Annotated in this window: 48 protein-coding genes and 1 tRNA gene (2 of these 49 running past the window's edge); 27 read left to right on the top strand and 22 right to left on the bottom strand. The window is 72.9% G+C overall.

Going from position 1 to position 57,671, the window contains the following annotated elements:
• Together ACFYXC_RS01690 and ACFYXC_RS01685 are read right to left on the bottom strand one after the other, a co-directional pair.
• Positions 1-407, bottom strand: the 5' portion of a protein-coding gene (locus ACFYXC_RS01690) for a hypothetical protein (RefSeq protein ID WP_389545632.1). The gene continues 391 nt to the left of window position 1, outside the view; the window shows 407 of its 798 coding nt (coding positions 1-407); its start codon is at positions 405-407; its stop codon lies beyond the left edge, outside the window.
• Between the two features lies 1 nt (position 408).
• Positions 409-963 carry an RNA polymerase sigma factor gene (locus tag ACFYXC_RS01685; protein WP_388908972.1) on the bottom strand — a complete coding sequence of 185 codons (555 nt, stop codon included), beginning with the start codon at positions 961-963 and terminating at the stop codon, positions 409-411.
• Positions 964-1,143: 180 nt separating this feature from the next.
• Here ACFYXC_RS01685 and ACFYXC_RS01680 point away from each other — a divergent pair, with 180 nt between their 5' ends.
• Entirely contained in the window at positions 1,144-2,181 is a 1,038-nt protein-coding gene (locus ACFYXC_RS01680; protein WP_388908974.1) for an aspartate-semialdehyde dehydrogenase, read from the top strand.
• A 278-nt stretch (positions 2,182-2,459) separates the two neighbouring features.
• On the opposite strand, the gene ACFYXC_RS01675 is transcribed toward ACFYXC_RS01680, so the two are convergent.
• Positions 2,460-3,329 carry a hypothetical protein gene (locus tag ACFYXC_RS01675; RefSeq protein ID WP_389545628.1) on the bottom strand — a complete coding sequence of 290 codons (870 nt, stop codon included), beginning with the start codon at positions 3,327-3,329 and terminating at the stop codon, positions 2,460-2,462.
• Positions 3,330-3,453: 124 nt separating this feature from the next.
• Positions 3,454-4,023, bottom strand: coding sequence for a DUF1203 domain-containing protein (locus ACFYXC_RS01670; RefSeq protein WP_389545626.1), 570 nt, complete (start codon positions 4,021-4,023; stop codon positions 3,454-3,456).
• 112 nt (positions 4,024-4,135) lie between these two features.
• Here ACFYXC_RS01670 and pepN point away from each other — a divergent pair, with 112 nt between their 5' ends.
• On the top strand, positions 4,136-6,733 hold the full coding sequence (gene pepN, locus ACFYXC_RS01665; protein ID WP_389545623.1) for an aminopeptidase N: 2,598 nt from the start codon (positions 4,136-4,138) through the stop codon (positions 6,731-6,733).
• A gap of 259 nt (positions 6,734-6,992) precedes the next feature.
• On the opposite strand, the gene ACFYXC_RS01660 is transcribed toward pepN, so the two are convergent.
• The 4 genes from ACFYXC_RS01660 to ACFYXC_RS01645 form a co-directional block, all read right to left on the bottom strand.
• A complete protein-coding gene (locus ACFYXC_RS01660; protein WP_388909140.1) occupies positions 6,993-7,292 on the bottom strand; it encodes a hypothetical protein in 300 nt (99 codons plus the stop codon).
• A gap of 107 nt (positions 7,293-7,399) precedes the next feature.
• Positions 7,400-9,895, bottom strand: coding sequence for a 4-alpha-glucanotransferase (gene malQ / locus ACFYXC_RS01655; protein WP_389545620.1), 2,496 nt, complete (start codon positions 9,893-9,895; stop codon positions 7,400-7,402).
• Complete coding sequence (locus tag ACFYXC_RS01650) at positions 9,895-10,152, bottom strand: hypothetical protein (protein WP_389545617.1); 258 nt, start codon at positions 10,150-10,152, stop codon at positions 9,895-9,897. Before ACFYXC_RS01650 ends, malQ begins: the two co-directional genes overlap by 1 nt.
• A gap of 258 nt (positions 10,153-10,410) precedes the next feature.
• Positions 10,411-10,947, bottom strand: a complete 537-nt coding sequence (locus ACFYXC_RS01645; protein WP_388908986.1) for an HNH endonuclease — start codon at positions 10,945-10,947, stop codon at positions 10,411-10,413.
• A gap of 283 nt (positions 10,948-11,230) precedes the next feature.
• Between ACFYXC_RS01645 and ACFYXC_RS01640 the strand changes: the two genes are divergently transcribed.
• The 14 genes from ACFYXC_RS01640 (at position 11,231) to ACFYXC_RS01575 (ending at position 30,853) form a co-directional block, all read left to right on the top strand.
• Positions 11,231-12,316: a mechanosensitive ion channel family protein gene (locus ACFYXC_RS01640; RefSeq protein ID WP_389545614.1), complete on the top strand. Its 1,086-nt coding sequence runs from the start codon at positions 11,231-11,233 to the stop codon at positions 12,314-12,316.
• A gap of 278 nt (positions 12,317-12,594) precedes the next feature.
• A complete protein-coding gene (locus ACFYXC_RS01635) occupies positions 12,595-13,818 on the top strand; it encodes an ROK family protein (RefSeq protein ID WP_389545611.1) in 1,224 nt (407 codons plus the stop codon).
• Between the two features lie 89 nt (positions 13,819-13,907).
• Positions 13,908-15,245 carry an ABC transporter substrate-binding protein gene (locus ACFYXC_RS01630; RefSeq protein ID WP_389545608.1) on the top strand — a complete coding sequence of 446 codons (1,338 nt, stop codon included), beginning with the start codon at positions 13,908-13,910 and terminating at the stop codon, positions 15,243-15,245.
• A 6-nt stretch (positions 15,246-15,251) separates the two neighbouring features.
• The gene (locus ACFYXC_RS01625; RefSeq protein WP_389545605.1) at positions 15,252-16,214 is read left to right on the top strand and encodes a carbohydrate ABC transporter permease; all 963 of its coding nucleotides are present in this window, start codon (positions 15,252-15,254) and stop codon (positions 16,212-16,214) included.
• Between the two features lie 2 nt (positions 16,215-16,216).
• Positions 16,217-17,134, top strand: a complete 918-nt coding sequence (locus ACFYXC_RS01620) for a carbohydrate ABC transporter permease (RefSeq protein ID WP_389545602.1) — start codon at positions 16,217-16,219, stop codon at positions 17,132-17,134.
• Between the two features lies 1 nt (position 17,135).
• Positions 17,136-18,401 (top strand): 6-phospho-beta-glucosidase, encoded by a 1,266-nt coding sequence (locus ACFYXC_RS01615; protein WP_389545599.1) that lies wholly within the window; start codon positions 17,136-17,138, stop codon positions 18,399-18,401.
• An 86-nt stretch (positions 18,402-18,487) separates the two neighbouring features.
• Positions 18,488-19,435: an N-acetylglucosamine kinase gene (locus ACFYXC_RS01610; protein WP_389546740.1), complete on the top strand. Its 948-nt coding sequence runs from the start codon at positions 18,488-18,490 to the stop codon at positions 19,433-19,435.
• A gap of 204 nt (positions 19,436-19,639) precedes the next feature.
• Positions 19,640-21,094 carry a hypothetical protein gene (locus tag ACFYXC_RS01605; protein WP_389545596.1) on the top strand — a complete coding sequence of 485 codons (1,455 nt, stop codon included), beginning with the start codon at positions 19,640-19,642 and terminating at the stop codon, positions 21,092-21,094.
• A gap of 14 nt (positions 21,095-21,108) precedes the next feature.
• A complete protein-coding gene (locus tag ACFYXC_RS01600; RefSeq protein ID WP_389545593.1) occupies positions 21,109-22,125 on the top strand; it encodes a glutamate ABC transporter substrate-binding protein in 1,017 nt (338 codons plus the stop codon).
• A gap of 93 nt (positions 22,126-22,218) precedes the next feature.
• Positions 22,219-23,541, top strand: coding sequence for a hypothetical protein (locus ACFYXC_RS01595; RefSeq protein WP_389545590.1), 1,323 nt, complete (start codon positions 22,219-22,221; stop codon positions 23,539-23,541).
• The gene (locus ACFYXC_RS01590; protein WP_389545587.1) at positions 23,538-26,177 is read left to right on the top strand and encodes a tetratricopeptide repeat protein; all 2,640 of its coding nucleotides are present in this window, start codon (positions 23,538-23,540) and stop codon (positions 26,175-26,177) included. Before ACFYXC_RS01595 ends, ACFYXC_RS01590 begins: the two co-directional genes overlap by 4 nt.
• Positions 26,178-26,180: 3 nt before the next feature.
• Positions 26,181-27,827, top strand: coding sequence for a PP2C family serine/threonine-protein phosphatase (locus ACFYXC_RS01585; RefSeq protein WP_389545584.1), 1,647 nt, complete (start codon positions 26,181-26,183; stop codon positions 27,825-27,827).
• A 161-nt stretch (positions 27,828-27,988) separates the two neighbouring features.
• A complete protein-coding gene (locus ACFYXC_RS01580) occupies positions 27,989-29,335 on the top strand; it encodes a VWA domain-containing protein (RefSeq protein ID WP_389545581.1) in 1,347 nt (448 codons plus the stop codon).
• A 69-nt stretch (positions 29,336-29,404) separates the two neighbouring features.
• Complete coding sequence (locus ACFYXC_RS01575; RefSeq protein ID WP_389545578.1) at positions 29,405-30,853, top strand: FHA domain-containing protein; 1,449 nt, start codon at positions 29,405-29,407, stop codon at positions 30,851-30,853.
• Positions 30,854-31,009: 156 nt separating this feature from the next.
• Here ACFYXC_RS01575 and ACFYXC_RS01570 read toward each other — a convergent pair whose 3' ends face one another.
• The gene (locus tag ACFYXC_RS01570; RefSeq protein ID WP_389545575.1) at positions 31,010-31,996 is read right to left on the bottom strand and encodes a methyltransferase domain-containing protein; all 987 of its coding nucleotides are present in this window, start codon (positions 31,994-31,996) and stop codon (positions 31,010-31,012) included.
• 127 nt (positions 31,997-32,123) lie between these two features.
• On the opposite strand from ACFYXC_RS01570, the gene ACFYXC_RS01565 reads away from it, so the two are divergent.
• Entirely contained in the window at positions 32,124-32,537 is a 414-nt protein-coding gene (locus ACFYXC_RS01565) for a globin (protein ID WP_388909016.1), read from the top strand.
• A 223-nt stretch (positions 32,538-32,760) separates the two neighbouring features.
• On the top strand, positions 32,761-33,315 hold the full coding sequence (locus ACFYXC_RS01560; RefSeq protein WP_389545572.1) for a hypothetical protein: 555 nt from the start codon (positions 32,761-32,763) through the stop codon (positions 33,313-33,315).
• Positions 33,316-33,607: 292 nt separating this feature from the next.
• Here the strand turns inward: ACFYXC_RS01560 and ACFYXC_RS01555 are convergent, their stop codons facing one another.
• From ACFYXC_RS01555 to ACFYXC_RS01525, 7 genes are all read right to left on the bottom strand, one after another.
• Positions 33,608-34,306, bottom strand: a complete 699-nt coding sequence (locus tag ACFYXC_RS01555) for a hypothetical protein (protein WP_388909018.1) — start codon at positions 34,304-34,306, stop codon at positions 33,608-33,610.
• Positions 34,303-34,749: an acyl-CoA thioesterase gene (locus ACFYXC_RS01550; RefSeq protein ID WP_389545569.1), complete on the bottom strand. Its 447-nt coding sequence runs from the start codon at positions 34,747-34,749 to the stop codon at positions 34,303-34,305. Before ACFYXC_RS01550 ends, ACFYXC_RS01555 begins: the two co-directional genes overlap by 4 nt.
• A 6-nt stretch (positions 34,750-34,755) precedes the next feature.
• On the bottom strand, positions 34,756-36,420 hold the full coding sequence (gene ettA, locus ACFYXC_RS01545; RefSeq protein ID WP_388909022.1) for an energy-dependent translational throttle protein EttA: 1,665 nt from the start codon (positions 36,418-36,420) through the stop codon (positions 34,756-34,758).
• A 341-nt stretch (positions 36,421-36,761) separates the two neighbouring features.
• Complete coding sequence (locus ACFYXC_RS01540; protein WP_389545566.1) at positions 36,762-38,177, bottom strand: TQXA domain-containing protein; 1,416 nt, start codon at positions 38,175-38,177, stop codon at positions 36,762-36,764.
• 269 nt (positions 38,178-38,446) lie between these two features.
• Positions 38,447-38,992, bottom strand: coding sequence for a single-stranded DNA-binding protein (locus ACFYXC_RS01535; protein WP_389545563.1), 546 nt, complete (start codon positions 38,990-38,992; stop codon positions 38,447-38,449).
• 277 nt (positions 38,993-39,269) lie between these two features.
• Positions 39,270-41,423 (bottom strand): YfjP family GTPase, encoded by a 2,154-nt coding sequence (locus ACFYXC_RS01530; RefSeq protein WP_389545560.1) that lies wholly within the window; start codon positions 41,421-41,423, stop codon positions 39,270-39,272.
• Positions 41,420-43,027 carry a dynamin family protein gene (locus tag ACFYXC_RS01525; RefSeq protein ID WP_389545557.1) on the bottom strand — a complete coding sequence of 536 codons (1,608 nt, stop codon included), beginning with the start codon at positions 43,025-43,027 and terminating at the stop codon, positions 41,420-41,422. Before ACFYXC_RS01525 ends, ACFYXC_RS01530 begins: the two co-directional genes overlap by 4 nt.
• Positions 43,028-43,338: 311 nt before the next feature.
• Here ACFYXC_RS01525 and ACFYXC_RS01520 point away from each other — a divergent pair.
• The 3 genes from ACFYXC_RS01520 (at position 43,339) to ACFYXC_RS01510 (ending at position 45,588) form a co-directional block, all read left to right on the top strand.
• A tRNA-Arg gene (locus ACFYXC_RS01520) sits at positions 43,339-43,411 on the top strand.
• Between the two features lie 131 nt (positions 43,412-43,542).
• On the top strand, positions 43,543-45,204 hold the full coding sequence (locus ACFYXC_RS01515) for a serine/threonine-protein kinase (protein WP_389545554.1): 1,662 nt from the start codon (positions 43,543-43,545) through the stop codon (positions 45,202-45,204).
• 117 nt (positions 45,205-45,321) lie between these two features.
• Positions 45,322-45,588, top strand: a complete 267-nt coding sequence (locus ACFYXC_RS01510) for a chaplin (protein ID WP_389545551.1) — start codon at positions 45,322-45,324, stop codon at positions 45,586-45,588.
• A 112-nt stretch (positions 45,589-45,700) separates the two neighbouring features.
• Here ACFYXC_RS01510 and ACFYXC_RS01505 read toward each other — a convergent pair whose 3' ends face one another.
• From ACFYXC_RS01505 to chpG, 6 genes are all read right to left on the bottom strand, one after another.
• Positions 45,701-46,567 carry a tyrosinase family protein gene (locus ACFYXC_RS01505; RefSeq protein WP_389545548.1) on the bottom strand — a complete coding sequence of 289 codons (867 nt, stop codon included), beginning with the start codon at positions 46,565-46,567 and terminating at the stop codon, positions 45,701-45,703.
• Positions 46,551-47,099 carry a tyrosinase family oxidase copper chaperone gene (locus ACFYXC_RS01500; RefSeq protein WP_389545545.1) on the bottom strand — a complete coding sequence of 183 codons (549 nt, stop codon included), beginning with the start codon at positions 47,097-47,099 and terminating at the stop codon, positions 46,551-46,553. Before ACFYXC_RS01500 ends, ACFYXC_RS01505 begins: the two co-directional genes overlap by 17 nt.
• Before the next feature lie 22 nt (positions 47,100-47,121).
• On the bottom strand, positions 47,122-47,628 hold the full coding sequence (locus ACFYXC_RS01495; RefSeq protein WP_389545543.1) for a hypothetical protein: 507 nt from the start codon (positions 47,626-47,628) through the stop codon (positions 47,122-47,124).
• 191 nt (positions 47,629-47,819) lie between these two features.
• Positions 47,820-48,116 carry a hypothetical protein gene (locus ACFYXC_RS01490; RefSeq protein ID WP_388909042.1) on the bottom strand — a complete coding sequence of 99 codons (297 nt, stop codon included), beginning with the start codon at positions 48,114-48,116 and terminating at the stop codon, positions 47,820-47,822.
• Between the two features lie 226 nt (positions 48,117-48,342).
• Positions 48,343-49,437 (bottom strand): hypothetical protein, encoded by a 1,095-nt coding sequence (locus tag ACFYXC_RS01485; RefSeq protein WP_389545540.1) that lies wholly within the window; start codon positions 49,435-49,437, stop codon positions 48,343-48,345.
• A 247-nt stretch (positions 49,438-49,684) separates the two neighbouring features.
• A complete protein-coding gene (chpG, locus tag ACFYXC_RS01480; RefSeq protein WP_388909046.1) occupies positions 49,685-49,924 on the bottom strand; it encodes a chaplin ChpG in 240 nt (79 codons plus the stop codon).
• 544 nt (positions 49,925-50,468) lie between these two features.
• On the opposite strand from chpG, the gene ACFYXC_RS01475 reads away from it, so the two are divergent.
• The 6 genes from ACFYXC_RS01475 to ACFYXC_RS01450 all read left to right on the top strand — a co-directional run.
• The gene (locus ACFYXC_RS01475) at positions 50,469-51,662 is read left to right on the top strand and encodes a glycosyltransferase (protein ID WP_389545535.1); all 1,194 of its coding nucleotides are present in this window, start codon (positions 50,469-50,471) and stop codon (positions 51,660-51,662) included.
• On the top strand, positions 51,659-53,113 hold the full coding sequence (locus tag ACFYXC_RS01470) for an exopolysaccharide biosynthesis polyprenyl glycosylphosphotransferase (RefSeq protein WP_389545532.1): 1,455 nt from the start codon (positions 51,659-51,661) through the stop codon (positions 53,111-53,113). The genes ACFYXC_RS01475 and ACFYXC_RS01470 overlap by 4 nt, the downstream gene beginning before the upstream one ends.
• 4 nt (positions 53,114-53,117) lie before the next feature.
• Positions 53,118-54,455, top strand: a complete 1,338-nt coding sequence (locus ACFYXC_RS01465; protein WP_389545529.1) for an O-antigen ligase family protein — start codon at positions 53,118-53,120, stop codon at positions 54,453-54,455.
• Positions 54,452-56,347, top strand: a complete 1,896-nt coding sequence (gene murJ / locus ACFYXC_RS01460) for a murein biosynthesis integral membrane protein MurJ (RefSeq protein WP_389545526.1) — start codon at positions 54,452-54,454, stop codon at positions 56,345-56,347. Before ACFYXC_RS01465 ends, murJ begins: the two co-directional genes overlap by 4 nt.
• Before the next feature lie 124 nt (positions 56,348-56,471).
• The gene (locus ACFYXC_RS01455) at positions 56,472-57,191 is read left to right on the top strand and encodes a polysaccharide deacetylase family protein (protein WP_389546737.1); all 720 of its coding nucleotides are present in this window, start codon (positions 56,472-56,474) and stop codon (positions 57,189-57,191) included.
• Positions 57,188-57,671, top strand: the beginning of a protein-coding gene (locus ACFYXC_RS01450; protein WP_389545523.1) for a glycosyltransferase. It continues 653 nt past the right edge of the window; only the first 484 of its 1,137 coding nucleotides appear in the window; it begins with the start codon at positions 57,188-57,190; its stop codon lies beyond the right edge, outside the window. Before ACFYXC_RS01455 ends, ACFYXC_RS01450 begins: the two co-directional genes overlap by 4 nt.

Genomic DNA, 57,671 nt, shown 5'->3' with positions numbered 1-57,671 from the left:
GCCGAGTCGGCCGAACTGGTGGCGTCGCCGCCCCCGTTCGACCCGAGCCACACCAGCCCGCCGAGCATCGCGGTGCCCGCGGCCACCACCAGGGTGCCGAGCGCCACGCCCGCGTACCGGCGGTACCAGGGCGGCTGCGAGGGTTTGAGCGGCCTCGCCGCCGTGCGCGGTACGGAGGCCGGGGGTACGGAGGCCGCCGGGGATACGGAGACCGGGGACGGCTCGGTCGCGGGTGGCGGGCCCGCCAGGGTGTCACCCATGATCCGCAGCTGTTCCCTGAGCAGGGCCACGTCCGCGACCGCCGACCGGTGCTCCGCCATGAACCGCGCGTCGTCCCGGGCCCCCTCGGGCAGGGGCTCCTCGGTGATCGCGGCCAGCAGCGCGTCGATCCCTTCGTGTTCGGCCACGTCACACCACCTCGTCCTCGTGCAGGCGGGCGCGCAGCGCGCGGACCGCCGTGTGCAGCCTGCTCTTGACCGTGCCCTCGGGGATGCCGAGCTGTTCGGCGATCCCGCGGACGGGCAGGTCGGCGTAGAAGCGCAGCACGAGGATCTGGCGCTGGGCGTCCGGCAGCTCGTCCAGTCCCTGGGCCACGGCGAGCGACAGCACCTTCGTGTCCTCACCCGCGTCGCCCACGGTGTGCTCCTCGGACCGCAGGGCGGCCAGGCGCTCGCCGATCCGCTCCTGCCGGCGCCTGGCCCGGTGCCAGTCCATGGCGAGGTTCGAGGCGACGACCGCCGCCCACGCGGAGACGTCCCGCAGTGCCTCGGCCCCGCTCGCCTCCCGTTCCAGGAGCCGCAGACGTACCTGCTGTACCCCGTCCGGCAGGTCCGCCTGCGGCACCCCGCCGAGCGCGAGCACCGCACGCACCCGGCGCTCCTGGGCCGCGTCCAGGGGGTCGGCGGGCGTCCCCCCGGCCGCCTCCCCGCCCCCCTGGACGCGGCGGGCCTTTCTGCGCAGCACAGCTGCCCTCCCCTCGCCGCGTTTCCTCTAGGACGCACGCGGCGCGGGAAACGTTCGGCCGACCTCGACGGAGGTGTACGTCACACCGTCTCAGTGCGCGGGCAATGGATTGGACACATGGGCCGGGGTGAGACACATGATGGAATCTCGGCCATCAGGGAACAGGCAGAAGGAGTCACCGTGAAGGTAGGAATCGTCGGAGCCACCGGTCAGGTCGGCACGGTCATGCTGAGGATCCTCGCCGAGCGCGACTTCCCGGTGCGGACCCTGCGGCTGTTCGCCTCGGCCCGTTCGGCCGGTTCGACGATCGACTACAAGGGCGAGCCGGTCACGGTGGAGGACGCCTCCACGGCCGACTACACGGGCCTCGACATCGTGCTGTTCTCCGCGGGCGGCGCCACGTCCAGGGCCCTCGCCGAGAAGGTGGCCGCACAGGGTGCCGTCGTGATCGACAACTCCTCCGCCTGGCGCCGGGACCCCGAGGTCCCGCTGGTCGTCTCCGAGGTCAACCCGCACGCCGTGGCGGACCGGCCCAAGGGGATCATCGCCAACCCGAACTGCACCACGATGGCCGCGATGCCCGTGCTCAAGCCCCTCCACGAGGAGGCGGGCCTCGAAGCCCTCGTCGTCGCCACCTACCAGGCCGTCTCCGGCTCCGGTCTCTCCGGTGTCGCCGAGCTGCACGGGCAGGCGCAGAAGGTCGTCGCCGTCGCGGACAGGCTGACGCACGACGGTTCGGCGGTCGACTTCCCCGAGCCGGCCGTCTACCAGCGGCCCATCGCCTTCAACGTCCTGCCGCTGGCCGGTTCGGTCGTCGACGACGGCTCGTACGAGACCGACGAGGAGCAGAAGCTCCGCCACGAGTCCCGCAAGATCCTGGAGATCCCGGGTCTCAAGGTCTCCGGCACCTGTGTCCGCGTACCGGTGTTCTCGGGCCACTCGCTGCAGGTCAACGCCCGGTTTGCGCGGCCGCTGAGCGTGGCGCGGGCCACGGAGCTGCTGGGCGGCGCTCCGGGGGTCGCGCTCTCGGAGATCCCGACCCCGCTCGAGGCCGCCGGCCAGGACCCCTCCTTCGTCGGCCGCATCCGTGCCGACGAGACCGTGGAGCACGGTCTTGCGCTGTTCGTCTCCAGCGACAACCTGCGCAAGGGCGCTGCGTTGAACGCCGTTCAGATTGCGGAGTTGGTGGCGGCCGAGCTTGGCGCTGCGGCGGTTTGACGGGACGACCCGCGTCCGGTGGACCACCTTGTGGTCCACCGGACGCGGGTCGGGGAGTGTGTGTCGGGTGCGGCCCGGTGGGGGTTGTTCGCGCAGTTCCCCGCGCCCCTGAAAAAGTCGGCCGCGCCCCGGGCCTGAAAGAGTCGGCCGTGCCCCTGGGCTGAAAGAGTCGGCCGTGCCCCTGGGCTGAAGGATTCAGCCGTGGCCCGGGGACCTGAAAGACTCGGCCGTGCTCCGGGGGCCTGGAAGAGTCGGCCGTGGCTCGCGCCCCTGGAAACTTAGGCCGTGCCCTGGGACTTCGAGGCGGCTGCGAGTTTCTTTGTGACGTCCAGTGTGTCGGTGGCGGGCGGGGCCTCGATGTCCGCCTCCGTGCCGAAGTCGGTGAACTTGAGCGTCGTGGTGCTGGTGACCGTCTGGCTCTTCTGGCCCTCACCCGTCTGGGGGCGCAGCGTGAGCTTGATGGTCTCCTGGCGCAGGCGGCCCTCGTCGTCGAGCCACATCTCCAGCGGCAGCGTCGAGGTGCCCAGCTGCTTCTCCAGCTGGTCGGCCTTCGCCCGGTCGCCCTTGGCCAGATCCTGCACGGCGACCTTGACGCGGTAGTGCGTGGTGCGGGTCCCGTCGATCGTCTCCGTGCCGACCTTCGTGACATCGCGGTCGGTCACGCCCTTGGTGAACCCGAAGGACTCGGCCGGGTCGTTGACCTGCCCGTTCGAGCCGTTCAGCCGGGACGGGTCGATCTTCATCCACGTCTTGCCCTTGGGCATCTCCAACTGGGCGCGCTGCTCGGCGGGCGCCTTCTGGTAGACGACGCCGTCGAGGACCCGCTGCTCGATCTTCTGGCCCTGGGACGTCATCGTCATGGTGCTGTCGCCGTCCTCCAGGTCCATCACCCCCGTGCCCCGCACGGTCACCGACTTGCCGGCCGCGGTCGCCTCGGTGGCGAGGGTCATCTTCGCCGTGTCCGCCGCGGTCGTCTTCTGGTGGGCGGCCCGTACCACCTGGGACTCGGACGCGCCCTTGGTCGAGGACGCCCCCTTCGCCGCGCCCTTCGACTTCCCGTCGCCGCCGTCGCCGCCGTCCGAACAGGCGGACACCCCCGCGGTGAGCACCAGTACGGTGGCGACTCCCAGAACACGCTTCGCTGCCATCAGCACATTCCCCCTCAACTCGGTCCAAAGTCGGTCCACTTGACTCGAACCCGAGTTCCCCGTCCTTTACGGAACACTCCTCCGCGCCCAAATCCACCGCCCCTGACGGCCGACCGCCCGGCCGTCAGGGGCGGCGCACCTCGTAGAGGAAGCAGCCGTACTCGACGGCCCTGACGTGCACCAGCGCCACCTCCGGCTCGGCGAAGGTCTCCGCGAGAGCCGCGTCCAGCGCCTCGTCGGCCGCCTCCGGGATCTCCAGGAACCGTCCGCCGAGGAGGTGACCGTCGGCGGAGTAGCGGCGCAGGACGCGCAGCGCGCCGGGCCGGGCGAAGGGGTACGTGGCGGGGCCGGCAGGGGCGGTGGAGTCCGGGCTCGGCTCCGGGCCCGGACACTCCTCGGCGTGCAGGAAGACCGGTCCCTGTTTGTCGTACGCGCCGGGCCGCGCGCCCGTCTGCGCGGCCCAGCGCCGCAGGGGCGCGTAGGAGACGAGGGCGACGCGCTCCCCCGGTTCGCTCCTCCTGAGGCAGCAGCGGAGCGGGGCGCCGCCCTCGGTGTCCACGACGGGCACACACGGGCGCCCGGCGTCGTCCCGCTCGCGGAGTTCCTGCGCCACCCGGGGCTCGACGGCACGTACGTGAGGGGAACGGACGTGCCGGGGACGTGTGTGCCGGGGACGTGCGTGCTGGCTGGTCATGGCTCCAGGGTGGCCCCGCGCCCGGCCCGGACACCGGCGGTAAACGGACATCGCACTCCCGCAGCCGCCGTGGAAGGATGACGCAACTGACACATGACGAGGAGATGACCGCGTGCCTGGCACAAACCTGACCCGCGAAGAGGCGCAGCAGCGGGCCGAGCTGCTCACCGTTGACTCGTACGAGATCGATCTCGACCTCTCCGGCGCGCAGGAGGGAGGGACCTACCGGTCGGTGACCACGGTCCGCTTCGACTCGGCCGAGACCGGCGTCGAGTCCTTCATCGACCTGGTGGCTCCGGCCGTCCACGAAGTCGTCCTCAACGGTGACTCCCTCGACCCCGCCGAGGTCTTCAAGGACTCGCGGATCGCACTCCCGGGCATCCTGGACGGGCGCAACGTCCTGCGGGTCGTGGCCGACTGCGCGTACACGAACACGGGCGAGGGGCTGCACCGGTTCGTCGACCCGGTCGACCAGCAGGCGTACCTCTACACGCAGTTCGAGGTGCCGGACGCGCGGCGGGTCTTCGCCAGCTTCGAGCAGCCCGACCTGAAGGCGACCTTCCGGTTCACCGTGAAGGCGCCGCCCGGCTGGACCGTCATCTCCAACTCGCCGACGCCGGAACCCAAGGACGACGTCTGGGAGTTCGAGCCGACGCCCCGCATCTCCTCGTACATCACGGCGCTGGTCGTCGGCCCGTACCACTCGGTGCACAGCGTGTACGAGAAGGACGGGCAGAGCGTGCCGCTGGGCATCTACTGCCGGCCCTCGCTCGCCGAGTTCCTCGACTCGGACGCCATCTTCGAGGTCACGCGGCAGGGCTTCGAGTGGTTCCAGGAGAAGTTCGACTACGCGTACCCGTTCAAGAAGTACGACCAGCTGTTCGTACCGGAGTTCAACGCGGGCGCGATGGAGAACGCGGGCGCGGTGACCATCCGCGACCAGTACGTCTTCCGGTCGAAGGTGACGGACGCGGCGTACGAGGTGCGGGCGGAGACCATCCTGCACGAGCTGGCCCACATGTGGTTCGGCGACCTCGTGACCATGGAGTGGTGGAACGACCTGTGGCTCAACGAGTCCTTCGCCACCTACACCTCGATCGCCTGCCAGGCGTACGCGCCGGGCTCCCGCTGGCCGCACTCCTGGACCACCTTCGCCAACTCCATGAAGACCTGGGCGTACCGGCAGGACCAGCTGCCCTCCACGCACCCGATCATGGCGGAGATCAACGACCTCGACGACGTGCTCGTCAACTTCGACGGCATCACGTACGCCAAGGGCGCCAGCGTCCTCAAGCAGCTCGTCGCGTACGTCGGTGAGGACGAGTTCTTCCGGGGCGTACAGGCGTACTTCAAGGCGCACGCGTACGGCAACACCCGGCTGTCCGACCTGCTCGGCGCCCTGGAGGAGACCAGCGGGCGCGACCTGGGCACCTGGTCGCAGAAGTGGCTGCAGACCGCGGGCATCAACATCCTGCGCCCGGAGATCGAGACGGACTCGAACGGGGTCATCACCTCGTTCGCGATCCGTCAGGAGGCCCCGGCCCTGCCCGCCGGCGCCAAGGGCGAGCCCACGCTGCGCCCGCACCGGATCGCGGTCGGCCTGTACGACCTGGACGGCGCGGCGGGCGAGGACGGCGGCGGCAAGCTGGTGCGCGGCGAGCGCCTCGAACTGGACGTGGACGGCGAACTGACCGAGGTGCCCGGGCTGGTGGGCAAGCGCCGCCCGGCCGTGGTCCTCCTCAACGACGACGACCTCTCGTACGCGAAGGTCCGTCTCGACGAGCAGTCCCTCGCCTTCGTCACCGGGCACCTCGGCGACTTCGAGGCGTCCCTGCCCCGCGCCCTGTGCTGGGCCTCGGCCTGGGACATGACCCGCGACGCCGAACTGGCCACCCGCGACTACCTCTCGCTCGTCCTCTCCGGGATCGGCAAGGAGTCGGACATCGGTGTCGTGCAGTCGCTGCAGCGGCAGGTGAAGACGGCCGTCGAGCTGTACGCCGACCCGAACGCCCGCGAGGCGCTGCTGACCCGCTGGACGGACGCCACGCTGGCCCACCTGCGGTCCTCCGCGGCGGGCAGCGACCATCAGCTCGCCTGGGCGCGGGCCTTCGCGGCGACCGCCCGGACGCCCGAGCAGCTGGACCTCCTGGAGGGCCTGCTCGACGGCCGGGAGAGCATCGAGGGCCTGGCCGTCGACACCGAGCTGCGCTGGGGGTTCGTGCAGCGGCTCGCGGCGGTGGGGCGCTTCGACGACGCCGAGATCGCGGGCGAGTACGAGCGGGACAGGACCGCCGCCGGTGAGCGTCACGCGGCGACCGCCCGGGCCGCCCGGCCGACCGAGGAGGCGAAGGCGGAGGCATGGGCGTCCGTCGTCGAGTCCGACAAGCTGCCGAACGCCCTTCAGGAGGCCGTCATCGGCGGTTTCGTGCAGACCGGCCAGCGCGAACTGCTCGCGCCCTACACGGACAGGTACTTCGCGGCGGTCAAGGACGTCTGGGACTCGCGCTCGCACGAGATGGCCCAGCAGATCGCGGTCGGTCTCTACCCGGCGGTGCAGGTCGACGCGGACACCCTCGCCAGGACGGACGAGTGGCTGGCCTCGGCCGAGCCGAGCCCGGCGCTGCGGCGGCTGATCTCGGAGTCCCGCTCCGGGGTCGAGCGCGCGCTCAGGGCGCAGGCGGCGGACGCGGCGGCGTCCGCGGCCTCGTAGCCGTCCCGGTCACGGTCGTACGCGAAGGGGAGGGGCTCCCGGCGTCTGCCGGGCGCCCCTCCAAGCGGGTCCGTGCGTTCACGGGTCCGTGCGGGTCCGGTGGGGGCTGGGCGCGCCGTTCCCCGCGCCCCTACGGGACGCGAGCGTCCCGTAGGGGCGCCAGAACACGTCGAGGGCACCGTCCTCGCGCCCGTACGACCTCGGTCGTGTACGGGGGCGAGGACGGTGCCCTCGAAACAGAATCCGGCGGGGACCGGGGTCAGGACGTGGCGCGGACCTGGTCCTTGCCCTGCATCTTGCCCTGACCCTTGCCGCCCGGCTTGAGCCGCGGCTGCCGGTCCGTCGAGCCGTCCAGCACCCAGACCAGGCCGGCGATCAGCAGGAACAACCCGATCGGAGCCACGACGTAGAGGCCCAGCGTCTCGACGACGCTCAGCTTCTGCGCGGGGTCGTCGCCGTCGTCGGGCGTCAGCGCGAGCGCGGGGGACGACATCAGCAGCATCATCAGCGTCGTACCGGCAGCCAGGGCGCCGGCGCGCAGGGCGTTCTTCATGTCCACGGTGCAAACGTAGCGAACTCCCGTCACGGCCGCGCGGCCGGGGGTGCCGTACGGGACCGCGGTGGTGCCGTACGGCACCCGTGAGGTGCCGTACGGGGCCTTGCGCCTCATGCGGGAGGCCCGGGTTCGCCGGCCGTCGTGCGGCCTTCGCGCACCACCTCCATGAGGGCGTGCAGCCGGGGTGAGGCGGCGAGGTCCTCCAGGGTGACGGGGCGTCCCTCGGCGTCGGCGACGGGCAGGCGCCAGTTCGGGTACTGGTCCCAGGTGCCCGGCAGGTTCTGCGGGCGGCGGTCGCCGACGGCGTCCGGCAGCCAGACGCCCACGAGGCGGGCGGGGGTACGCAGCAGGAAGCGGTGCACGGCCTGGATCTCGGCCTCCTCCGACGGCTCCGAGACCCCGCCGGCCCCGCCCTGGAGCAGTCCGAGCCGGGCGAGCAGCGCCAGCCACTCCCCCACGTCCGCGGCGGCCTCGGCCCGCTCCTCCCCCACGGGGCGGGACAACAGGCCCAGCCGGTCGCGGAGTTCGACATGGTCGCCGGTGAGCCGGGAGGCGGTGGGCGGCAGGTCGTGGGTGGTGGCGGTGGCGAGGCAGTCGGCGCGCCAGCTCTCGGGCGGCAGTGGCAGCCCCGTGCCGTCCCAGTCGCGTTCGAACCAGAGGACGGAGGTGCCCAGCACACCGTGCTCCTGGAGCGCCTCCCGCACCCCGGGCTCGACGGTGCCGAGGTCCTCGCCGATCACCAGGGCCCCGGCGCGGGAGGCTTCCAGGGCGAGGACGGCGAGCATGGCCTCGGCGTCGTAGCGGACGTACGTGCCCTCGGTGGCGGGCCGGCCCTGCGGGATCCACCAGAGGCGGAACAGGCCCATGACGTGGTCGATACGGAGGGCGCCCGCGTACCGGAAGAGGGCGCGCAGGAGGCGGCGGTACGGGGCGTAGCCGGACTCGGCGAGGCGGTCGGGGCGCCAGGGCGGCAGCCCCCAGCCCTGCCCCTGCACGCTGAACGCGTCCGGGGGCGCGCCCACCGACATGCCGGCCGCGAAGTACTCCTGCTGCGCCCAGGCGTCGGCGCCCTCGGGGTGGACCCCCACGGCGAGGTCGTGCACGAGCCCCACGGCCATACCGGCGTCACGGGCGCTGCGCTGGGCGGCGGAGAGCTGGGCGTCCGTCAGCCAGGCGAGCCGGCTGTGGAAGTCGACGCGGTCCATCAACTCGGCGCGGGCGCGGGCGGTTTCGGCCGAGCGCGGGTCGCGCAGGCCGGACGGCCACTGCGTCCAGTCGGAGCCGTACACCTCCGCGAGCGCGTACCAGGTCGCGTGGTCCTCCAGTGCCTCGCCCTCCTCGGCGAGGAAGTCGCAGTACGCGGCGCGGCGGCCGGGCCCGAGCGGCACGTCGCGTACGAGTTCGAGGGCCTCGCGCTTCAGCTCCCACACGGCGTCGCGGTCGATCAGCGCGTCCTTCTCGAGCACGGACTCGCGCAGCCTGCGGGCCCGTTCCAGAATCCCCAGGAGGCGTTCGCGGTCGCCTTCGTCGACGTACGCGAACTCGGGGATGTCCTCGACGCGCAGGTGGACGGGGTCGGGGTAGCGGCGCGAGGAGGGCCGGTACGGGGAGGGGTCGGTGGGCGCGCCAGGTACGGCCGCGTGCATCGGGTTGACCTGGACGAACCCGGCGCCGAGGGCGCGTCCCGCCCAGGCGGTCAGCTCCGCGAGGTCCCCGAGGTCGCCCATGCCCCAGGAGCGGCGGGAGAGCAGCGAGTAGACCTGCACGAGCAGCCCGTACGTACGTTCGGGGGGTGTGGGCAGTTCCTTCGGGGCCACGACGAGGTGGGCCCGCGCGGTGCGTCCGTCGGGGGCTGCGGCCTCCACCTCGTGCACCCCGAGCGGCAGCCGCTCCAGGGAGTCACGGGTCTCCCCCTGCTCGGTCCGGACGCTCAGCCGGGTCCCCGGGGGGAGCGCGGCGAGGACGGACCCGAGGGAGGAGTCGGCGAACCCCGCGTCCGAGACGGCGGGCCCGCCTCCGGCAGCCGCCCCACCACCCCCGGCCGCGGCCCCCGGCCCCCGGTCACCGGCCACGCCCCCGGGCCCACTCCCGCCGGCCACACCCCTTCCGTCACTCCCGTGGCCGACACCGAGGGCGACGTCGGCGCCGGTGCCGGTGCCGGTGCCGGTGCCAACGACACCAGGTCCGCCGTCGGCGCCGGGCTCGGCACCGATGCCGGGCTCGGCGTCAGTGCCGGGATCAGAATCGGGACGGGGACCGGCATCGAGAGCGGGGCCAGGACCGGGATCGGGATCGGCGTCGAGACCGGGGTCGGGATCGCGGCCTGTCCCGGTACCAGGGCCGGGACCGCCACCAGGACCGTGTTCGGGGTCGGGGTCGGGGTCGGGGTCGGACCAGTGCACGACCGTCGGCGGCAGCAACCGCTCGCGGAGTTCCGTCTCGCGCGCGGCGAGCGAGTCTCGGACGGCGTCCGGCGTCCCCGCGGCGACACCCAGCGCGGCGAGCGCGGCGACGACCGCCGCGTCGGAGGCCGCGACCGTGCGGTCGGGGGACGGGCTGTAGGACGTGGCGACGCCGTACAGCGCGGCGAGCCGGGAGAGCGGCATCAGACCCCCGATGGGTCCAGGCCCGCGGCGGCACCCGTGGAAGTGGGCTCGCTCGTCAGGGGCGCGGCGTCGGCAAGAGGAGGTTCGCTGGTGAGAGGTGCGGCATCGGGCAGCGGCGGCTCACTGGTGAGCGGCGTCTCGGCGCAGGAACCCTCGGCGCTGAAGATGCAGTGGAGCGGGTGGAGACCGGGGTCGGCGGGCACGTCCGCCGGACGTTTGGAGAGGGCCGAGAGCAGAAGCTGTGCCGATGCGGCCACGGGGGCCTCCTTGGTGGTCGTGCGGGCGGGTCAGGCAGCCCCTACCCAACGGGCGGGCCCGCAGACGTGACAGCCCGGACTACGTGCGCCGGTTCACATTCTGTCCCGGCCGCCCGCGATCACCAAGAGTGCCGACACCGAGCCCCTGCGCGACCGGCTCGTGCGAACGGTCCGCGGAGCATGATCCGGGCCTCGCTGCCGAGGATGCCCAGGGTGCCGAGCAGGAGCGCGCGAGGGGCAAGACGAAGGCCCGGGTCGTCAGGCGGAAATGCCGTCGATCCGGGCCATCGCGTCCTCCGCTCCGTACGGCTGCAGGTAGGGCAGCCAGCGCGGATCCCGGTGCCCGGTGCCGATGATGCGCCACGCGAGCCCCGTCGGCGGGGCCGGTTTGTGGCGCAGGCGCCAGCCGATCTCGACCAGGTGGCGGTCGGCCTTGACGTGGTTGCAGCGGCGGCAGGACGCCACCACGTTGTCCCAGACGTGCTGACCCCCGCGGCTGCGCGGGATGACGTGGTCGACGCTGGTTGCGACGCCACCGCAGTACATGCACCGGCCGCCGTCCCGGGCGAACAGCGCCCGGCGGGTCAGCGGGACGGGCCCCCGGTAAGGGACCCGCACGAACCTCTTCAGCCGGACCACGCTGGGCGCGGGGACAGTGACGGTCGCGCTGTGCATGAAGGCGCCGGATTCCTCGAGAGAAACGGCCTTGTTCTCGAGGACGAGGACGAGCGCGCGGCGGAGCGGTACGACGCCGAGGGGCTCGTACGACGCGTTGAGGACCAGGACATGCGGCACGGATGGCCTCCTTGTACGCCGGCGGCGCGTGGCTCGCGCCGGGACGATCTGTAGTCAGTCTCCCCTCATGCCTGGTGGAAGCGCCACCATGTCCCGGTAACGGGCTGGGAGTGTTTTCGACCACATCTTCTTCCTCCCCAGGTGAGCACAGTCTCTCCCCCGAACATTGCAACGATCCGCACACGGTGCCCCGTTAGTGTGGTGTTTCCGCCCGTCGGCACTTCACCCGACTTCACCCGATGCCCTTGCCGCGGGCGGGCCGCTACGCCTGGAGGTACCTGCCGTGTTCTTGTCCGTCCTGTCGGCCGCCGATCCCACCGAGGAACCGACGCCGCCATCGCTCCAGGACGCCCAGGAAAGTGCGACCAACGCCGCCAGCTGGGTGGAGCAGAACTGGTCCACCTGGCTCAGCATCGGACTGCGGGTGCTGCTCATCGTGGTCATCGCCGTGGCGCTGAGAATCGCCGTGCGGCGGACCATCACGCAGTTCATCGACCGGATGAACCGCACGGCGCAGGCGGTCGACGGAACGGCGCTGGGCGGCCTGCTGGTCAACGTCGAGCGTCGCCGCCAGCGCTCCCAGGCCATCGGTTCGGTACTGCGTTCGGTCGCGTCCTTCCTGATCGTGGGCACGGCGGCGCTGATGGTCCTGGGCACGTTCCAGATCAACCTGGCCCCGCTGCTGGCCTCCGCGGGCGTGGCGGGCGTGGCGATCGGTTTCGGCGCCCGCAACCTCGTGACGGACTTCCTCTCCGGCGTCTTCATGATCCTGGAGGACCAGTACGGGGTGGGCGACACGGTCGACGCGGGCGTGGCCTCCGGCGAGGTCATCGAGGTGGGCCTCAGGGTCACCAAGCTCCGGGGCGACAACGGCGAGATCTGGTACGTCCGCAACGGCGAGGTCAAGCGCATCGGCAACCTCTCCCAGGGCTGGGCCACGGCCGGCGTCGACGTCACGGTCCGCTCGGACGAGAACCTCGACCGCGTCCGCACGGTGCTCGCCGAGGTGGGCGAGGCGATGAGCAAGGACGAGCCCTGGAACGAGCGCCTGTGGGGCCCGATAGAGGTCCTGGGCCTCGACAGCGTCCTCCTGGACTCCATGGTCGTCCGCGTCAGCGCCAAGACGATGCCCGGCAAGGCCCTCTCGGTGGAACGCGAACTGCGCTGGCGCATCAAGCTGGCCTTCGACCGGGCCGGTATCCGCATCGTGGGCAACCCCCCGCTCCAGCCGGACGGCGAACCGGCCGCCGACCCGACGGCCGGCATGGCGCCCCCGTCGGCCTACGCCAACACCTCCTCTCCCCAGTCCCAGTCGGCGTCCCCGATAGCGCCGCCGCCGGCGGTCGTCCCGTCCAATGTGACGAAGTAGCCGCGAGACCTTTTTCATACGCGTTCACGTTCACCCGTGTGGGCGGCCCGGAAGACTCCGGGCCGCCCACACGCGTTCGCCGCCCCCACGCGTTCGCCGCCCGCACGTGGCGCGTCGGTAACGACTGCGTTGCCGCGGGCGCGACCCGTTGACGGCTCCCCCGCCTCCGGCCTACCTTCCTCCCATCAACAGGAAAGTTTCCTAACAATGCCGTCCCGGTGGACCGACCGGGCGGCGTCCTGGGAAGCTGGGCAGCCGAAAGGCAGGTGGCGTCCGTCATGGCAGGAACGGCAGGAACCTCCGGCACGCCGGGCACCCCGCGTGTGCTGCGCGCCATGAACGACCGCGCCGCGCTCGACCTGCTCCTGGAGCACGGCCCGCTGTCCCGGACCCGGATCGGCAAGCTGACCGGGCTGTCGAAGCCGACCGCCTCCCAGCTGCTCGCCCGGCTGGAGGCGGCGGGGCTCGTCGTCGTCACCGGGACGAGTGAAGGGCGGCCCGGACCCAACGCCCAGCTGTACGCGGTGAACCCGGTCGCCGCGTACGCCGCCGGGCTCGACGTGACGCCCGAGCGGATCCTCGCCGCCGTCGCCGACGTGACGGGACGGACGGTGGGCTCGTACGAACTGCCCACCCCCGGCCGGCGCGCGGCCCACACCGTCGTACGGCAGGTCACCGACGCCCTCGACGGCGCGGTGAAGGCCGCGGGGCTGACCCGCGCCGACGTCCGGCGGCTGGTCATCGGCACCCCGGGCGCCTTCGACCCGAACACCGGACGCCTGCGCTACGCCTCCCACCTGCCCGGCTGGCACTCCCCCGCGCTCCTCGACGAACTCGCGGCGGCGCTGCCGATGCCCGTCGAGTACGAGAACGACGTCAACCTCGCCGCCGTCGCGGAACAGCGGCTCGGCGCGGCCCGGGGCCACGAGGACTTCGTCCTGCTGTGGAACGAGGGCGGCCTCGGCGCGGCCCTCGTGCTCGGCGGACGGCTGCACCGCGGCTGGACCGGTGGCGCGGGCGAGGTCGGCTTCCTGCCGGTGCCCGGCGCGCCCCTGGTCCGGCAGGTCACCAAGGCCAACAGCGGTGGCTACCAGGAGCTGGCCGGCTCCCAGGCCATCCCGAAGCTCGCCCGCGACCTCGGTATCCGGCCCATACCGACCGGGCCCTACACCGAGGTCGCCGCCGCCCTGGTGGAGCAGGCGGCGGAGATCGACGCGGGCGCCCACCGGGAGCTGCTGCAGACGTACGCGACCGGGCTCGCCACCGGTCTCGCCTCGCTCGTCTCCGTCCTCGACCCCGAACTCGTCGTCCTCAGCGGCGCCTCGCTCAGCAGGGGCGGCGAACCCCTGCGCGCGCTGGTGCAGGCCGAGCTGGAGGAGCTGGCCGCGTCCCGGCCGCGCCTCGTCGTCGGGGACGTCCGTGAACAGCCCGTGCTGCGCGGCGCGTTGGAGAGCGCGCTGGCGGCCACCCGTGACGAGGTCTTCGACACCTCGGCCCACTGACTCCGCCCGGACCTCCGCCCGGACCCGCGACTCCACCCGCCTCCCGCTCGACCCCCGCCCGTCCCGCCCCGCCCCAGGGAGACCTCACCATGCCCGGAATATCCAGAAAAGCGGCTTCCGTACTCGCCGTCTCCGCCTCCGTCGCCCTCCTCGCCACCGGCTGTACCGGCTCGTCCGGCTCCGGTGCCACGGACGACCCGGACGCCGACACCACCATCACGTTCTGGCACGGCTGGAGCGCGCCCGCCGAGGTGAAGGCGGTCCAGGAGAACGTCGACCGCTTCGAGAGGGCACACCCCAACATCAAGGTGAAGGTCGTCGGCAACATCAACGACGACAAGCTCAACCAGGCGCTGCGTGCGGGCGGTTCGAAGGGCCCGGACGTCGTGTCGTCGTTCACCACGTCCAACATCGGCAAGTTCTGCTCGTCCGGCGCCTTCGCCGATCTCGCGCCCTTCATCGAGAAGTCGAAGCTCGACCTCGCCGAGATCATCCCGAAGCCGATGCTGGAGTACACCCAGTTCGAGGGCACCCGCTGCGCGCTGCCGCTGCTGGGCGACGCGTACGGCCTGTACTACAACAAGGACGCCTTCGAGAAGGCCGGCATCAAGGCGCCGCCGAAGACCTGGTCGCAGTTCGCGAAGGACGCGAAGAAGCTGACGAAGGCCAAGGGCGACTCGTACGAGCAACTGGGCTTCATGCCGAACTACCACGGCTACGAGACCGTGGTGGACCACTACATGTCGCAGTGGGACCACGCCTACTTCGACCAGGACGGAAAGTCGAACATCGCGAAGGACCCCGCCTTCGCCGAGATGTTCACGTACCAGAAGAAGCTCGTCGACGACCTCGGCGGCTTCCGGAAGCTGGAGAGGTACCGCAACACCTTCGGTGACGAGTGGGGCGCCAAGCACCCCTTCCACACCGGCCAGGTGGCGATGCAGCTCGACGGCGAGTGGCGGCTCGGCATGGCCAAGGACGCGGGGGCGGAGTTCGAGATCGGTACCGCCCCGATGCCCGTCGCCGACGACGAGGCGGACGAGTACGGCAAGGGCTTCCTCTCCGGCACGGTCATGGGCATCGCCCCGCAGAGCGAGAAGCAGAACGCGGCCTGGGAACTGATGAAGTACATGACGACCGACACGGAGGCCGTCGTCTCGTTCGCCAACGCCATCCGCAACGTGCCGTCCACGTTCGACGCGCTGAAGTCGCCCGACCTGAAGGTCGAACCCGGTTTCAGGACCTTCCTCGACATCGCGCAGCACCCGCAGTCCAACACCCCGCCGGCCTCCGTCAACGGCTCGACCTACCAGACGACCCTCCAGGACTTCGGCTTCCAGTACGAGTCCGGCAGGGCGAAGGATCTGAAGGCCGGTCTGGCGAGGACCGCCGAGCAGATCGACCGCGACATCGAGCAGGCGAAGTAGCGCCCCATGTCCACACTCCCCGCGTCCCCCGCCACCCCGACTCTGGGAACCAGACGCCGGAGACAGGCCCTGCGCACGGCCGCCTTCATGTCGCCCTGGCTGATCGGCTTCAGCGTCTTCTTCGCGTACCCGCTGATCTCGACCGTGTACTTCTCCTTCATGAAGTACGACGGCTTCGGCGTACCCGAGTTCAGGGGGCTCGGCAACTGGAGCTATGTCTTCCACGACTACCCCATGTTCTGGCCGGCGCTGCGCAACACCCTGTGGCTGGTGCTCGTCATGGTCACCTTCCGGGTCGTCTTCGGCCTGGGGATCGGTCTGCTGATCACGAAGATCAGGACCGGCACGGGTGTGTTCCGCACGCTGTTCTACCTGCCCTACCTCGCGCCGCCCGTCGCCGCCACGCTGGCCTTCGTTTTCCTGCTCAACCCGGGTACGGGGCCGGTCGACTCGGTGCTGGGCGACCTCGGTCTGCCGACGCCGGGCTGGTTCACGGACGCCACCTGGTCCAAGCCCGCGCTCACCATGCTGGCCCTGTGGGGCGTCGGCGACCTGATGGTCATCTTCATGGCCGCGCTGCTCGACGTACCGAAGGAGCAGTACGAGGCCGCCGAGCTGGACGGGACGTCGGCCTGGCAGCGGTTCCGGTTCGTGACGCTGCCGAACATCTCGCCGATCGTGATGTTCGCGGTGGTCACGGGAGTGATCCAGACGATGCAGTACTACACGCAGCCGCTGGTCGCGGGGAAGGTCGCCTCCGGGGTCATCGGCGGCTCCGGGCAGCAGTTCGAGCCGGGCTACCCCGACAAGTCGACGCTCACCCTGCCCCAGCTCGTCTACAACCTCGGCTTCCAGCGGTTCGACTACGGCTCCGCGTGCGTGGTCGCGCTGGTGCTGTTCGCGCTGTCCATGGCGTTCACGGCGGTCCTGCTGCGGCGCCGGGGCGGCCTCGTCCAGGCAGGTGACTGACCATGACGCAGACGACCGACACCCAAGTGCTCGGCAAGAAGCCGGAGCTGGAGTCCCCGAAGCCGACCGTCACACCCGCCGAGCGCACCGCCCGCCGCAGGGCGCTCCTGGAGTGGATCGCCGTGCACGCGCTCGGGGTCGCCGCCGCGCTGTTCTTCGTGCTGCCCTTCGTGTTCGTCGTCCTGACCTCGCTGATGAGCGACGACCAGACACTCACCAGGGACCTGGTCCCGGACACCTGGGAGTGGGGCAACTACACGAAGGTGTTCGACACCCCCGGCTTCCTGACCTGGTGGCGCAACACCCTCCTGTACGCGGGCGCCGGCACCGCGCTGACGGTCGCGTCCTCGATCCCGGTGGCGTACGCGCTCGCCAAGTTCCGCTTCCGCGGCCGGAACCTGTCGCTGATGCTGGTCATCTCGATGATGATGCTGCCGCCGCAGGTCGTCGTCATCCCGATGTACCTGTTCTGGGCGAAGCAGCTGGATCTGTCCGGCACGCTGTGGCCGCTGATCGTCCCGATGGCGTTCGGGGACGCGTTCTCCATCTTCCTGCTGCGGCAGTTTCTGATGACGATCCCGGACGAGTACCTCGACGCGGCGAAGGTCGACGGCTGCGGGGACCTGAAGACCCTCCTCAGGGTCGTCCTGCCGATGGCGAAACCGGGCATCGCGGCCGTCGCGCTCTTCCAGTTCTTCTACGCCTGGAACGACTACTTCGGGCCGCAGATCTACGCGTCCGAGAACCCCGGCGCCTGGACCCTGAGCTACGGCCTGGAATCCTTCAAGGGCGCGCACCACACCGACTGGAACCTGACGATGGCCGCGACCGTCCTGGTCATGGCCCCCGTGATCGTCGTGTTCTTCTTCGCACAGAAGGCGTTCGTCGAGGGCGTCACGCTCACCGGAGTGAAAGGCTGACATGAAACTCGCAGTTGTGGGCGGGGGTTCCACCTACACCCCCGAACTCGTCGACGGGTTCGCCCGCTTGCGGGACACGCTCCCCGTCGGGGAACTGGTCCTCGTCGACCCGGCCCTCGACCGTCTCGAGCTCGTCGGCGGGCTCGCCCGGCGGATCTTCGCCAGGCAGGGACACCCGGGACGCGTCACGACGACCGACGACCTCGACGCGGGCGTCGACGGCGCCGACGCCGTGCTGCTCCAGCTCCGGGTGGGCGGCCAGGCGGCCCGCAACGAGGACGAGACCTGGCCGCTGGAGTGCGGCTGCGTGGGCCAGGAGACGACCGGCGCGGGCGGCCTCGCCAAGGCGCTGCGTACGGTCCCGGTGGTGCTGGACATCGCCGAGCGCGTCCGGCGGGCCAACCCGGACGCCTGGATCATCGACTTCACCAACCCCGTCGGCATCGTGACCCGCGCCCTCCTCCAGGCCGGTCACAGGGCGGTCGGGCTGTGCAACGTGGCGATCGGATTCCAGCGGAAGTTCGCCGGGCTGCTGGGGGTCGCCGCCACCGACGTGCACCTGGACCATGTGGGCCTCAACCACCTCACCTGGGAAACCCATGTGCGACTCGGCGGCCCCGAGGGGGAGGACGTCCTTCCGAAACTGCTCGCCGAGCACGGGGACGCCCTCGCCGGCGACCTGCGCCTGCCGCGCGGCCTCCTCGACCGCCTGGGGGTCGTCCCGTCCTACTACCTGCGTTACTTCTACGCGCACGACGAGGTCGTACGGGAGCTGGGGACGAAGCCCTCGCGGGCCGCGGAGGTGGCGGAGATGGAGCGGGAGCTGCTGGCGATGTACGGCGACCCGGCGCTCGACGAGAAGCCGGCGCTGCTGGCCAAGCGGGGCGGCGCGTACTACTCGGAGGCCGCCGTCGACCTCGCCGCGTCCCTGCTGGGCGGGGGCGGCAGCCCGTACCAGGTGGTGAACACGGCCAACCGGGGGACGCTGCCGTTCCTGCCCGCCGACGCGGTGATCGAGGTGCAGGCGGCGGTCGGGCACGGCGGGGCGGCCCCGCTGCCGGTGGCGCCGGTGGACCCGCTGTTCGCGGGGCTGATGGCGAACGTCACCGCGTACGAGGACCTGGCCCTGGAGGCCGCGCTGCGCGGGGGGCGCGAGAGGGTGTTCCGGGCGCTGCTCGCGCACCCCCTGGTCGGTCAGTACGCGCTCGCCGACGGCCTCACCGACCGGCTGATCGCGCACAACCGGGAGCACCTCGCGTGGGCGTGACCGCACCTGATCCCGCCTCCGTCGGCACAAAGACTGGCGGAACCGTCCCCACCGTCGGCGCGGGGGACGGCAGAACCGTCCTCGCCGTGGACGCGGGGAACAGCAAGACCGACGTGGCGGTCGTGGCGGCCGACGGGAGTGTGCTGGCCACGGCGCGCGGCGGCGGGTTCCAGCCGCCCGTGGTCGGTGTCCGGCAGGCGGTGGACCGGCTCGCGGAGGCGGTGGACCGGGCCTTCGCCGCGGCCGGCGTCAGCTCCGTCGGCCATGTCTCGGCCTGCCTCGCCAACGCCGATCTGCCGGTCGAGGAGCGGCAGTTGACGGAGGCTCTGCACGCGCGCGCGTGGGGCACGACCGTGGAGGTCCGCAACGACACCTTCGCGATCCTGCGGGCCGGTGTCGAGGAGCCGCGGGGCGTCGCCGTGGTGTGCGGCGCGGGCATCAACTGCGTGGGCATGCGGCCCGACGGCCGGGTCGCCCGCTTCCCCGCGCTCGGCCGGGTCTCCGGTGACTGGGGCGGCGGCTCGGGACTCGCCGAGGAGGCGCTGTGGCACGCGGCGCGGGCCGAGGACGGGCGGGGCCCCGCGACCGAACTGGCCCGCGCCCTGCCCGCGCACTTCGCCCTCCCCACGATGTACGCGCTGATCGAGGCCCTGCACCTGCGTGAGATCGACGAGGTACGGCGCCACGAGCTGGCGCCGGTCCTGTTCGCCACCGCCGCGGCCGGCGACCCGGTCGCCCGCGCGCTCGTCGACCGGCTGGCCGACGAGGTCGTGACCATGGCGGTCGTCGCCCTGACCAGGCTCGACCTGCTGGACGAGGAGGCGCCGGTGCTGCTCGGCGGCGGCGTCCTGGCCGCCCGGCACCCCCAGCTCGACGACCGCGTACGGGAGTTGCTGGCCGAGCGTGCCCCGAAGGCCGTGCCCCGGGTCGTCACCGCCCGGCCGGTCCTCGGGTCCGCGCTCCTCGGGCTCGACCACGTGGCAGCCCCGGCCCGGGCGCACGCCCGCGTGCGGGAGTTTTACGACAGGGCCTGAGCACACCGGGAACCGAACAGTTCGAGTTGGCGTATTCATGAGCAGGGGTGGTGCGGGATCTTCGCCGGGGCGCAATCCGTACAAGATCGAGTCAAGGCTGGTGCGGATACCCGTCCCGGCGGCGATACTTGCGGCCGTGGCGTCTCTTCCCGTGCTTCCTGGAGCCGGGCGGGGGTGACCGGCGATGACCATGGGGGAGGTCAGGTGACACGTCAGCAGCAGGGCACCGCGGCGCCACCGGGAGCACCGGCGAGCACGCCGCCCGCGGTCCCGCCGCAGGTTCCGCCGCCGGGGCCGCGGAACCCGGATGTGCCCGACCCCGTGCCCCCGCGGCGCACGGCGTGGGCGGAGGGCGTCGACCGGCTGCGGGCCGCGGCGACCACCGAGCCGGGACGGCTGCGCATCATCGGCGCCGCTCTCGCCGTCCTCGTCGTCGCGTTCGGGGCGGTCACCGCCTGGGAGATGACGGAACGTTCGACCGCGGCGGACGACGTGCTGCACAGCAGCCAGCCGCTGAGCGCCGACGCGGCGGACATCTACCGCTCCCTCGCCGACGCCAACACGGCCGCGTCCAGCGGCTTCCTCGCGGGCGGCCAGGAGACCGCCAGGTCCCGCGAGGGGTACGAGGAGAACATCAGCCTGGCCGCGGACAAGCTGGTGACGGCCGCGGCCAACTCCCGGCCCGGGTCCACCTCGGCGAAGACCATCACCGAGCTCAACAAGATGCTCCCGGAGTACAAGGGCCTGGTCGAGCGGGCCCGCGCCAACAACCGCCAGGGCTATCCCCTCGGGGGCGCCTACCTGCGCTACGCGAACTCCAAGATGCAGGTGATGCTGGAGGACGCCGAGCGGCTCTACAAGGTGGAGAACGAGCGGCTGCGTTCCGACTACGACGACGCGACGCCCTACCCGTGGATCGCGATCGGCGCGGGTGTCGTCGCCATCGGCGCTCTCGTGTGGGCCCAGCGCCGCAACTACCGCCGGACGAACCGCGTGCTGAACCACGGCATGGCCGCCGCCACGGCCGCCACCACGGTCGTCCTGCTCTGGCTGGTCGTCGGGCACACCGTCGCGCGCGCCGGGCTGAACGACTCGTACGACCACGGGGTCCGTTCGCTGAACACGCTGAACGACGCCCGGATCGCCTCGATCAAGGCACGCGCCAACGAGAACCTCACCCTGGTCTCCCGCGGTGCGGAGACCAGGGAAGTGGGCACGGGCGCCGACAAGAGGACCGTGGACGCGTACGACTACGACTTCCAGCGGCAGATGAAGGACCTCACCGTGAAACTGGCCGCCGCCGAGGACCTCGCCGACGACAGCGCGGGCGTGCGGCCGGTCGAGGCCGCGACGGGCAACATGGAGGTCTGGAAGGAACGCCACCGGGAAGCCCGCGACGAGGACAGGCTGGGCAACTACCAGGCGGCGCTCGACAAGGTGATCGGCACCCCCGACAAGGAGCCGACCGGCGAGTGCTTCGAGAGCGTGGACAAGAACCTCGCGCTCGCGCTCACGCACGAGCGGGCCGAGTTCCGGCGGGCGGCCGGTGACGGCCGGAGCGCGATGGACGGCCTCGTGGTGGGCGCCGCGCTGCTCGGGGTGCTGGCCGCGGCCGGCGCGGTCCTCGGTATCGGACGCAGGCTTTCGGAGTACCGGTGAGAGGGGGCATGACGATGAACGCACGGCGTTTGCGAGCCAGCCTGAAGGGCTGGGGCGGGGTGGGTGCCATGGCGGTCGTCTGTGCCCTGGCGGCGGTCTTCGCCCTGCTGCTGCCGGTGGCCCAGTCGCGCGAGGACGACGCCTCGGACCGTGCCGGGCGGGGCGTGGCCCGTGGGGAGCAGACCGCGGACGAGGACTGCCCCGCTCCGCAGGACCAGAGCCTGGCGCCGGACTCCGGCACCCGGAACGGCGCGGCGGTGCGGAAGATCGTCGAGCGTGGCTCCCTGATCGTCGGCGTCGACCAGAACAGCTACCGCTGGGGTTACCGCGATCCGAACAGCGCGTCGAAGAAGGCCGATCTGGAGGGCTTCGACATCGACCTCGCGCGCGCGATCGCCAAGGACATCCTCGGCGACGAGAAGAAGATCACCTTCCGTGCCGTCCCGACCATCGAACGCGTTCCGGCGATCCAGCGGGGCGAGGTCGACATGGTGGTGCGCACCATGTCGATCAGCTGCACCCGGCTGGACCAGGTGGCGTTCTCCTCGCCCTACTTCAAGACCGGCCAGCAGGTGCTCGCGCCGAAGGGATCCGCGATCACCGGGTACGACGGGTCGCTGGCGAAGAAGAGGATCTGCGCGGCGAAGGGCTCCACGGCACTGGAGGCACTGGAGAAGGGCAGGGCCGACGGGACACTCGCCGCGTCCGCCGACTTCGAGGAGCACACCGTGCCGAACCAGCTCGACTGTCTGGTGCGGCTGCAGCTCGGCGAGGTCGACGCCGTCGTCACCGACGGCGCCCTCGCCGCGAGCCAGGCCGCCCAGGACCCGACGGTCCAGCTCAAGGGCGAGCCGTTCACCGAGGAGTACTACGGCGTCGCGATGAAGAAGACCGGCGCCGACGACCTGATCCGCCGGGTCAACGCGATACTGGTGGACTACCGCAAGGACAAGTGGCAGGCGTCATACGGCGAGTGGCTCCGCGGGACGCTCGGCAAGTCCGGCGGGCCGCCGCCGGTCACCTACAAGTAGTCACGCACGAGTAGGCGTGACGTTCCGGCAGTTCCGGCAGTTTCGCTCCGAGACGGACAAGCAGCGCAGGCAACACGAGACGAGGGGTGATCGATGGGCGTCGCGGGACCATCCGGGCCGGTACTGGACCGGGACGAGGTGGACCGTGCGCTGTCGCGGCTCGGCGCGGAGCACGAGGCCATCGAGACCTCGCTCCTCGCCCTGCAGGACCACGCGGGCCGCAGACTCCTCGAAGGCGCCGAGCTCACGGGCACCACCAAGGAACGCTGGGAGACCGCCGAGGCGTCGATCACCCTGCTCTGGACGTACTTCGACGCGTACGCGGACGCGCTGCGCTCCGCGCGGCAGATCCGCTCCCGCCGGCGCTGGTCGAGCCGCGACGACCTCGTGGAACTGACGGAACTCCTGCGCGGCGAGAGCGTCACGGTGGCCGGCGGCACCTCCGCCACGGCGGCCGCCCCCACGATGGCGGGCACGGGCAGGCTCAGCGAGCGCTTCACCCTCGCCGAACTCGTCGAGCGGATGAACGAGTTGTACGCGTCCTCGCTGGACATGGTCGTCGCGGCCGACGCGGTGTGGTCGGCGCTGCCCGCCCGGATCGACCTGCTGGCCGCGGAGTTGCAGCGCACCCGCCGGCTCGCGCACTCCGTGGGCGTACGGCCCGGTGAACACCCCTCGGGGGACGACCTGGAGCGGATCACCCGCACGCTGACGGCCCTGCGCGAGCAGGTGGTGTCCGACCCGCTGGCCTTCTGGACACCCGCGCAGGGCAGTTCGGCGCCGGGCGGCGGACGTCCGGACACGACCCGCTACGACCGGGAGGCGCGCGCCCTGGAAGAGGTGCGCCGCGAGATCGACGCCGTGCTGACCGTGCGGCAGGACGCGGAGGCGCGGCTGGTGCGGCTGCGGGACGTGCTGAGCCGCGCGGACCGCACGCTGGCCGAGGCGAGGAGCGCGCGTGGCGAAGTACTGGCGAAGATCGCCGCGTCCGAGGTGCCCGCGGTGAGCGGCCCGCCGACCGCGCTGCAGGAGCAGCTGGCGATGGCCTCCGAGTACCGCAGGCACGCGCAGTGGCACCGCCTCTCGCCGCTCCTGGAGTCCCTGGAGGAGAAGGCCGAGGACGAACTGCTGCGGGCCCGCGAGTCGTTGACGGCGGTCACCGCGCCGCTCGCGGTCCGTGCGGAGCTGCGCGGCCGGCTCGACGCGTACAAGGCGAAGGTCGCGCGGCACGGCTTCGCCGAGGACCCGCTGCTCGTCGAGCGGTACGACGCGGCGCGCCGCATGCTGTGGAGCGCGCCCTGCGATCTGCGGGTGGCGGAACAGGCGGTGCTGCGCTACCAGCAGGCGGCGGCCGAACTGCTGGTGCCGAGGGTCCCCGGCCACGGGGGACCACAGGACCGGAGGGGGGAGTCATGAGTCAGCCGGACGAGAAGCAGCAGAGCCGACAGAGTCAGCAGAGCCTACAGAAACCGTGCCAGCGGCCCGGTTGCACGGGGTCGTACGAGGACATGGGCGGCGGTGAGCTGTACTGCGACACCTGCGGTCTGGCGCCGGTCGTCTCGCCGACCGGCATGGTCGGCTCACCGCCGACCGGGATCACGGCGGGCGGCAAGGGCTCGCGGGGTTCGGGCAGCGGCAGTTCGCGCTCCAGCTCCCGCGCCTCCTCCCGCTCGTCGTCGCGGTCGGCGCAGTCCCGGCGTTCGGTGTCGGGCCGTCTCTCGCGCTCCGTCTCGGGGCGGTCGACGGGCCGCTCGGTGTCGGTGCGCAGCTCCGGCTCGGCGGCCGGCACCACGGCCCGCGGCCGGCTCGGGGTGGGTCTCGTACAGGTCCCGGGCGTACCGCGGCCCGACCCGCGCGCCATGGTGCAGGAGAACCCCGAGGTCCCGGAGCGGAAGCGATTCTGCTCGCGCTCCGACTGCGGTGCGCCGGTGGGACGTTCGCGCGGTGAGCGTGCCGGACGCACGGAGGGGTTCTGCACCAAGTGCGGCCACCCGTACTCGTTCGTGCCGAAACTGCAGACCGGCGACATCGTGCACGGCCAGTACGAGGTCGTGGGCTGTCTCGCGCACGGCGGGCTCGGCTGGGTCTACCTCGCCGTCGACCGGGCGGTGTCCGACCGCTGGGTGGTCCTCAAGGGCCTCCTCGACACGGGCGACCAGGACGCCATGGCCGCGGCGATCTCGGAGCGGCGCTTCCTCGCCGAGATCGAGCACGCGAACATCGTGCGGATCTACAACTTCGTGGAGCACCTCGACCAGCGCACCGGTTCCCTCGACGGCTACATCGTCATGGAGTACGTCGGCGGCAAGTCCCTCAAGGAGATCGCCAACGGCCGCCGCGACGCGCTGGGCAAGCGCGACCCGCTGCCGGTCGAGCAGGCGTGCGCGTACGGCATCGAGGCGCTGGAGGCGCTCGGGCACCTGCACAGCCGCAACCTCCTGTACTGCGACTTCAAGGTCGACAACGCGATACAGACCGAGGACCAGCTCAAGCTGATCGACATGGGCGCCGTGCGCAGGATGGACGACGACGAGTCGGCCATCTACGGCACGGTCGGCTACCAGGCCCCCGAGGTCGCCGACGCCGGCCCCTCGGTCGCCTCCGACCTCTACACCGTCGCCCGCACGCTGGCGGTGCTGACCTTCGACTTCCAGGGCTACACGAACGTGTTCGTGGACTCCCTGCCCGACCCGGACAACATCGAGGTCTTCCGCACCTACGAGTCGTTCTACCGGCTGCTCGTGCGGGCCACCGACCCCGATCCGGCGCGCCGGTTCGCCTCCGCGCAGGAGATGGCCGAGCAGCTCACGGGGGTGCTGCGCGAGGTCGTCGCCGTGCAGACGGGACGGGCGCGCCCCTCGCTGTCCACCTTGTTCGGACCCGAACTGCGGGTGACGGACACGGAGTTGTTCGGCGCCCTGGAAGGGGACGTGTCGCGGCTCGGGGTCCGGACCGTGCCCGTGCGGGAGAAGAGATCCGCACCGGCGCTGCCGGCCGGCTCGAACGGTCACCCGGCGGCCCCGGCCGTCCCGGCCGCCCTCGTCAAGCCGCTCGACACCGCGGCCGCCGGACTCGCGCTGCCGGTCCCCCACGTCGACCCCGGCGACCCGAACGCCGGATTCCTGGCGGGGCTCATGACATCGGCGCCCGCGGAGCTGATCACGGCGCTGCGCACCGCGCCCGCCGGCTCCCTGGAGCTGCGGCTGCGGGAGCTGCGGGCCCGGCTGGAGATGGGCGAGAGCGACCTCGCGACCAGGACGCTCGAAGCCCTGGAGGCGGACCATCCCGACGACTGGCGGGTGGTCTGGTACCGGGGCGTGGCGGCGCTGGCGACCGGCGACCACGAGGTCGCGGCGGTGTCCTTCGACGCGATCTACGACGCCTTCCCCGGGGAGCCCGCGCCCAAGCTGGCCCTCGGCCTGTGCGCGGAGGTCCTCGGACAGCTGGACAACGCCGCCGAGTACTACCGGCTGGTGTGGACGACCGACCCGAGCTATGTGAGCAGCGCGTTCGGGCTGGCCCGCGTCCAGCTCGCGGCGGGCGACAGGACCGGTGCCGTACGGACGCTGGAGTCGGTGCCTGAGGCGTCGATCCACTACACGGCGGCGCGGGTCGCCGCCGTGCGGGCCCGGCTGCGGCAGCGGCTGGCGGGGGTTGCGCCGCCCGCCCCGGGAGCGCCGGGCGCGTCGGTGCCCCAGCAGGGGCCGGCCGGGGCGGGGCTTCCCGGGACGCCGTTCCTGGACGACCTGACCTCGGCCGCGGCCCAGGTCGAGGCCCTGCGCGCGTACGGCCTGGACCCGGTGCGCCGCGAGCAGTTGTCCACAGAGGTCCTTGGCTGCGCCCTGGACTGGGTACTCTCCGGTATCCAGGGTTCCGCCCCACCGGCCACCGGTGCGCGGACCGTACTGCTCGGCAGCGACCTGGACGAGCGGGGCCTGCGTTTCGGTCTGGAGCGTTCGTACCGGACACTGGCCCGGCTCGCCACAGGTGGCGAGGAGAGGATCGAACTGGTGGAGCGCGCCAACCGCTACCGCCCCCGGACGTGGGTGTAATTCATGTCGCAGATGCCCCAACTGGCCGCCTGCCCCAGCTGTGAGGAACCGCTGGAGTCGGGAGACCGCTTCTGCGGTGCGTGCGGGTACGACCTGTCGGCCGTACCCGCGCCGCCGGACGACCACCCCACGATCACCATGAACGGCTCGGCGCCGCGGCCCCCGTCGGCCGCGGCGGCCGTGGACTGGCCGGTCGCGCCCGAACCGGCCGGTTCGGACACACCGGCGGCCATGGTCCTGCCGACGGACCTGGAGGGCCGGGAGTCGGGCGGTTCCGAGAGCCCCGGCGTACGGTTCGACCGGCCGGCCCAGCCGGTCGCGGCGCCGTATGCGGGACCGACGGCCTCGGCACCCCCCGCGCCGCCCGCCCGTGCGGCGGCTCACGCACATGCGCAGCCGCCGCCCCCCGGACGGGCGCCCGAGCCGCCACACGCCTCGCCGCACGTCTCGGTGCCGGCGTCGCACACTCCGGTGCCCGTGTCGCCGCACTCCTCGTCGCACGCGTCGGCCGGCACGTCGGCGGACGCCTCCGCCTGGGGGCCGGGCGGCTCCCCGGCCGGTGCGGCGGCCGGTGCGGCGGCCGGTGCGGCGGCCGGTGCGGCGGCCGGCCCGCCGAAGGAGGCGCCGGCCCGTGCCGGGGCGGAGCCCGACGAGTACCCGCTCGCCGCGCCGCTGCCGCCCGAGGTACCGCCGGCCGATCCGCGGACGGCCGGCCCCGCGACGCCCCCCGCGGGCCTGAAGGTCTGCGTGGCGTGCCGGGCGGGCCAGGTCGACCGGGACGGCTACTGCGAGAACTGCGGGCACGCGCAGCCGCGTGAGCGCGACCACATGGAACAGGAACTGGACGCGGTCGCCGCGGTCAGTGACCGCGGGCTGCGCCACCACCGCAACGAGGACGCCTTCACCGTGTCCTCGACCACGCTCTCCGACGGCTCCCCCGCGGTCGTCGCCATCGTCTGCGACGGCGTCTCCTCGGCGACCCGTCCCGACGAGGCGTCCCTGGCCGCCTCCCGCGCGGCCATCGAGTCGCTCCTGGCGGTCCTGCCCCGCGGCACCCACCCGCAGCAGGCCATGCACGACGCGATCCTCGCGGCCTCCGAGGCGGTCAACTCCCTGGCGGACCGCACCCCGGCAGCCCACGAGCACCAGCCGCACGTCAACGCCCCGGCCTGCACCATCGTCGGCGCCGTCGTCACCCCCAGCCTGCTGATCATCGGCTGGGTCGGCGACAGCCGCGCCTACTGGGTGCCCGTGGACCGCTCCGCACCGCCGGCCCGGCTCACCGAGGACGACTCCTGGGCGGCCCAGATGGTCGCCGCGGGCCTGATGAGCGAGGCGGAGGCGTACGCGGACGACCGCGCCCACGCCATCACGGGCTGGCTCGGGGCCGACGCGTACGAACTGGAGCCGCACACCGCCTCCTTCAAGCCCGACCGGCCGGGTGTGGTGGTGGTGTGCACCGACGGGCTGTGGAACTACGCGGAGGGCGCGGAGGAGATGGCCGAGGTCATCCCGCCCGACGCGGCGGACCGGCCGCTGCACAGCGCCCAGGTCCTGGTGGGCCACGCCCTGGACGGCGGGGGCCACGACAACGTAACAGTGGCCGTCCTTCCGTTCCCGGCACCGCCGCAGGGGGCAGGATCGGCCTGAGAGGCCCAAGCGGTACGAAACGGTAGAGACGGCAGAGACGGCAGAGGCGACAGGAACGTCAGGGACCGTGACGGCCTCGGGCGGCCAGGGCCGGAGGGGACCGGTCCGCCTACCGACATCGCCCACGACCTGTGGGAGTCCTGAGGGGGAGCAGAGAAGGCATGGCCAATTTCTCGAAGTCGAACGTGCCGCAGTTCTCGGTGGAGGTCTACCAGAACGAGTACCTGCCGGAGGGCGGCCGCGAGGTCAACGCGATCGTGACGGTCACCTCCACCGGCGGCGGCACGATCGGGAGTGCCGTGGCGGCACCCCATCTGTACACACCGGGGCAGGGCCCGGACGCGGCCGTGGCGATCATGGTCGACTGTTCGGGGTCCATGGACTACCCGCCGACGAAGATGCGCGGCGCCAGGGACGCGACGGCCGCCGCGATCGACGCCCTGCGGGACGGCGTGCACTTCGCGGTGATCGGCGGGACGCATGTGGCCAAGGAGGTCTACCCGGGCAACGGTGAACTGGCCGTGGCCGACGCGCGGACCCGTGAGCAGGCGAAGCAGTCGCTGCGCAGGCTCAGCGCGGGCGGCGGCACCGCGATCGGCACCTGGCTGAAGCTGGCCGACCGGCTGCTGTCCTCGGTGGACGTCACCATCCGGCACGGCATCGTGCTCACCGACGGCCGCAACGAACACGAGTCGCCCGAGGACCTGAAGGCGGCCCTGGACGCCTCCGCGGGGCGGTTCACCGCCGACGCGCGGGGCGTCGGCACGGACTGGGAGGTGAAGGAGGTCACGGCCATCGCGTCGGCGCTGCTCGGCACCGCCGACATCGTGGCCGATCCCGCGGGCCTGTCCGCCGACTTCACGCAGATGATGGAGACGGCCATGGGCAAGGAGGTCGCGGACGTCGCGCTGCGGCTGTGGACCCCGGTCGGCACCTCGATCAAGTTCGTCAAGCAGGTCGCGCCCACGGTCGAGCAGCTGACCGACCGCCGCATCGAGGCGGGCCCGCGCGCCGGGGACTACCCCACGGGGTCCTGGGGGGACGAGTCCCGCGACTACCACGTGTGCGTGGAGGTGCCCGAGGCCGACCTCGGGCAGGAGATGCTCGCCGCCCGGGTGTCCCTGGTGATCCCGCAGGGTGACGGCAGCGCCCAGCCCCTGGGCGCCCAGGGGCTCGTACGGGCCGTGTGGACCGACGACATGGCGGCGTCCACGTCGATCAATCCGCAGGTGGCGCACTACACGGGGCAGGCGGAACTGGCACAAGTCATCCAACAGGGTCTGGACGCCCGCAAAGCGGGAGATGCCGACGGGGCAACGGCCAAACTGGGACGGGCGGTTCAGCTCGCGAGTGCCTCCGGAAACGCGGATACGGCGAAACTGCTTGCGAAGGTGGTGGACGTGGTCGACGCCGCGGCAGGTACTGTGCGATTGAAGGCGAAGGTCGCGGAGGCCGACGAGATGACTCTCGAGACACGGTCCACGAAGACGGTTCGCGTGAAGAAGTAGAGCGGTACGTACGCGTTTGCACGATGTACGGTCCCCGGGGGCCGGAACAGGAGAGGGGGAAGCGCCGACATGCCGACCTGCCCGAACGGACACCAGTCGGGTTCCGACGACTGGTGCGAGGTCTGCGGTCACCGCATGGCCGGTGCCGTGCCCCCGCCCCCTCCGCCACCGCCCCCGGCGGCCGGTTACGGCTATCCCCCGCCCGGCGGCCGTCCCCATCTCTCCGCGGTGCCGGACCCGGCGCCCGAGGCCGAGCTGTGCCCGCAGTGCCGTACCCCGCGGGAGGGCGGGGCACCGTTCTGCGAGCAGTGCCGGTGGAACTACCTGACGAACACCGCGACCTCGTACACCCCGGCCGCGCCGCGCCCGTCCGGACCCGGCCCCGGTGGTCCCGGCCCCGGCGGTCCCGGCGGTCCCGGCGGTCCCGGCGGTCCCGGCGGGGGGAACCCGGCCCACCGCTTCCAGCAGCAGGCGCCGCCCGGACAGTCCGGTCCCACCCACGGCGGATTCGACTACCAGGGCTCCCGGCCCTCGCAGATGAACCGGCCCGCGGAACCGATCCCGCCCTTCGGCGAGGAACCCCCGGGTTTCCCGGGTGACCCGTCGAGGCCGGGCCCGCGGCAGCAGGGGCCCGGCGGCACGAGCCCCGGAGGACCGGGAGGCCCTGGCGGCCCCGGTGGATTCGGCGGTCCCGGCGCCCAGGGCGGCTACGGCTTCCCCCCTGGCCCCGGCGGCCCGAACGGCCCCGGTGGCCCCGATGGCCCCGGTGCGCAGGGTGGCCCTGGTGGTCAAGGCGGCCAAAGCGGGTACGGGGGCCCCAACGGCCCCGGCGGCCCGAACGGTCCAGGCGGTCCCGGCGGCCCTCATGCCCCGCAGGGGTTCCAGCAGGCGGGTCCGCCCGCCCCGCCCGGGTACCCGCGGGAGACCGGGCGCCCGCAGGCACCGGGCGGCCCGTCCTTCGGCGGCGGCGAGGACGACTGGGTGATCTCCCCTCCGTCGGGCGGCCCCGGCGGCCCGCCCGGACCCGGTGGCGGCCCGGGCGGCGGCTACGGCTATCCGCAGCCGGGCTCGACGCAGGCGCCTCCCGGATACCAGCAGCAGCAACAGCAACCGTCGGCCTGGAGCATCACGATCGGCCCCGACCGTGACTACTTCATGGCGATGATGCAGCGGTCGGGCCCGGAGGCGGCGGGGCTGAACCTGCCCGCGTACTCACCGGAACAGCAGCGTCCGCTCAGCGGCAACCAGGTCACGATCGGCCGCCGCCGCCACTCCACGGGCGACACCCCGGACATCGACCTGTCGGTGCCGCCGGAGGACCCGGGCGTCTCGCACCAGCACGCGGTCCTCGTGCAGCAGCCGGACGGCGGCTGGGCGGTCGTCGACCAGAACTCCACCAACGGCACCACGGTCAACGGCGCCGAGGAGCCCATCCAGCCCTTCGTCCCCGTACCGCTCCAGGACGGCGACCGGGTGCACGTGGGCGCCTGGACGACGATCACGGTCCGGCGGGGTTAGACACCGGCGCCGCCACCGCAGCGCGGCACCGGGGCCGTACACCGGGTCGGAGGGGCACCCGGGCCGGAGGACACCGGCCCGGACAGACCCGACGGCTGGACGTACCCGGCGGCCGGACGTACCCGAAGGCCCCGGTCGGCCGGGCTACGGCTACGGCTACGGCAGCGGCCAGGTGTACGGCCCCTCCGGGTCGTCCAGCCACGCCCACGCGTTCCCGTCGGCGACCGTGATCCCGTACCGCTCCCGCGACGGGCAGTCCTCACGCTCCCACAGCGCGAGCGCCGCGTCCGGGGTGAGGCTGCCCGCGGTCAGGGTCAGCAGGAAGCGGAACAGTTCGTGCCCCCTGGCCCGGCGCGGCAGGCCGGCCGGCGGCGTGTCCAGGTCGTCGCGCCCGGACCGGGATCCGCCGCGCAGCGGCACGAAGTAGGCGGCCGTGTGCAGGAAGCGGCCCTCGGCATGCCCGGGATCCCGTACCCGCAGGACGACGAGACCGGTGGCGAACGGCGCGAGGATCCGGGCGCCGGGACGGCACTGCGCGAGCCAGGACCGCGGGATCGAACTCAGCGTGCAGGTCGCGATGACACGGTCGAAGGGGGCGCGCTCCGGGCAGCCGCACGCTCCGTCGCCGGTGACGACGGCCGGACGGTAACCGGCGACGGCCAGGTGCCGCCGGGCGGACTCGGTGATCTCCGGGTCCAGGTCGACCGTGGTGACCAGTTCCCCGCCGAGCCGGTGCGAGAGCAGCGCCGCGTTGTAGCCGGTGCCGGCGCCGATCTCCAGGACCGCGGCCCCGTCCCGCACCCCCAGCTCGACCAGCATCTTCGCCATCAGGGACGGCTGGCTGCTGGACGACACCAGTTCGCCGTCGCGCACCCGGGTGGCCAGCGGGGCGTCCGCGTACACCCCGCGCAGCCACTCCTCCCGCCGGCGCGCGCTCGGGTCCTCGCCCCATCTGCGCTCGTAGCCGCCCGGCGCGCCCACGTAGTAGTACGGCACGAAGAGGTGACGCGGGACGCTCTCGAACGCCTCCCGCCAGACCGGGTCGGCGTCCCAGGCGCCGCTCGCGTCGATCTCGCGCACCAGCGCCGCCCGCGCCGCGGCGGCGAGGTCGTCGAGCCCGTGATCGGTGGCACGCGCGCTCATACCTCCACTGTGCTGCGGGACGGCCCGGGAGGCGAGCGCCGGAACCGGGCGATCCGGCATCCCCCCTCCGACACCGGCGGCACCGCTGGTCCTAAGCCTCAGGTCCTCGGTCGGCCGGTCTGAGACCATGGACGGTGTGACAGAGATACGGCGCGGCACGCTGCAGGAGCAGACCTTCTACGAGCAGGTCGGCGGCGAGGAGACCTTCCGGCGCCTGGTGCACCGGTTCTACGAGGGTGTCGCCGAGGACCCGCTGCTGCGGCCCATGTATCCCGAGGAGGACCTGGGCCCGGCCGAGGAACGCTTCACGCTGTTCCTGATCCAGTACTGGGGCGGCCCGACCACGTACAGCGACAACCGCGGCCACCCCCGGCTGCGGATGCGGCACGCCCCCTTCGCCGTCGACCGCGCGGCGCACGACGCGTGGCTGCGGCACATGCGGGTCGCCGTCGACGAGCTCGGTCTCTCCGAGGAGCACGAGCACACGCTGTGGAACTACCTGACGTACGCGGCGGCTTCGATGGTGAACACCGAAGGCTGAGCGGAAAGTTGAGTGGCAGCTTGAGCGGCGGGTTGCGCGGAAGATCGAGTGCAGGTTGAGCGGCAGGAGTCGAGCAGCACACTGACGGGCGCATTCCGGTCGCGTGTCGTCGGATTCCGGTCACGATACGGTCGAACCCGGTCCTGAAGCGCTTTCCCGTGGCCGGTCCCCTCTGACAACATCGCCGGAGGTCCGGGGTGTCCGGCGATACGGCGGGGGCCGGGTGACGGGGTTCGTCCCTCTGCGGGCGCGGGCGCACCGGCTGCTGCTGACCGCCGCGCTGCTCACCGTCCTGCTGACCACGGCGGTCCTGGCCACCCCGACCGCGTACTCGGGCGCCATCGGTGACGCGGCGCTGCGGCACTCGCTCCTCGATCCGTCGGCGGGCGCGTCCGGTAAGCGGAGCGCGGCGGCCACGACGCTGGCCGTCAAGGCCGACGTCCCTCCGCGGGAGCGCGCGGCCGCCGACCAGGCCGTACGGGAGGGTGCCCGGCGTACCTTCGACGGGCTGCCGGTGACGCCGCGGACGCTGACCCGGTCGGGGCCGTACGCGCTGCCGAGGTCCCCGCAGGGGCCGGACGCCCGCTCGCAGGACCCGGATCCCACCCACTTCGCGGCGCTCGACCCGGCCCAGGTGCGCCCGGCCGAGGGACGCCCGCCCCGCGCCCCGGGCGGCGGCAGCGACGACGGCAGCGGCAGTCGCGGGGCGGCGAGGTCGAGGTGGCCCTCCCCGAGACCGCCGCGCGCCGGCTGGCGCTCGGACCGGGGGCGCGGCTGACCCTCGTCCCGTTCGACGCTGCTGATCGTCGCGCTGCAGCTGGCCCTGCTCGCCGGGTACGCGCTGCTGCTCGTGGCCCGCCTCCTGAGCATCGAACGAGCCGCCGGGTCACGGCTGTTGCGGGCACGCGCGAACACCACTGAGAGCGCACCGGTACGCCGGGGGATGGACCAGTGGGCGGGCACTCGGACGGACGGGTGCGCGGGCCCCGTGGACGGGACCGTAGGGCGGGCCCATGGACGGACCGGTGGGCGAGGCCGTAAACGAAACCGTGGACGGACCGGTGGGACGCTCAGCGGACGCTGACGTCCAGCGCCCCGAGTCCCGCCCGTCGCACGGCGACCGACCCGTACGGCGTGCGCAGCCTGAGCCAGGCGCCCGAGGAGAGCAGCCGCAGCGCGCCCTCGCCGGGGGCGGCGCCCGCGGGGCCGCGCGCGGGCCGCAGGAATCCCAGCGACTGGGCCGCGTGTGCGGCCCGTACCGGGAGAGCGGTGTCCCCGACCGGCCGGGACCAGATCTCCCGCCCGATCCCGTCGAGCGCGGACCGCGTACGCCCCTCGGGCGGCAACGCGTCGATGCGCGACCGGAACTCGGCCACCACCGCCGCCACCGTCGTGCGCACCGCGTCCGGCGCGGGCAGCCCCGGCTCGGGCCGCCAGCCACCGCGGGGCGGCAGCACCCCGGCCCACGGCGGTCCGGTGACGGCGGCGGGCACGGTCGCCGTGGCCGCCGGCTCGTCGAGGGACTCCAGGAGTTCACCGGCCGAGACCGTCACGTCGAGGAGGACGTCCAGCCCGTCCTCGTACGGTTTGGCGAGCCGTGCCGTACGGATCGCGAGCACCTCGAACGACGGCGGCCGGCCGAACACCGCGAGCGTCGTGCCCGACGCCTGCAGCCGCACCGCGGCCGCGCGGTCGTAGTGGATCAGCCGGGCCAGGAAGGCGGCGAGATCCGCCGCCTCCCCCGCGTCGTCGAGGTGCAGGGACGTCATGCGGCGACGGCCCCGGCGGGATCGGCCCCGTCGTTCGTGTCGTTCCCGCCGCCCTTGTCGTCGGTGTACTCCTCCAGGAACTCGCGCTCCTCAGCGGTGAGACGACGCGGCCGCTGCGCCTCGAAGTCGAACGGCACGATGACCGTCTGGGCCCGCACGTACACCTGGTCCGGGTCCTTGACCTCGTAGGCGACGGTGAACGACGCCGCCCTTATCCGCGTGACCCACAGCTCGATGTCCACCGGTGTGTGCCGGTGCACCAACTGCTGCTTGTAGTCGATCTCGTGGCGCGCCACCACGGACCCCTGCTGGAAATTCTTGTCCGGGCGGAACAGGAAGTCGATGCGCGCCTCCTCCAGATAGCGGAGGAAGACCACGTTGTTGATGTGGCCGTACGCGTCCATGTCCGCCCAGCGCAGCGGGCAGCGGTAGATGTGCCGCAAGACAGATCAGCCCCGGGTCAGCTTCTTGTAGGTGGCGCGGTGCGGACGCGCGGCGTCCGGCCCGAGCCGCTCGACCTTGTTCTTCTCGTAGGACTCGAAGTTGCCCTCGAACCAGTACCACTTCGACTCACCCTCGTACGCGAGGATGTGCGTCGCGACCCGGTCCAGGAACCAGCGGTCGTGGGAGATGACCACGGCCGCGCCGGGGAACTCCAGCAGCGCGTTCTCGAGCGAGGACAGGGTCTCCACGTCGAGGTCGTTGGTGGGCTCGTCGAGGAGCAGCAGGTTGCCGCCCTCCTTGAGGGTCAGCGCCAGGTTCAGGCGGTTGCGCTCACCGCCGGAGAGGACGCCGGCCGGCTTCTGCTGGTCCGGGCCCTTGAAGCCGAAGGCGGACACGTACGCCCGCGACGGCATCTCGACCTGACCGACGTTGATGTAGTCGAGCTCGTCGGAGACGACGGCCCACAGCGTCTTCTTGGGGTCGATGTTGGCGCGGCTCTGGTCGACGTAGCTGATCTTGACCGTGTCGCCGACCTTGATCGCACCGGAGTCCGGCTTCTCCAGGCCCTGGATCATCTTGAACAGCGTGGTCTTGCCGGCGCCGTTCGGGCCGATGACGCCGACGATGCCGTTGCGCGGCAGCGTGAAGCTGAGGCCGTCGATCAGGACCTTGTCGCCGAACGCCTTGGACAGGTTCTGGACCTCGACGACGACGGAGCCCAGCCGCGGGCCCGGCGGGATCTGGATCTCCTCGAAGTCCAGCTTCCGCATCTTGTCGGCCTCGGCCGCCATCTCCTCGTAACGGGCGAGGCGCGCCTTTGACTTGGTCTGCCGGCCCTTGGCGTTGGACCGGACCCACTCCAGCTCTTCCTTGAGCCGCTTGGCGCGCTTCTCGTCCTTGCGGCCCTCGACCTTGAGGCGGGCGGACTTCTTGTCCAGGTACGTGGAGTAGTTGCCCTCGTAGGCGATCGCGCGGCCGCGGTCGAGTTCGAGGATCCACTCGGCGACGTTGTTCAGGAAGTACCGGTCGTGGGTGACGGCGATGACGCAGCCCGCGTACTTCGAGAGGTGCTGCTCCAGCCAGTTCACCGACTCGGCGTCGAGGTGGTTGGTGGGCTCGTCGAGGAGGAGCAGGTCCGGCGCCTCGATCAGCAGCTTGCAGAGGGCGACCCGGCGCTTCTCGCCACCGGAGAGGGTGGTGACCGGCCAGTCGCCGGGCGGGCAGCCCAGCGCGTCCATGGCCTGCTCCAGCTGCGCGTCGAGGTCCCAGGCGTTGGAGTGGTCCAGGTCGTCCTGGAGCTTGCCCATCTCCTCCATGAGCGCTTCCGAGTAGTCGGTCGCCATCAGCTCGGCGACCTCGTTGAAGCGCTGGAGCTTGCCCATGATCTCGGCGGCCCCGTCCTGGACGTTCTCCAGGACCGTCTTGGTCTCGTCCAGCTCCGGCTCCTGCATGAGGATCCCGACGCTGTAGCCGGGCGACAGGAACGCGTCACCGTTCGACGGCTGCTCGAGCCCCGCCATGATCTTCAGCACGGTCGACTTACCGGCACCGTTCGGCCCGACGACGCCGATCTTCGCCCCCGGCAGGAAGCTCAGGGTGACGTCATCAAGAATCACCTTGTCGCCGTGCGCCTTGCGCGTCTTGCGCATGGTGTAAATGAACTCAGCCAAGAGAAACCGTCCGGACGCTTGAAATCGGCAGTGGGCAGATACACCCCATCTTGCCGCACCGCCACCCCTGGGAGGAAACGCGTATGCCCGGCAGCCCGTGACCGGGCACTCTCCCGCTGACCGCATGCGACTCGACGATCACTGGGGGTGCGCGACGAGCGCGCTCTCCTGAACGACGAGAGGCACAGCCTTCTCGGCGGTCGGCGGCGCCCGCCGAGGGTCGGCTGTCCGCTGTCGACTGCGGCTTCGGGCTGCCGGCTGCCGGCTGCCGACTCCGGATGCTCCGTAGCAGCGCATGCCACCCCGGCACAGGACTGACCCGCAGCCCCGTGCGCGGGCGCTCAGTCCTGGGTCGGTGTCTTCTTTTTGCGGAGGAAGAGGATCGTGGCGCCGCCGAGCACGACCAGGCCGATCGCTATGCCGGCCATCACCGGTGTGGCGCTGGACGCGCCCGTCTCGGCGAGGTCGCTGGTCGTGGTGGTGGTGCCGTCCACCGTGGCGGGGCTGGGCTCGCTCAGCGTCTGTGTCTTCTCGCCGCCGGCGCCGCTCTGTGTCTGGCAGTCGAGCACCCCCTGGAAGCGCTTCTCGTAGCCGCCCGGCCCCTTGACCGTGACGTCGTACGCCTGGTCCTCCTGCAGGGGGACCGTCACGGTCTGCGTGGCGCCCGCCTCGACGGTGTGCTCGGCGCCCATCAGCTCGAAGGTGAACGCCTCGTCGCCCTCGTTGACCGCCGTGACGTCCAGGCCGCCCTCGGCGCAGTTCTTCTGGGCCGACACGGCGGGTATCGGCCCGCTGCCCGCCCAGGTCGCGGTCGCCGCAGCGGAGACCGTCGACTCGCTGGAGCCGGCCAGGATCTGGGTCTGGCTCCTGGTCTCGGAGGCGAAGGCCCGCCCGACCGGCACGGTGGTCGATGCCTGCACGGTCAGCGCGGCCGAACCGTCCGCGGCGTCCTCGGGGACGTCGAAGTACAGCTCGCCTCCGTCGGCCGCGGAGGTGATCTCCTTGCCGTCCCGGTCGACGATCCGCACGCCGCTCGTGGCCGCGTCGGCGGGCGGCGTCACCGTCACGTTGGCCGCGTCGGTGTGCACGGTGACCGGACCGAGCGGCTCACCGGGGCGACCGGAGACCGCGGGCGGGTCCAGGCGCAGGGAGGCCGCGGGTTCGGCGAGATCGCGTGCGCTGCGCTCCAGATGGTCCGCGAGTTTCTCCGCCTGCGGGTCCACGGCGTCCACGTCGGCGCCGTCCGAGTAGCGCCAGATCGCCACCTGGGTGCCGGCTGCCGCGTCCTGCTCGGTGAGGCCGCTCGTGCCCGCCTTCGCCGCCAGCGCCGCCAGGTCGTTGACCTGCGGGTAGGAGTTCTGCAGGATCCAGCGGATCCGGCCCGCGTCGGGGTTCCCGTTCAGTGACGTGCCGCTCCAGGGGGTCTCCTGGTACTTGGCGTCCTTCTGTGTCGGGCTGTAGATGTCGACGCAGTAGGTCTGCAGGGTGCCGCCGTTGTCGACGGACATCTCGAACAGCCCCGCCGAGACCTGCTTGTCCCCGCCGTCCTCGTGGATGACGGCGGCCCCGGACGTCTTCAGCGCACCTATGGTCGCGGTGGCGCCGCCCTGGTTCAGAGGGGGTTCGTCCGCGACGGCCGCACCGGCGGTGGTCGCGGCGCTCACGGCGACGAGCCCGGACACGAGCGCCACCGCGGCCAGGCGGGCGGCGGCAGCACCTCGCCCGTGCACGGACGGCGCAGAGAACGAAGAAAGCACAGAATTCCCCTTCGAGCAGGGCCCCTTGACCTGGTGGGTTACGGTCCCGCCAGCGACATCGGAAGCCCCGAGAGCTATGCCGGGCATCCTAAGGACGGGGCGCACCTCCCTTCCCGGTCATGTCATCCGATGAGTGATCCGACTCGGAATCGTTATCGCCAGGACCGGGTGCGAGCTGGGCTTATCGACAAATCCCCTGGGATTGTTCCGAATGAACTCGCCGATAAGCCGTACTTCGGTCGTCGGACCGGGGGAAGCGGCACCGACGGTCACACCACCAGGGCCGGTTCCTGTTGCCGGGCCGCTTCGTCGGTCTGCGCCATAGGCTGCGCGAGGTCCGTGGGTGCCGTCTCCCAGCTGGGCTCCGGCCGGGCCGACGTACTCGATGTCCGAGGGGACGACTGCTCGGACGGCTGGTCGGACGAGTGGTCCGACGGCTGATCGGATGCCGGGTCGCCCCTGAGCAGCCTCCGGAACGCCGCCGTACCGCGCGCCAGATCGTGTCCGATCGCCGACGCCTCGATGTCCGCGCCCGTCCACGACTGTCCGTCGCGCTGCTCGGACCGGACCTTCAGCCTGCCGCGCACCACGAGCGGTTCGCCCAGCGACACGGACGCCTGCACGTTCGCCGCGAGCGCCCGATTGGCCCACACCGTGAAGAAGTTGGTGTGCCCGTCCCTCCACGAGTTCTTCTCGCGGTCCCAGTACCGCTGCGTGACCGCCAGCCGGAACCTCGCCGACGGGCCGGCCGCCGTCTCCCGGAACACGGGCTGTGTAGCCACGTTCCCCACCACGCACACCATCGTCTCGTTCATCGCGGAAGCCTCCCCTGCCCACGCCCACGGGCCCGTCCCGTACGGCTGCGTCTGTCTGTCGTGGCGACCGCCTCGTGATCGCCACGACCTCAGACTGCCTCCGCCGCCCCGAACCCGCTGAGCCCTGTGGGCCACCGCCCGGTTGTGGACAACTCCGGCACCCGAACGAGGACTTCCGCCCCCGCCCCGGCCGACCCGACTCGCCGCCGCCCCGACTCGCCCCCGACCCCCACTCGCCGCGACCCCACTCGCCCCCAACCCTGGGCGGCCCCGACCCTCACCCCGCCGAAACCGCGACCCCCGTGGCCCCCGTAACCCCCGAGACCCCTGCAGCTCCCGAGCCTCCTGCGGCCCCCGAGACGCCCGTGACCCCCGAGACCCGCAGGAACTGCTCCCGCACCTCCCGGTACCGCAGCAGCTCCGCCGCCACCGGGTCGAGCACCCGGGCCCGGCCGCATCCCGACGCCGCCTCCCGCAACCGCCGTTCCGCCTCGGCCCCGTACCGCCGCGCGGGCCCGTTCGCCGCCAGTCCGCAGGCCCACTCCACGCCCGGACCGCCCACGATGCCGATGACCATCAGCAGCACGGGCACGCCCAGGTTCGGTGACATGACACCGACGATCTGGCCCAGCAGCCACAGCCCGCCGAGGACCTGGAGAACGGTCATGGACGCCTGCGCGAGCACGGCCGCCGGCCACCAGCCGGGCCGCGGCGGCCGCCCCACCGGAGTACCGGACCGTACCGCCAGTTCGTCCAGTGCCTCGCTCAGACCCTGCGACCCCCGTACGGCCGCCTCGCGCACCGCCTGCGCCCAGGGCGCGGGCAGCCCGTCGGACGCCTGTTCGGCCACCGTGCGCACCGCCTGCTCGACGCGCTGCCGCGCCGTGACCTCCTCGTCGTCGTACACCCGTACGGGCAGACGCCCGGTCGGTGGCTCACGCCGGTCCTGGTACCACCGCCACAGCCGCAGCCAGGGTGTGCCGCACGCGCGGTTGGCGTTGCGGCGCCAGGCGCGCTCGGCGGCCTCGCCCGCCGCCGTGGCGCCGACCGCGTCGGCGAGCCGGTCGGCGAACTCGTCGCGCGCCTCCTCGCTGAGCCCGGCCTGCCGCCGGTTGGCGTACACGGGCCACAGACGCACCGCGGCCGCGTCCACGTCGGCGGCGATCCGGCGGGCCGCGGCGCCCCGCTCCGCCACGAAGTGGCCGAGCAGCTCGCGCAGTTCACCGATGCCCTCCCCGGTGAGCGCGGACAGCGCGAGGACGGTGGCGCCCGGCTCGCCGTACTCGCCGATCGCGATGCCGTCGTCGTCGAGCAGTCGCCGCAGGTCGTCGAGGACCTGGTCGGCGGCCTCGCCGGGCAGCCGGTCGATCTGGTTGAGGACCACGAAGGAGACCTCCGCGTAGCCCGCCATGGGACGCAGATAGCGCTCGTGGAGCACCGCGTCGGCGTACTTCTCCGGGTCGACGACCCAGATGACGGCGTCCACGAGTGCCAGGATCCGGTCCACGTGTTCCCGGTGCTGGACGGCTGCCGAGTCGTGGTCGGGCAGGTCCACCAGGACGAGCCCGCGCAACTGCGCCTCGGCCTCGGCGCTCTGCAACGGCCTGCGGCGCAGCCGACCCGGGATGCCGAGCCGGTCGATGAGTCCGGCCGCGCCGTCGCTCCAGCTGCACGCGATGGGGGCGGCGGTGGTCGGTCTGCGTACCCCGGTCTCCGAGATGGCCACCCCGGCGAGCGCGTTGAAGAGCTGCGACTTGCCGCTTCCGGTGGCTCCCGCGATGGCGACGACGGTGTGCTGTCCGGAGAGCCTGCGGCGCGCCGCCGCCTCGTCCAGGACGCGTCCCGCCTCCGCGAGGGTCCGGTTGTCGAGCCGCGCGCGGGAGAGTCCCGTCAGTTCGCGCAGTGCGTCCAGGCGGGACCGCAGCGCGCCGTCGTACGCGAGAGGGGTCGCCGAGGACGGTCGGTGGTCCACCACGGTCTCCTGTACGGGCTTGGCCTGCCCCTCTGCCGTGACGGACACGCGCCGTGCGATCAGCCCGTCGTCCCAGCCGTCCTCCGGATCCCCACCGGCACCGTCCCCACCACCGGCACCGTCCCCACCACCGGCACCGTCCCTACCGCCGGTGCCGTCCGCACCGCCTCCGCCGTCACCACCGCCGGTACCGACACCGGCAGCACCTTCGCCCCGGCCGACAACACCTTCCCCGCGGCCGGCTTCCCCGTCGCGCCCTTTCCTGCGGACGTCTCTCCGCCCGGCCACGCCCTCCGTACCCTCTCCGTCCCCCGCGCCTCTCACGAAATCCCCCTCCACGCGCGCGTGCCCACGTCCCTCACGTCCCCCACGTTCCTGTCTCGCCCCGCGCCCCTCGTCGTCGTCCTCCGGCTGGTCGGCCTGGTCCGTGTGATCCGTGACGGCGGTCACCGAGGTCACCTCTCCTTCTGCAGTACGGACAGCGCGGCGATGAGTTCGGCCTGCGGTTCCGGATGGACGTCGAGTGCGTCGAGCGGCGCGAGCCGCCGCTCCCGCTCGTGGTGCAGCGCCTTGTCGAGGTACTCGGTGAGCAGCCGGCCGCCCTTGTCGCGCAGCCGCAGCGCCCCGTGGGCACCGATCCGCTCGGCGAGTCCCTCCCCTGCGGACCGCGCCCGGCGGCCGCCCAGGAGCACGGTGGCGACCAGCGCGGCCACCACCTCGGGATCCGGCGCGACGCTCTTCTCCAGGGCGCCCACCTCGTCCTCGGCGTACTCCTCGACGACCCGCCGCCAGCGCCGTACCGCCATCCCGATGCGGTGCTCGGCGCTCTCCAGCGTCGGGTCGCGGTCCGTCAGCCCCGGTGCGCCGGCCGCCGGTTCGCGCCGCCACGCCTCGTCGATGCGCTCGTCCGCCGCGGTGACGGCGCACAGCAGAAGGGTGACCAGGCTCTCGGTCAGCGCGTCGAGCAGTTCGCCCGCGCTGCAGTCCAGCGGATAGCTGCGCCACCGCTTGAGCGCGCCCCCGGCGAGGACGGCCCCCGCCTGAAGACGGCCCCGCAGACGCGTGTACTCGCTGTCGTACGCCCCTTCGACGGCCGTGGTGAGCCGCAGTGCGGCGGCGTACTGGGCCGCGGCCGCACCGGCGAGCTCGGGCATCCGCGACTTCAGCGAGTCGAGCGCCCCGTACGCCGTGCGCGCCATCGCCCGGTGCCGGGCAGCCGGGTCCTGTGCCTGCTGGGCCAGCCAGGCACGCAGCGGCGCCACGGCGGTGGCCGGAAGCAGCCCTCCGCCCCAGGCGGACTCGGGCAGTTCGGGAACGGTGAATCGGGGCACGTCACCGAGCCCCGCCTTGGTGAGGAGCGCCCCGAATTGGCGCGAGACCTCGGACACCACCTGGTGCGGCACCCGGTCCAGCACGGTGACGAGGGTGGCGTCCTGCTCCTTGGCGGTACGCAGCAGATGCCAGGGCACCGCGTCGGCGTACCGTGCCGCCGTGGTGACCATGACCCAGATGTCGGCCGCGCACATGAGTTCGGCGGCCAGCACCCGGTTGCCGGCCACCAGGGAGTCGATGTCGGGCGCGTCGAGCAGCGCGAGCCCTCGGGGGAGGGTGTCGGCGGTCTCGATGCGCAGGACGCGCGTGTCGCCCTCCTCCGGCAGCAGGGGATCGTCGTCGACGTCCTGTTGGGGCATCCACACGCGCGTGAGGTCGGGCAGTACGCGCATCCCGCTGAACCAGTGATGGTCCTCCGGGTGGCACACGAGCACCGGAGTGCGCGTCGTGGGCCGCAGCACCCCGGCCTCGCTGACCCGCCGCCCCACGAGGGAGTTGACCAGCGTGGACTTGCCCGCCCCTGTCGATCCTCCGATCACGGCGAGCAAGGGTGCTTCGGGTTCTCTCAACCGGGGCACGAGATAGTCGTCGAGCTGCGCGAGCAGTTCGTCGCGGTTGGCACGCGCGCGTGGAGCCCCCGCCAGGGGCAGCGGGAAGCGTGCGGCGGCGACACGGTCGCGCAGGGCGGAGAGTGCGTCGAGCAGCTGGGGCCGTACGTCCAAGGTCACCACATGCGAAGAATGCCCAATTTTGCAGGGTTTCTAAAGCATATGGGCATGTCTGCGCGCCGATCGGACACCCGGGGCCTACGGGACGACCGGGGCGCAGGCATAACGAGTGCACAACACCCGGGGCGCGAGACGCCAAAAGCGATGCACGATTCGTACCTGCCTGCGATTATCAGGACCGCTTCACTGAACCTCCACATCGAGCCACGGAGGCGAAGCGCGAAGCACAGGGACCCAGGAGCTCTATCCTTGTCCCCGGCAAGGTCACAGCCCCGCCCATACCCGGGCACCAGCACCACAGGCCACCACACCCGGCCCCCGTAGCTCAGTGGATAGAGCAGGCGCCTTCTAAGCGCTTGGCCGCAGGTTCGAGTCCTGCCGGGGGCGCTCGTCACTCCCCGCCCTCCCCCCAGGAGGGCTCCTTGCTGCTCGCGGCGGAGCCCGGGCCGGGGACGGCCGGCGGTGGACCGGCCGACGACTGCGTTCCCGCCACCACGTGGCCCACTAGCCTGTCCGCCATGAACGCACCGGGGGACATGGTCGACGGCCGCTTCGAGCTGATCGCACGGCTCGGCAGTGGCGGCATGGGGACGGTGTGGCGGGCGCGCGACAGCGTGCTGCAGCGGGAGGTCGCGCTCAAGGCCGTACGGCAGGACGCCGCGGCCTCCGACGCCGTTCGCGAGCGGGTACTGCGGGAGGCGCGGGCCCTGGCCCGGGTCAGTCACCCGAACGTGGTGATGATCCATCACATCGTGGACGACGACCCGCACCCCTGGCTCGTGATGGAACTGGTGGAGGGCGTCTCGCTCCAGGAGCGGCTCACCGAAGGCCCGTTGGCCCCGGCCGAGACCGCGCGCCTGGGCCGCCAGGTGCTCGGCGCCCTGCGCGCCGCCGACGCGGCCGGGGTCCAGCACCGGGACGTCAAGCCCGCCAACATCCTGCTGCGTCCCGACGGCTCCGCCGTGCTCACCGACTTCGGCATCGCGGCCCTCCAGGGGTCCACGGCGCTGACGGCGACCGGCGAACTCATCGGCTCCCCCGAGTACATCGCCCCCGAGCGGATCCGCGGCAACGACGACGACCCGGCGTCCGACCTCTGGTCCCTGGGGCTGGTCCTGTACGTGTGCGTCGAGGGCGTCAGCCCGCTGCGCCGCGGTACGACCCTGGGCACCCTGGCCGCCGTGCTCGACGAGGCCGTACCCCCGCCGGTGCGCTCGGGCCCGCTCGCGCCCGTACTCCAGGCCCTGCTCGTACGGGATCCAGCGGCCCGCCCCGGCGCGGCACGGCTGGACGCGATGCTGGCGCAGGTCGAGTCGGGTTCGACGCCGGACTGGGCGCTGCCGACGGCGACCGCCCCGCTGCCGCCCGGCCTCTCGACGGCTCCGACCCACGTCCTGCGCGCCCCGTCCACGCGGGACGGCACCACACAGGACGGCACCACGCGGGACGGTGCCGCGCACGGCGGGTCGGTACCCGGCGGCCCCGTACTCGGCGGGTCCGTGCCCGGTGGCCCCGTACCGGCCGAACCGGTCAGCGGTCCGCCGACGCGAGTCGACGGTCAGCCCTCGTCCGGGCGCGGACGGCGGACGGCGCTGGTCGCGACCGCAACCGTCGTGGCGGTCGCCCTGGCGACGGCCACGGCCGCTCTGGTGCTCGCCTTGAGCGGCGACGACGGCGGGGCCGACGGCGCCAAGGGGGGCGACCGCTCGACGGCCGGCACCTCGCCCTCGCAGGGCGCACCGTCCTCGCAGTCCCCGCCGTCCGCGGACCGGACGCCGTCGTCCTCGACTCCCTCCCCGTCACCGACCCGCTCGAAGGAGACGACGGATCCGCCGCCGCCCGCGGCCGGGAACAGATGGATCGCCCAGCTCTTCTCCGAACCGGTCGGCTCCGGCACCGCCGCTCGCGACCGGCGGCTCGCCGTCATCCGGCGGTCCGTCCCCGAGGCCGTCTACCTCCGCAGCGACGACTACGCGTCGCTCCGCCCCGGCTACTGGGTCATCTACGCCCCGGGCCCCTTCCCCGACGGCCGGGCCGCCCTGGCCTTCTGCGACGAACGCGGCCGGACCACGCCGACCACCTGCGTCGGCCGCTACCTGAGCACGAGCGCGGACGACTTCGAGCTGCAGTGCCGTCCTCCGGCCGCCGCCCCGACCGGCCGCTGCTCCCGCCCCATATGAAGCACCTTGGTGGATGATGTCACGTTGCGCACCGTTACCCACCGTCAGTCCTCGCGTTGAAGGGACAGTGCGGTCGCGTTCATGCTGCCGCGCTCACCGATTCGAAGGAGAAACGTGATGTCTCGCATCGCGAAGGCAGCCGGTGTCGCTCTCGGCACGAGCGCCGTTGTGCTCAGTGGTGCCGGTCTGGCCATGGCGGACGCGGACGCCGCGGGCAAGGCCATCGGCTCGCCCGGCGTGGCGTCGGGCAATGTCATCCAGGTTCCGCTGCACATTCCGATCAACCTCTGCGGCAACACCGTGGACGTCATCGGCCTGCTGAACCCGGCGTTCGGCAACAAGTGCGCGAACATCAGCGACAAGCACGAGGGCTACGGCCACTGAGTCACCGCACGACGTGCGGCCCCCGGCGGTTGTCCACCGCCGGGGGCTTCCCCGTGCCGCTCGCGGCCTATGCGTGGCCCACATCGGCCTCACCTCGGCCCCTGGCCGACCCTCAGACGTACCGGTAGATCCCGCTGTGGTCCTCCATGTCGTCCGGCGTCGTGTCCCACGGCGGCATCGCCTCGTGCCGCGCCACGACCCGCCCGTGCTGCAGGTCCCCCAGCTCCGGCGGTGAGCCGGGCAGATACCGCGCGCCCCGGTGCCGCTTCTGCCAGCGCGTCCAGAGCAGGTCCACGAAGGAGTGGTGCAGCCAGAAGACGGGGTCGTTGACCGAGCCCCCGCCCAGCATGTGTCCGCCGACCCAGCGGTGGACGCGGTTGTGGTTGCGCCAGGCGTCGTTGCCGCGCCCGGTTCCCCACCCCTCCAGCTTGTTGCGGAAGCCGCGGCCCGCGGTGGAGTCCCAGGGCTCCACGTCGTACACGGGGTCCTCCAGGGCCCGGGCGAGGTCGTCCGCGGTGGGCAGGGCGAGCGGGTCGCGGGGCCTGCCGAAGTCACGCGTGAGGTAGTCGCCGTCGGTCATCGACTCCTTGACGACCCACTTCTTGTGCCGGCGGGCGAAGGGCCCGGTCGTCACCTGGTGGTCGGAGCGCCGCCCGTTGCCGCCGAGCAGGTCGTCCCCCCACAGCGGGGCTGCCGGGGTGCGGTCCTTCGTCCAGTCCCAGTACGGCACGGACACGGAGGAGTCGATCCGGCGCAGCGCCCGCTCCAGGTCCAGCAGGAACCGCCGGTGCCAGGGGAAGAAGGAGGGGGCCATGTGCGCCGCACGCAGCCCGCCCTCGCCGTCCGCCACGTAGTGGTCGATGTGCATCCGGACGAACTCGTCGTACTCACCGGTGCGTTTGAGCTCCAGGAACGCCTCGACGAGTCTGCGCTTCTCCGTACGCGTCAGCGCGCTCACGTTCTTACGTGTGTACGCCATGCCCGTGCCCCTCCCCCGGCTCCGCCCCCGTGACGGGCGCCCGCAGCCGCAGCGTGCCGCCCAGTTCGTCCACGGCCGCGCGGGCCGCGGCGAGCGGGGTCGGGTACGACTGGTAGTGGTCGATCATCGTCAGATAGCCGCCGTCGGCGCGTCGCATGAGATGCAGCGGCCGGTCGTCCACGGTGACCCGCCAGGGCCCCGCGGGAGCGGTACGCGCGACTCCCGCCGTACGCGCGCCGTCCGCCGTCTCCCGGCACCCACGGATCCGGCACCCGCGGTACGTCTCGTCGAACCCGTCCGCGAACTCGGCCTCGAACCGCTCCATCTCACCGGATGCACCGCCGGACGCACCGCCGGGTGGTCCGGCGGCCGGTGTGCTGCCGGGGGTGTACGGACCGGCGGGTGACGGTCGCGATGCCGTGACGAGCGGCGCCGAAGCGGCGGCCACGGCCGCGGCGAACCCCCCTCTCAGGACCGCACGCCGCGTACCGTTCCCCGCTTCCACCCGCACCTGCCCCACCCCCTCCGACATGTCCTGTACGAGTTCTGAACGCCTACAGTCCGGGCGCGAGGCCGAGGCTCGCCTCCGGCGCCGCCTGAAGGACCGGCGCGAGCAGGCCGGCCTCGGGCAGCTTCGGGGCCGGCAGGCCGAGCGCGTCCGCACGCGGCGCGGTCAGCGGGGCGTCCAGCGAGGCACCCGGCGTCACCGCGTGCAGGTCGGAGGCGGCCGTGGTCGCGGTGAGGTGGTCGAAGGACTCCCCGAGCACGCGCGGCAGCGGCGTACGCAGGTCCAGCGAGGGCATGTCGCTGGAGAACGGCACCTGCGGGACGGCACGGTCCGGCAGCAGCCGGCCCTCGACGTACCGCGGCCCGTCGGGGCTGCCCGGCTTGATCAGCGGCACGGTACCGCCGACCTTGGGCATCTCCATGTCCAGGGAGTGCTCCACACCGTTCAGGGGCACGGCGACCGGAACCCCGTCGGCCGCGACGGCGGGCGTCGCGACGGCGGCCGCCACACAGGTGACGACGGCGGCAAGAGTTCCTCGGGTGGTCGACTTCATCTCAGGCACGGGCCTTTCGGGATTCGGGGACTGCGTCCGGAACGGGTAACGACCCGGCGAACCGGAACAGGTCAGAATTCCCCCGGTCGGTGCAATCGTCAGCTTGTCCGGAAGTCCCACCGCAGCGTCCGGAAGTGCCCCTTCCGGAGTGCCACTTCAGGGGCGCTTCGGAGGGGGTCACTTCGGAGGGGTCACTTCCGGAGCGGCAGTCCGCCCAGGAGGCCCGTGGGTCCGCCCGTCGCGTTCAGGGCGTCCGTCGCGTGCGAGAAGGTGCTGAGCACGGAGTCCTCGTTCTCCGTGTCGAGCGCGCTCGACTGCGACTTCAGAGGCATGACGTCCAGCGGCTCGTAGAAGAGCTGCATGAAAGCCGAGTCGACGCCGCCGTTGAGGCTCATGGGGGGCGCCACGTCGGCGGCGGAGGCGGGCGCGGCGACACCAGCGACGGCCATGGACCCGGCAACGACAGCGGCGGCCTTCAGGGACTTCATCGTGTTCCTTTCGTCGGCGACTCGCGTCACCGGAGGGAATGCTCGGTGATCAGGCAGCGTGCGTGCCTGCTCTCGCACTGCCTCCTGCCCAACGACCCCCCGTCGGGACGGAAACCCCGTGCGCCGAAGATTCCCGGGCCCCACCGGGAAACCCACCCGATTGAAGGGTGGGTCGTCAGCAAATGCGATCCCTCATATGAGAAGCCCGGTGCGGCGCCGCTTCGCCTCAGCCGCCGCTCCCGGCGCCCGGGCGGTTCGGCGCGGGCAGGCCGCCGGCCGGCATCGCGGCGGCGACGAAGTTCACGAGGCCCTGCACGACCTCCTTCGCGGCCGTCCCCAGCGCGGTGGCGTCACCGTCCGCGGACGCCTTGACCAGCGCATCGACCGAGCGCTGCAGGGCCTTGAGTGCGTCGGCCCTCAGGCTGGGCGCGTCCACCCGGCCGCTGTCGCTCCGCGACGGCAGCGCGGGGGTGCCGGGAAGCGCCGGCAGGACCACCGGCGGAGAGACCGGAACGGCGGGCCGGGCGGGCGTCTGCGGGTCGGCCGGACTCTGCGAGTCAACCGGCGCCTGCGGAGCCACCGGACTCTGTGGGTCAGCTGAATCCTGCGGGTCGGCCGGCGACTGCGGGTCGGCCGGAGTCTGCGAGTCAACCGGCGACTGCGGGTCAGCCGGACTCTGCGGAGCCACCGGACTCTGCGGGTCGACCGGATCCTCCGGGTCAGCCGGACTCTGCGGAGCCACCGGACTCTGCGGGTCGGCCGGACTCTGCGGGTCGGCCGGACTCTGCGGGTCGGCCGGACTCTGCGGGTCGGCCGGATCCTCCGGATCGATCGGATCCTCCGGGTCAGCCGGATCGGCCGGATCGGCCTGAGCCGGCGCGGCGGCGGCCGGCGCGGCGGCGGCCGGCGCGGCCGGGGTCGCGGCGGCTGGCGCGGCGGTGGCCGGCGCGGCGGCGGCCGGCGCGGCCGGGGTCGCGGCGGCTGGCGCGGCGGTGGCCGGCGTGGCGGCGGCCTCGGCGATCGCCTTCCTCGCCGCGTCGGCGAGCGCGGTGGCCTCGGCGGCCGGGAGCCGCCCGTTGTCGGCCTTGAGCGCGGCGGTGAGCAGGGCGGTGACCGGCGTCAGCACTCCGGCGACGTCGCCGAGGGTCGTGGCCTGCGTCAGCAGGGTCTCCGCCTCGGGCACCGGCGCCCGGGCCCCCGCGGCACGGGCGTCGTGCGCCGCGCCGTGGTCGGCGGCCACCGCCGCGGGTCCGGCGATCCCCAGCAGGAGCGTGGCGCAGAGCGCGGAGGTCGCGATACGCCGCGCGGGCAGAGCACGCATGGAAGGTCCTTTCGACGGTGCGGTGGTGTGTCGGATCGTGTCCTCACCGTGGAAGTGGTGACCGCCGCCTGCAACCGACCGGCCGTGCCCCGCGGCGGCCCGAATCCGCCGCCGCGACCGTTGTCCCTGGTGAGGCGCCATCTCCCGGTCCGCCTCGGGGGCCGCCCGCCCCTCCCTCCATTCGGGGCAACGCGGATCGGCCGCCCTCCCTCGCGGGAGAACGGCCGATCAGGGTCGGACTTCGACGTCAGTCGTTGGCGCACTCGTTGCCGAACGCCGGGTTCAGCAGCGCGATGACGTCCACCGTGTTGCCGCAGACGTTGACCGGCACGTGAACGGGGACCTGCAGCACGTTGCCCGACAGGACGCCCGGGGAGTGGGCGGCGGCGGCCTGCGCGCCACTGTCGGCAGCGGCGATGCCGGCGGTGCCCGCCATGGCGGCGGCGGCAACGGAGGTGAAGACCAGGCCCTTCGCGATACGCGACATGGAGAGGTGCTCCTTGGGATTGAAAACAACAGCCGGGCGGAGGTGCCCGGTCCTGGACTCAACGCGTGGCGCGGGCGCGGGTTGTGCCACCAAAAGAGTGACGCTCCGGCCCGTTACCAGATGCGGACCAGGGGGTTATCCCGGAGCGTGCACACGATTCCGACACACTTGACGACTTTCACCGATAAATACGGATAGCGGCTACAGTTGCGTTCTCCCTCGGACCTCGGGAAACAGCGGGGATTTCATGGCGGCACTCGCGTGAGGGCCCCGTTCTCCTCACCCGTCAGGCCCAATGACTCCTCCGCCGCACATCCCTTCTGAATTCCCCCGAAAGGGCAATGCCGGTCATGCGCAATCCGCTGGGTCCTCTGTTGCGCCGCGCCATGGCGGGTGCCTTTTCCCCCGTCCCGCGCCGGGCATCGGGCCTGACGTCCGGTCAGCGGCACCGCCCGCACGGGCACAGCGGGTTCGCCCGCGTCCGCCCGGGTTCCGACCGCGCTCCCGCCGAGCGCCACCGGTGAGCGGGGCGAGGAAAGCGCGTATGCACCTGTCACCGTCCGGGCCCCGGCCGCGGGTCCTGCACGTCTCCCAGCCCGTCGACGGCGGCGTGGCCCGTGTGGTCACGGACCTGGTGCGGGCGCAGCTGGCCGTGGGCGCCGAGGTCACCGTCGCCTGTCCGGAGTCCGGGGGCCTCGCGGCGGCGGCCGAGGTGCTGGGCGCCGGCGTACGGCACTGGCGGGCGGGCCGTTCACCGGGGCCGGGACTCGCGCGGGAGGTACGGAGTCTGCGTCAGGCCGTGCGGGAGGTGCGCCCCGACGTGGTGCACGCGCACAGCGCCAAGGCCGGACTGGCGGTGCGGCTCGCCGTGCGCGGGCGGGTGCCGACCGTGTTCCAGCCGCACGCCTGGTCGTTCGAGGCCGTCGGCGGGACGACCGAGCTGCTCGCCCGCAACTGGGAGCGGCTGGGCGCGCGTTGGGCGTCACGGGTGATCTGCGTCAGCGAAGCCGAGCGGCGCACGGGTCAGCGGTCCGGGGTCCGGGCGCGCTGGAGCGTCATCCCCAACGGCATCGACCTGGAGCGCTTCCACCCGGCCTCGGTGGACGCCGTACGGGCCGGGATCCCCCTACTCGAAGGGGTGGACGCGGCGGCGCCGCTCGTGGTGTGCGTCGGACGGCTGTGCCGGCAGAAGGCGCAGGACGTCCTGCTGGAGGCGTGGGGCGAGGTGACGCGGCGGGTGCCCGGGGCCCGGCTGGTCCTGGTCGGCGACGGCCCGGACGCGCGGACGCTACGGGCCGGGGCTCCCCCGTCCGTGCTGTTCGCCGGAGCCGTCGCCGACGCCGTGCCCTGGTACCAGGCCGCCGATCTGGTCGTCCTGCCGTCCCGCTGGGAGGGCATGGCGCTGGCGCCGCTGGAGGCCATGGCCTGCGGGCGGCCCGTCGTGCTCACCGAGGTGGACGGGGCCCACGAGAGCCTTCCGCCCGGTCAGGGGCCGCGCTGCCTGGTGCCGCCCGAGCGGCCACAGGCGCTGGCCGGAGCCGTCGCCGAGCTGCTCCTCGACCCGCTGCTGCGCGAGTCGCTCGGTCATCAGGCACGCCGGTACGTAACGACCACGCACGACGTCCGGCGCACGGCCGCGGCCGTCGCCGGCGTGTACCGCGAGCTGATCGGCACCTGGCCGACCGGGCGGGGCACGGGCGTGGACCACACCGAGTGCAGGGAGTCCATCCACACGTGACTGCGGAAAGTACCGTTCCCTCCCCCGGCGGCCGGCCGCGGGCGTCGGACCACGGATTCTCGCCCGTCTCGGTCATCCCGCCGCGCGGGGCCACGGCCGGCTTCGGTTTCCCCGACGGTCGACGGCCCTCCGTGCGGCGCGCCTCGCGGCTGCCGCTGCCCGCCGTGGACATCGGCGCCGCGCTGGCCGGCGGCTGCCTGGCGCTGCCCTTCGCGTCTCCGCTGCCGCTCGCGGTGCCGGTGCTGCTGCTGGTGCTGGCGGTGCTCGGGCTCAACGCGCACGCGTCGCTGTACCGCGTTGCGCCCGTCCCCGCCGTCCTGGACGAACTGCCCGCCCTCTGCGGCCGGATCGCGGCGGGCTGGTGTGCGCTCGCGGCCCTGCTGGCGGCGTACTCGCCCGAGCACGCGCTGTCCGCCCACACCCTGGTCCTCGGCTGCGCGGTGCAGTCGGTGGTGAGCTGTGCGGGCCGCGGCGCCGTGCACGGGGGCCGGCGCCGGGCGCTCCTGCGGCATCCGCGCGCGGCCCTGGTGGTCGGCCGGGCCGCGGAGGCACAGCGGGTGGCGGCCGCCTTCCTGCGGCATCCGGGGTGCGGGGTACGGCCGGTGGGTGTCGTCGCCGACGAGCCGGGCGGCCCCGAGGGGCTGCCGGTGCTGACCACCGGCGAGGAGGTCCAGCGGGCGCTCATCCAGACCGGTGTGCAGGACGTACTCGCCGTGGGACCCGCCGCGCGCGCCGAACAGGGCGCGCTGCTCGGGTCGCTGGGTGCGGCGGGCTGCTCCGTGTGGGAGGTGGAGACGGACCCCTCGGCGTCCGGGCGGGGTGACCGGCTCGCCGGGTTCGCCTGCCGGCCGCTGCCCACGGACCGGCGGCGGTACGGGAGCGCCGGGAAGCGGCTGCTGGACGTGCTGGTCTCCGGGGTGCTGCTGCTGGTGGCCGGCCCGGTGCTGCTGCTGTGCGCGGTCGTCCTGCGGGCCGCCGACGGGCCCGGGGTGGTGTTCCGGCAGGAGCGGATCGGCAAGGACGGGCGGCCGTTCACCCTGCTGAAGTTCCGTACGCACCGGCCGGTCGACGCGCACGAGGCGGCGACCCGCTGGAGCGTGGCGAACGAACAGGAGATGCGCTGGTTCTGCCGGTTCCTGCGGCGGACCTCGCTGGACGAGCTGCTCCAGCTGTGGAACGTGCTCCGGGGCGACATGAGCCTGGTCGGGCCACGGCCCGAACGGCCGTTCTTCGTCGACCGGTTCAGCCAGGCCCACCCCGGTTACGCGGCCCGCCACCGGATGCGGACCGGGATCACCGGGCTCGCGCAGATCCACGGACTGCGCGGCGACACGTCGATCGAGGACCGCTGCCGGTTCGACAACGCGTACATCGACGACTGGTCGCTCTGGCAGGACGTCTGCATCCTCGTGCGCACCGCGGCCTCGCTCGTGCGTCCGACGGGGAGCTGAGCCGGTGGCCCAGGTCCTGCCCGCCCCGCCCCTGGTGGCCGCCGTGGCCACCGTGACCGCGGCGCCCCGCCGCTTCCTGCCCGTACTGCCCGTGCTCGCCCTCGTCGCCACGCTCGCGCTGCCGGTCCCCGGGGACGCGGGCGGGGGCGGGGGCGGCACGGTCGCCGACGCCGTGTCCGGGCTGGTCGTGCTGTGCTGCGCGCTGCGTCTCGTACGCGGCCGACGGCGCCCCCTGACCCGTACCGCCGCCGTGGTGCTCGCGATGCCCGTCGTCGGGGTCGCGCTCGCGACGGCGGGCGCGGCCTCGGCCGGGGCGGGGGCCGCGGGGCTCGTACGCTATCTGCAGATCTTCGTGCTGGTGCCGGCCGCGGTGGTGCTGCTGGTCCGCGACCGCCGTGACGCCCGGCTGATCGCCTGGTCCCTCGTCACGCTCGCGCTGTGGCAGGGGGCGATCGGCGTCCACCAGTACGTGACCGGGACCGGTGCCTCGTACCAGGGCGAGGAGATCCGGGCCGTGGGCACGTTCGGGCCGACGGACATCATGGGCATGGCGGCCGTGGTCTCGTTCGGTCTGGTGTGCGCGCTCGGTCTCGCCCTCGGGTCCGGGCCCGCGCGGCACCGGGCCGTGGCGGCGGCGTGCGCGCTGGCGCTGCTGCTGCCGCTGGCGGTGTCGTTCAGCCGGGGGGCGTGGATCGCGACGGCCGTGACGTGCGGGGCGCAGCTCGCGCTCGCCGGACTGCGCCGGGCCGTACAGGTGTTCGCGGTGGCGGCGGCCGCCGCGGTGGTCCTGGTGGGCGGGCTCGGCGTGGGCACCGCGATGCTCCAGGAACGGATGAGCAGCATCACGCAGGTCGCCCAGGCGCCCGACCAGTCGGTGACCGACCGGTACACGATGTGGGCGGCGGCCGTCGACATGTGGCGCGAGCGGCCGCTGACCGGCGTGGGGCTGAAGGGCTTTCCCGACCACCGCGACGGGCACGCCTCACTGGCGCTGTCCTCGGGCAGTGACACGGACGGGGCGGGCGCCGGCTTCCACCGGCAGCCGCTCCTCTCGCCGCACAACATGTACTTGCTGGTGCTCAGCGAGCAGGGGCTGCTGGGGCTGCTCGCGCTGGCCGGGAGCTGGCTGGCGCTGCTGGTCCGCGGGCTGCGGCGGCTCGTTCGGGCACGCCGTTCGCCGGACGGCCCCGACTGCGCGCTCGTCGCCTGCGGGATGCTGCTCTGGCAGCTCGTCGACTTCGCGTACGCCGACATCGGCGGCCCCTCGACCGTGCTGACCGCGCTGGTCCTCGGCCTCGCCGCCTGGTGGGCGCTGGCCCCCGAGGGGGCCGGGGAACGATGACGGTGACGCCTTCCCGGGCGGAGGGTGAGGGAACGACGCCCCGCGAGCGGCTCCGCCGTGGGTCGGGGGCGGGCGCGGGGCCGGAGGACGACGTCCTGCTGCCCGGGGCCCGCGCGGCGGCACCGCGCGCGGCGGCCGGCGACGTCACCGAGGTCACCGGGACCTCCTCCGCCGACACCTCCCCCACCGACACCACCCGTACTCGGGGTACCCGAGCGCAGGGCCCCTCCGCCGGGGTCGCCCCGCCCACCCGGGGGTTCCTCGCCAAGGCCACGCTCGTCACCGCTGTCCTCTCCATCGCGGGCGCGCTGCTCGGTCTCGGCCGGGACCAGGCGCTCGCGCATCTCTTCGGCGCCGGGACCGAGACGGACGCCTTCCTGGTCGCGTGGACCGTGCCGGAGGTCGCGGCGACCCTGCTGATCGAGGACGGGATGGCCTTCGTGCTGGTCCCGGCGTTCAGCCTGGCCGTGGCCCGGCGGGCACGGGCGCGCGGGACGGGCGACGGCGACCCCGTCCGCGCGCTCGTCGCCTCGACGCTGCCCCGCCTCGCGCTGGCCCTGGTGGGGGTCTCCGCGCTGCTGATGGCCGGGGCGCCGTACCTGGTCGCGGGGCTGGCGCCGGGACTGCCCGACCCCGGCCTCGCGGTGGACTGCACCCGGCTGACGGCGACCTGCGTGCTGAGCTTCGGGCTCGCCGGCTACTGCAGCGCGGCGCTGCGCGCGCACCGCCGCTTCCTGGCGCCCGCCGCGATCTACGTCGCCTACAACACCGGCATCATCACGGCGATGTTCGTCCTCGGCGGCCGCTGGGGCGTGCGCTCGGCGGCCGTCGGTGTCGCGGTGGGCGGCTGTCTGATGGTGGCGGCGCAGACGCCGGCTCTCGTACGGCAGCTCTTCGGCCGTTACCGGCCCGCGGACGCCGTACACGCCACACCCGCCGAGGGCACCTCCGAGCAGCCCCGGGAGACACCCGGCACCACCGCCGGGGACCCCGCCGGACGGTCCGTGACCCACTCGGTGGATCTCGCCCTCATCACCCCGGTCCTGCTCTTCGCCCTCTGCCGGCAGTCCCAGGTCCTCATCGAGCGCTACCTCGCCTCGAACCTCCCCTCCGGGGCCATCTCGCACCTGAACTACGCGCAGAAGGTCGCCCAGATCCCCATGACCCTGTCGCTGATGCTGTGCACGGTCACCTTCCCGGTGCTGGCCCAGGCCCTCGCCGAGGGCGACACCGAGCGGGCCCGCAGCCGCGTCGAGCGGGACGTGGCGGTCGCCTCGTGCATAGTGCTGCTGGGCGCGGCGGCGGTCTTCGCGTGCGCGCCACAGATCATCGAACTCCTCTTCCAGCGGGGCGCGTTCACCGCCACGGACACGGCGGCGACGGCGACCGTCATGCGGGTGTACTCGGCCGGGCTGCTCGGCCACACGCTGGTGGGCGCACTCGTGCGGACGTACTTCTCCGCGGGCCGCCCCACCTGGTACCCGCTGGCGGCGATGGCCGCGGGCATCGTCGCCACCTCGTGGATCGGCGCGGGGACCGTCGGGACCTGGGGCGTGCGCGGGATCGCCGCCGCCAACGCGATCGGGATCACCCTCACCGCGGCGCTGCTGCTGTCCGGCATGAGCGAGAGGCGCAGTGTGCCGATCCGTACCCGCCGGGTCGTCCACGAGCTCAGCAAGCCGGTCCGCGCGGCCGTGGCGGCCGCGGTGGCCGGGGCGCTGTGCGCGAGCCGCTTCGACGCGCCGGAGGCCGCCCTGCTCACCGGCGGCCTGACCGTCACGGTCGTCTATGTCCTGCTGCTCCGGTTGCTCGGCGTCCAGGCCGTCGCACCCGCCTTCCGTACCGTCCTCCGTTCCGTCACCCGAAGGCTGCCGCATGCCCGTTTCCGCTGATCCGACCGACGACCCCACCGCCGGCACCACCAACGACCCCACCAGCGACCCCACCGCCGACCCGGCCGGCGTCATGACCGGCCCGACCCGTACCGGCGCGCGCCCGGCGGCCCTGTGGGTGGCGATGTACCACTCGGTGGGCGACTGCTCGGACGACCCGTACCGCATCACGGTCTCGCCCGACCGCCTCGAACAGCAGCTCGACTGGCTGCGGCGCCGGGGCCTGCGCGGCGTGAGCGTGGCCGACCTGCTCGCGGCCCACTCCCGCGGCGAAGGGCGGGGCCTGGTCGGGCTCACCTTCGACGACGGGTACGCGGACTTCGCCGACAACGCCCTGCCGGTGCTCCGGCGCCTGGGCTTCGGCGCCACCGTGTTCGTCCTGCCGGGCCGGCTGGGCGGCACGAACGAGTGGGACCCGCTCGGCCCCCGCAGACCGCTCCTCACCGCCGACGGCATCCGCCGGCTCGCGGACACCGAGGGCCTGGAGATCGCCTCGCACGGCCTCACCCACATCGACCTCACACTGGCCGACGACGCGCTGCTGGGCGCCGAGGTCGGCGGCAGCAGGGCCCTGCTCGCCGAGCTGACGGGCCGTGAGGTGCGGGGCCTGTGCTACCCGTACGGGACCGTGGACCAGCGGGTCGCCGACGCCGCGCGGGCCGCCGGGTACGGCTACGCGTGTGCCATCGACCCCGGCCCGCTGACCGGCACCTTCGCCCTCCCCCGGGTCCACATCGGCGAGAGGGACGGGTCCTGGCGGCTGCTGCTGAAGTACCGCCTGGGCGGGTTCCGCCGGCGCCCGGTGACCCTGACCGGCGCCGGCCCGGTGGCGGCGGCCCGGTGAGGGCCCTGCACGTCATCACCGGTCTCGGCGTCGGCGGGGCCGAGCAGCAACTGCGCCTGCTGGTGCGGAACCTGCCGGTCCACTGCGACGTGGTGACCCTCACCAACCCGGGCGCCGTCGCCGAGGGCCTCACCGCGGACGGCGTGCGCGTCACCCACCTCGGCATACAGGGCAACCGCGATCTGACGGCACTCCCCCGGCTCGTCCGGCTGATCCGCCGCGGCCGGTACGACCTCGTCCACACGCATCTCTACCGGGCCTGCGTGTACGGCAGGGTCGCCGCGCGGCTGGCCGGGGTGCGGGCCGTCGTGGCCACCGAGCACTCGCTCGGCGACTCGCAGATGGAGGGCCGCCGGCTCACCCCTGGCGTGCGGGCGCTCTATCTGGCCAGCGAGCGCCTGGGCCGCGCGACGGTCGCCGTCTCGCCCACGGTCGCCGAACGGCTGCGCCGCTGGGGGGTGCCGGAACCGCGTATCGAGG

The sequence above is a fragment of the Streptomyces sp. NPDC002701 genome, from assembly GCF_042889045.1.
In the GTDB taxonomy this organism is placed as follows: Bacteria; Actinomycetota; Actinomycetes; order Streptomycetales; family Streptomycetaceae; genus Streptomyces.
The sequence above is the reverse complement of the archived record's forward strand: the minus strand, read 5'-3'. Positions and strand labels throughout refer to the sequence as shown.

Bases quoted from the DNA above. Each gene is read 5' to 3' on its own strand.
- ACFYXC_RS01615 (WP_389545599.1), top strand. From the start codon at position 17,136: ATGAAACTCGCAGTTGTGGGCGGGGGTTCCACCTACACCCCCGAACTC.
- ACFYXC_RS01675 (WP_389545628.1), bottom strand. From the start codon at position 3,329: ATGGCAGCGAAGCGTGTTCTGGGAGTCGCCACCGTACTGGTGCTCACC.
- ACFYXC_RS01475 (WP_389545535.1), top strand. From the start codon at position 50,469: ATGCACCTGTCACCGTCCGGGCCCCGGCCGCGGGTCCTGCACGTCTCC.
- ACFYXC_RS01620 (WP_389545602.1), top strand. From the start codon at position 16,217: ATGACGCAGACGACCGACACCCAAGTGCTCGGCAAGAAGCCGGAGCTG.
- ACFYXC_RS01485 (WP_389545540.1), bottom strand. From the start codon at position 49,437: ATGCGTGCTCTGCCCGCGCGGCGTATCGCGACCTCCGCGCTCTGCGCC.
- ACFYXC_RS01595 (WP_389545590.1), top strand. From the start codon at position 22,219: ATGGGCGTCGCGGGACCATCCGGGCCGGTACTGGACCGGGACGAGGTG.
- ACFYXC_RS01585 (WP_389545584.1), top strand. From the start codon at position 26,181: ATGTCGCAGATGCCCCAACTGGCCGCCTGCCCCAGCTGTGAGGAACCG.
- ACFYXC_RS01515 (WP_389545554.1), top strand. From the start codon at position 43,543: ATGAACGCACCGGGGGACATGGTCGACGGCCGCTTCGAGCTGATCGCA.
- ACFYXC_RS01510 (WP_389545551.1), top strand. From the start codon at position 45,322: ATGTCTCGCATCGCGAAGGCAGCCGGTGTCGCTCTCGGCACGAGCGCC.
- ACFYXC_RS01670 (WP_389545626.1), bottom strand. From the start codon at position 4,023: ATGACCAGCCAGCACGCACGTCCCCGGCACACACGTCCCCGGCACGTC.
- ACFYXC_RS01630 (WP_389545608.1), top strand. From the start codon at position 13,908: ATGCCCGGAATATCCAGAAAAGCGGCTTCCGTACTCGCCGTCTCCGCC.
- ACFYXC_RS01490 (WP_388909042.1), bottom strand. From the start codon at position 48,116: ATGAAGTCCCTGAAGGCCGCCGCTGTCGTTGCCGGGTCCATGGCCGTC.
- murJ (WP_389545526.1), top strand. From the start codon at position 54,452: ATGACGGTGACGCCTTCCCGGGCGGAGGGTGAGGGAACGACGCCCCGC.
- ACFYXC_RS01625 (WP_389545605.1), top strand. From the start codon at position 15,252: ATGTCCACACTCCCCGCGTCCCCCGCCACCCCGACTCTGGGAACCAGA.
- ACFYXC_RS01555 (WP_388909018.1), bottom strand. From the start codon at position 34,306: ATGACGTCCCTGCACCTCGACGACGCGGGGGAGGCGGCGGATCTCGCC.
- chpG (WP_388909046.1), bottom strand. From the start codon at position 49,924: ATGTCGCGTATCGCGAAGGGCCTGGTCTTCACCTCCGTTGCCGCCGCC.
- ACFYXC_RS01575 (WP_389545578.1), top strand. From the start codon at position 29,405: ATGCCGACCTGCCCGAACGGACACCAGTCGGGTTCCGACGACTGGTGC.
- ACFYXC_RS01570 (WP_389545575.1), bottom strand. From the start codon at position 31,996: ATGAGCGCGCGTGCCACCGATCACGGGCTCGACGACCTCGCCGCCGCG.
- ACFYXC_RS01500 (WP_389545545.1), bottom strand. From the start codon at position 47,099: ATGTCGGAGGGGGTGGGGCAGGTGCGGGTGGAAGCGGGGAACGGTACG.
- malQ (WP_389545620.1), bottom strand. From the start codon at position 9,895: ATGCCGCTCTCCCGGCTCGCCGCGCTGTACGGCGTCGCCACGTCCTAC.
- ACFYXC_RS01600 (WP_389545593.1), top strand. From the start codon at position 21,109: ATGAACGCACGGCGTTTGCGAGCCAGCCTGAAGGGCTGGGGCGGGGTG.
- ACFYXC_RS01505 (WP_389545548.1), bottom strand. From the start codon at position 46,567: ATGGCGTACACACGTAAGAACGTGAGCGCGCTGACGCGTACGGAGAAG.
- ACFYXC_RS01535 (WP_389545563.1), bottom strand. From the start codon at position 38,992: ATGAACGAGACGATGGTGTGCGTGGTGGGGAACGTGGCTACACAGCCC.
- ACFYXC_RS01565 (WP_388909016.1), top strand. From the start codon at position 32,124: ATGGACGGTGTGACAGAGATACGGCGCGGCACGCTGCAGGAGCAGACC.
- ACFYXC_RS01635 (WP_389545611.1), top strand. From the start codon at position 12,595: ATGGCAGGAACGGCAGGAACCTCCGGCACGCCGGGCACCCCGCGTGTG.
- ACFYXC_RS01590 (WP_389545587.1), top strand. From the start codon at position 23,538: ATGAGTCAGCCGGACGAGAAGCAGCAGAGCCGACAGAGTCAGCAGAGC.
- ACFYXC_RS01495 (WP_389545543.1), bottom strand. From the start codon at position 47,628: ATGAAGTCGACCACCCGAGGAACTCTTGCCGCCGTCGTCACCTGTGTG.
- ACFYXC_RS01455 (WP_389546737.1), top strand. From the start codon at position 56,472: ATGTACCACTCGGTGGGCGACTGCTCGGACGACCCGTACCGCATCACG.
- ACFYXC_RS01580 (WP_389545581.1), top strand. From the start codon at position 27,989: ATGGCCAATTTCTCGAAGTCGAACGTGCCGCAGTTCTCGGTGGAGGTC.